The 57364-nt window shown below is 42.0% G+C and carries 62 protein-coding genes (2 of these 62 only partly in view); 40 read left to right on the top strand and 22 right to left on the bottom strand.

Annotated features, from left to right (window positions below; genetic code table 11):
- Window positions 1-280, bottom strand: partial view of a GNAT family N-acetyltransferase gene (locus tag J7E35_RS05020; RefSeq protein WP_214777516.1) — the 5' portion only. The gene continues 386 nt to the left of window position 1, outside the view; the window shows 280 of its 666 coding nt (coding positions 1-280); its start codon is at window positions 278-280; the stop codon falls past the left edge of the window.
- A gap of 269 nt (window positions 281-549) precedes the next feature.
- Between J7E35_RS05020 and J7E35_RS05015 the strand changes: the two genes are divergently transcribed.
- Both J7E35_RS05015 and J7E35_RS05010 read left to right on the top strand, forming a co-directional pair.
- On the top strand, window positions 550-1431 hold the full coding sequence (locus J7E35_RS05015; RefSeq protein ID WP_214777514.1) for an NAD(P)-dependent oxidoreductase: 882 nt from the start codon (window positions 550-552) through the stop codon (window positions 1429-1431).
- Window positions 1432-1492: 61 nt separating this feature from the next.
- Entirely contained in the window at window positions 1493-1669 is a 177-nt protein-coding gene (locus J7E35_RS05010; RefSeq protein ID WP_167831916.1) for a hypothetical protein, read from the top strand.
- Window positions 1670-1901: 232 nt separating this feature from the next.
- Here J7E35_RS05010 and J7E35_RS05005 read toward each other — a convergent pair whose 3' ends face one another.
- A complete protein-coding gene (locus J7E35_RS05005; RefSeq protein WP_214777512.1) occupies window positions 1902-3044 on the bottom strand; it encodes an aminotransferase A in 1143 nt (380 codons plus the stop codon).
- A 140-nt stretch (window positions 3045-3184) separates the two neighbouring features.
- Here J7E35_RS05005 and J7E35_RS05000 point away from each other — a divergent pair, with 140 nt between their 5' ends.
- Complete coding sequence (locus J7E35_RS05000) at window positions 3185-3649, top strand: DinB family protein (RefSeq protein WP_251009443.1); 465 nt, start codon at window positions 3185-3187, stop codon at window positions 3647-3649.
- Between the two features lie 301 nt (window positions 3650-3950).
- On the top strand, window positions 3951-4853 hold the full coding sequence (locus J7E35_RS04995; RefSeq protein WP_214777510.1) for a chemotaxis protein: 903 nt from the start codon (window positions 3951-3953) through the stop codon (window positions 4851-4853).
- 387 nt (window positions 4854-5240) lie between these two features.
- Here the strand turns inward: J7E35_RS04995 and J7E35_RS04990 are convergent, their stop codons facing one another.
- Both J7E35_RS04990 and J7E35_RS04985 read right to left on the bottom strand, forming a co-directional pair.
- Complete coding sequence (locus J7E35_RS04990) at window positions 5241-5711, bottom strand: YkyB family protein (RefSeq protein ID WP_214777508.1); 471 nt, start codon at window positions 5709-5711, stop codon at window positions 5241-5243.
- 106 nt (window positions 5712-5817) lie between these two features.
- A complete protein-coding gene (locus J7E35_RS04985; protein WP_214777506.1) occupies window positions 5818-6315 on the bottom strand; it encodes a L,D-transpeptidase family protein in 498 nt (165 codons plus the stop codon).
- Window positions 6316-6515: 200 nt separating this feature from the next.
- On the opposite strand from J7E35_RS04985, the gene J7E35_RS04980 reads away from it, so the two are divergent.
- The gene (locus tag J7E35_RS04980) at window positions 6516-8633 is read left to right on the top strand and encodes a sensor domain-containing protein (RefSeq protein ID WP_214777504.1); all 2118 of its coding nucleotides are present in this window, start codon (window positions 6516-6518) and stop codon (window positions 8631-8633) included.
- Here the strand turns inward: J7E35_RS04980 and J7E35_RS04975 are convergent, their stop codons facing one another.
- Window positions 8634-9515, bottom strand: a complete 882-nt coding sequence (locus tag J7E35_RS04975) for a metallophosphoesterase (protein ID WP_214777502.1) — start codon at window positions 9513-9515, stop codon at window positions 8634-8636.
- A gap of 185 nt (window positions 9516-9700) precedes the next feature.
- On the opposite strand from J7E35_RS04975, the gene J7E35_RS04970 reads away from it, so the two are divergent.
- Window positions 9701-9925 carry a hypothetical protein gene (locus J7E35_RS04970; RefSeq protein ID WP_214777500.1) on the top strand — a complete coding sequence of 75 codons (225 nt, stop codon included), beginning with the start codon at window positions 9701-9703 and terminating at the stop codon, window positions 9923-9925.
- A gap of 83 nt (window positions 9926-10008) precedes the next feature.
- On the opposite strand, the gene J7E35_RS04965 is transcribed toward J7E35_RS04970, so the two are convergent.
- Window positions 10009-10794: a C39 family peptidase gene (locus tag J7E35_RS04965; protein ID WP_214777498.1), complete on the bottom strand. Its 786-nt coding sequence runs from the start codon at window positions 10792-10794 to the stop codon at window positions 10009-10011.
- Window positions 10795-10992: 198 nt separating this feature from the next.
- On the opposite strand from J7E35_RS04965, the gene J7E35_RS04960 reads away from it, so the two are divergent.
- From J7E35_RS04960 to J7E35_RS04950, 3 genes are all read left to right on the top strand, one after another.
- Complete coding sequence (locus tag J7E35_RS04960) at window positions 10993-12201, top strand: EAL domain-containing protein (RefSeq protein ID WP_214777496.1); 1209 nt, start codon at window positions 10993-10995, stop codon at window positions 12199-12201.
- 73 nt (window positions 12202-12274) lie between these two features.
- Window positions 12275-12520 carry a hypothetical protein gene (locus tag J7E35_RS04955; protein ID WP_214777494.1) on the top strand — a complete coding sequence of 82 codons (246 nt, stop codon included), beginning with the start codon at window positions 12275-12277 and terminating at the stop codon, window positions 12518-12520.
- A gap of 216 nt (window positions 12521-12736) precedes the next feature.
- Window positions 12737-13408 carry a DUF3993 domain-containing protein gene (locus J7E35_RS04950; protein ID WP_214777492.1) on the top strand — a complete coding sequence of 224 codons (672 nt, stop codon included), beginning with the start codon at window positions 12737-12739 and terminating at the stop codon, window positions 13406-13408.
- 64 nt (window positions 13409-13472) lie between these two features.
- Here J7E35_RS04950 and J7E35_RS04945 read toward each other — a convergent pair whose 3' ends face one another.
- Both J7E35_RS04945 and J7E35_RS04940 read right to left on the bottom strand, forming a co-directional pair.
- Entirely contained in the window at window positions 13473-13712 is a 240-nt protein-coding gene (locus J7E35_RS04945) for a glutaredoxin family protein (RefSeq protein WP_214777490.1), read from the bottom strand.
- Window position 13713: 1 nt separating this feature from the next.
- Entirely contained in the window at window positions 13714-14676 is a 963-nt protein-coding gene (locus tag J7E35_RS04940) for an MBL fold metallo-hydrolase (RefSeq protein ID WP_214777488.1), read from the bottom strand.
- Between the two features lie 185 nt (window positions 14677-14861).
- On the opposite strand from J7E35_RS04940, the gene J7E35_RS04935 reads away from it, so the two are divergent.
- The 10 genes from J7E35_RS04935 to J7E35_RS04890 all read left to right on the top strand — a co-directional run bounded on the left by J7E35_RS04935 (window position 14862) and on the right by J7E35_RS04890 (window position 26772).
- A complete protein-coding gene (locus J7E35_RS04935) occupies window positions 14862-15098 on the top strand; it encodes a YkuJ family protein (protein WP_023627836.1) in 237 nt (78 codons plus the stop codon).
- A 150-nt stretch (window positions 15099-15248) separates the two neighbouring features.
- A complete protein-coding gene (cbpB, locus tag J7E35_RS04930; protein WP_214741329.1) occupies window positions 15249-15695 on the top strand; it encodes a cyclic-di-AMP-binding protein CbpB in 447 nt (148 codons plus the stop codon).
- A gap of 219 nt (window positions 15696-15914) precedes the next feature.
- Window positions 15915-17408, top strand: coding sequence for an MDR family MFS transporter (locus J7E35_RS04925; protein WP_214777486.1), 1494 nt, complete (start codon window positions 15915-15917; stop codon window positions 17406-17408).
- A 205-nt stretch (window positions 17409-17613) separates the two neighbouring features.
- The gene (locus J7E35_RS04920) at window positions 17614-18507 is read left to right on the top strand and encodes a transcriptional regulator CcpC (RefSeq protein ID WP_214777484.1); all 894 of its coding nucleotides are present in this window, start codon (window positions 17614-17616) and stop codon (window positions 18505-18507) included.
- A 147-nt stretch (window positions 18508-18654) separates the two neighbouring features.
- Window positions 18655-19365, top strand: a complete 711-nt coding sequence (dapD, locus tag J7E35_RS04915) for a 2,3,4,5-tetrahydropyridine-2,6-dicarboxylate N-acetyltransferase (RefSeq protein ID WP_214777482.1) — start codon at window positions 18655-18657, stop codon at window positions 19363-19365.
- Between the two features lie 393 nt (window positions 19366-19758).
- On the top strand, window positions 19759-20883 hold the full coding sequence (locus tag J7E35_RS04910) for an N-acetyldiaminopimelate deacetylase (RefSeq protein WP_214777480.1): 1125 nt from the start codon (window positions 19759-19761) through the stop codon (window positions 20881-20883).
- Between the two features lie 68 nt (window positions 20884-20951).
- A complete protein-coding gene (locus J7E35_RS04905; RefSeq protein WP_214777478.1) occupies window positions 20952-21407 on the top strand; it encodes a TlpA family protein disulfide reductase in 456 nt (151 codons plus the stop codon).
- Window positions 21408-22025: 618 nt separating this feature from the next.
- Complete coding sequence (locus tag J7E35_RS04900) at window positions 22026-23774, top strand: ABC transporter ATP-binding protein (RefSeq protein ID WP_214777476.1); 1749 nt, start codon at window positions 22026-22028, stop codon at window positions 23772-23774.
- An 82-nt stretch (window positions 23775-23856) separates the two neighbouring features.
- Window positions 23857-25674 carry an ABC transporter ATP-binding protein gene (locus tag J7E35_RS04895; RefSeq protein WP_251009442.1) on the top strand — a complete coding sequence of 606 codons (1818 nt, stop codon included), beginning with the start codon at window positions 23857-23859 and terminating at the stop codon, window positions 25672-25674.
- Window positions 25675-25821: 147 nt separating this feature from the next.
- A complete protein-coding gene (locus tag J7E35_RS04890; protein ID WP_251009441.1) occupies window positions 25822-26772 on the top strand; it encodes a DUF4349 domain-containing protein in 951 nt (316 codons plus the stop codon).
- Window positions 26773-26910: 138 nt separating this feature from the next.
- On the opposite strand, the gene rnjA is transcribed toward J7E35_RS04890, so the two are convergent.
- Together rnjA and J7E35_RS04880 are read right to left on the bottom strand one after the other, a co-directional pair.
- Entirely contained in the window at window positions 26911-28578 is a 1668-nt protein-coding gene (gene rnjA, locus J7E35_RS04885) for a ribonuclease J1 (RefSeq protein WP_214777474.1), read from the bottom strand.
- Window positions 28579-28581: 3 nt separating this feature from the next.
- On the bottom strand, window positions 28582-28794 hold the full coding sequence (locus J7E35_RS04880) for a DNA-dependent RNA polymerase subunit epsilon (RefSeq protein WP_214777472.1): 213 nt from the start codon (window positions 28792-28794) through the stop codon (window positions 28582-28584).
- Between the two features lie 645 nt (window positions 28795-29439).
- Here J7E35_RS04880 and J7E35_RS04875 point away from each other — a divergent pair.
- The gene (locus J7E35_RS04875; protein WP_214777470.1) at window positions 29440-30210 is read left to right on the top strand and encodes a Cof-type HAD-IIB family hydrolase; all 771 of its coding nucleotides are present in this window, start codon (window positions 29440-29442) and stop codon (window positions 30208-30210) included.
- 559 nt (window positions 30211-30769) lie between these two features.
- Here J7E35_RS04875 and def read toward each other — a convergent pair.
- From def to J7E35_RS04860, 3 genes are all read right to left on the bottom strand, one after another.
- Complete coding sequence (def, locus tag J7E35_RS04870; protein ID WP_214777468.1) at window positions 30770-31324, bottom strand: peptide deformylase; 555 nt, start codon at window positions 31322-31324, stop codon at window positions 30770-30772.
- Between the two features lie 229 nt (window positions 31325-31553).
- Window positions 31554-31709, bottom strand: coding sequence for a hypothetical protein (locus tag J7E35_RS04865; RefSeq protein ID WP_214777466.1), 156 nt, complete (start codon window positions 31707-31709; stop codon window positions 31554-31556).
- A 110-nt stretch (window positions 31710-31819) separates the two neighbouring features.
- Window positions 31820-31945, bottom strand: a complete 126-nt coding sequence (locus tag J7E35_RS04860; RefSeq protein WP_214777464.1) for a YjcZ family sporulation protein — start codon at window positions 31943-31945, stop codon at window positions 31820-31822.
- A gap of 248 nt (window positions 31946-32193) precedes the next feature.
- On the opposite strand from J7E35_RS04860, the gene J7E35_RS04855 reads away from it, so the two are divergent.
- From J7E35_RS04855 to lpdA, 5 genes are all read left to right on the top strand, one after another.
- The gene (locus J7E35_RS04855; protein ID WP_214777462.1) at window positions 32194-32868 is read left to right on the top strand and encodes a YkyA family protein; all 675 of its coding nucleotides are present in this window, start codon (window positions 32194-32196) and stop codon (window positions 32866-32868) included.
- Between the two features lie 598 nt (window positions 32869-33466).
- Entirely contained in the window at window positions 33467-34582 is a 1116-nt protein-coding gene (gene pdhA, locus J7E35_RS04850) for a pyruvate dehydrogenase (acetyl-transferring) E1 component subunit alpha (RefSeq protein ID WP_214777460.1), read from the top strand.
- A gap of 3 nt (window positions 34583-34585) precedes the next feature.
- The gene (locus J7E35_RS04845) at window positions 34586-35563 is read left to right on the top strand and encodes an alpha-ketoacid dehydrogenase subunit beta (RefSeq protein ID WP_041965621.1); all 978 of its coding nucleotides are present in this window, start codon (window positions 34586-34588) and stop codon (window positions 35561-35563) included.
- A 50-nt stretch (window positions 35564-35613) separates the two neighbouring features.
- On the top strand, window positions 35614-36984 hold the full coding sequence (locus J7E35_RS04840; protein ID WP_214777458.1) for a dihydrolipoamide acetyltransferase family protein: 1371 nt from the start codon (window positions 35614-35616) through the stop codon (window positions 36982-36984).
- 3 nt (window positions 36985-36987) lie between these two features.
- Window positions 36988-38397 carry a dihydrolipoyl dehydrogenase gene (gene lpdA, locus J7E35_RS04835; RefSeq protein ID WP_214777456.1) on the top strand — a complete coding sequence of 470 codons (1410 nt, stop codon included), beginning with the start codon at window positions 36988-36990 and terminating at the stop codon, window positions 38395-38397.
- Between the two features lie 195 nt (window positions 38398-38592).
- Here lpdA and J7E35_RS04830 read toward each other — a convergent pair whose 3' ends face one another.
- The gene (locus J7E35_RS04830; RefSeq protein WP_214777455.1) at window positions 38593-38970 is read right to left on the bottom strand and encodes a small peptidoglycan-associated lipoprotein; all 378 of its coding nucleotides are present in this window, start codon (window positions 38968-38970) and stop codon (window positions 38593-38595) included.
- A gap of 526 nt (window positions 38971-39496) precedes the next feature.
- Here J7E35_RS04830 and J7E35_RS04825 point away from each other — a divergent pair.
- Entirely contained in the window at window positions 39497-40369 is an 873-nt protein-coding gene (locus J7E35_RS04825; protein WP_251040749.1) for a polysaccharide deacetylase family protein, read from the top strand.
- Between the two features lie 54 nt (window positions 40370-40423).
- Here J7E35_RS04825 and J7E35_RS04820 read toward each other — a convergent pair whose 3' ends face one another.
- A complete protein-coding gene (locus tag J7E35_RS04820; RefSeq protein WP_214777454.1) occupies window positions 40424-40858 on the bottom strand; it encodes a DUF1885 family protein in 435 nt (144 codons plus the stop codon).
- Window positions 40859-41017: 159 nt separating this feature from the next.
- On the opposite strand from J7E35_RS04820, the gene J7E35_RS04815 reads away from it, so the two are divergent.
- Together J7E35_RS04815 and J7E35_RS04810 are read left to right on the top strand one after the other, a co-directional pair.
- Complete coding sequence (locus J7E35_RS04815) at window positions 41018-41317, top strand: DUF3055 domain-containing protein (RefSeq protein WP_214777453.1); 300 nt, start codon at window positions 41018-41020, stop codon at window positions 41315-41317.
- A 281-nt stretch (window positions 41318-41598) separates the two neighbouring features.
- Window positions 41599-41721, top strand: a complete 123-nt coding sequence (locus J7E35_RS04810) for a GapA-binding peptide SR1P (protein WP_023615067.1) — start codon at window positions 41599-41601, stop codon at window positions 41719-41721.
- A gap of 198 nt (window positions 41722-41919) precedes the next feature.
- On the opposite strand, the gene J7E35_RS04805 is transcribed toward J7E35_RS04810, so the two are convergent.
- Window positions 41920-43389, bottom strand: coding sequence for an aminotransferase class I/II-fold pyridoxal phosphate-dependent enzyme (locus tag J7E35_RS04805; protein ID WP_214777452.1), 1470 nt, complete (start codon window positions 43387-43389; stop codon window positions 41920-41922).
- 214 nt (window positions 43390-43603) lie between these two features.
- Here J7E35_RS04805 and J7E35_RS04800 point away from each other — a divergent pair, with 214 nt between their 5' ends.
- Both J7E35_RS04800 and J7E35_RS04795 read left to right on the top strand, forming a co-directional pair.
- Window positions 43604-44563, top strand: a complete 960-nt coding sequence (locus J7E35_RS04800; protein WP_214777451.1) for an NAD(P)H-dependent flavin oxidoreductase — start codon at window positions 43604-43606, stop codon at window positions 44561-44563.
- A 103-nt stretch (window positions 44564-44666) separates the two neighbouring features.
- A complete protein-coding gene (locus tag J7E35_RS04795; RefSeq protein ID WP_214777449.1) occupies window positions 44667-44954 on the top strand; it encodes a UPF0223 family protein in 288 nt (95 codons plus the stop codon).
- A 272-nt stretch (window positions 44955-45226) separates the two neighbouring features.
- On the opposite strand, the gene J7E35_RS04790 is transcribed toward J7E35_RS04795, so the two are convergent.
- The gene (locus tag J7E35_RS04790) at window positions 45227-45847 is read right to left on the bottom strand and encodes a YktB family protein (RefSeq protein ID WP_214777447.1); all 621 of its coding nucleotides are present in this window, start codon (window positions 45845-45847) and stop codon (window positions 45227-45229) included.
- Between the two features lie 168 nt (window positions 45848-46015).
- On the opposite strand from J7E35_RS04790, the gene J7E35_RS04785 reads away from it, so the two are divergent.
- The 3 genes from J7E35_RS04785 to J7E35_RS04775 all read left to right on the top strand — a co-directional run bounded on the left by J7E35_RS04785 (window position 46016) and on the right by J7E35_RS04775 (window position 47918).
- The gene (locus J7E35_RS04785; protein WP_214777445.1) at window positions 46016-46210 is read left to right on the top strand and encodes a hypothetical protein; all 195 of its coding nucleotides are present in this window, start codon (window positions 46016-46018) and stop codon (window positions 46208-46210) included.
- 449 nt (window positions 46211-46659) lie between these two features.
- Entirely contained in the window at window positions 46660-47463 is an 804-nt protein-coding gene (locus J7E35_RS04780; RefSeq protein WP_214777443.1) for an inositol monophosphatase family protein, read from the top strand.
- Between the two features lie 113 nt (window positions 47464-47576).
- Window positions 47577-47918 (top strand): GNAT family N-acetyltransferase, encoded by a 342-nt coding sequence (locus J7E35_RS04775; protein WP_214777441.1) that lies wholly within the window; start codon window positions 47577-47579, stop codon window positions 47916-47918.
- Window positions 47919-47964: 46 nt separating this feature from the next.
- Here the strand turns inward: J7E35_RS04775 and J7E35_RS04770 are convergent, their stop codons facing one another.
- Complete coding sequence (locus tag J7E35_RS04770; RefSeq protein WP_214777439.1) at window positions 47965-48150, bottom strand: YlaF family protein; 186 nt, start codon at window positions 48148-48150, stop codon at window positions 47965-47967.
- A 152-nt stretch (window positions 48151-48302) separates the two neighbouring features.
- Here J7E35_RS04770 and typA point away from each other — a divergent pair, with 152 nt between their 5' ends.
- Genes typA through J7E35_RS04755 form a run of 3 tightly spaced genes read left to right on the top strand, consistent with a single transcriptional unit; the run spans window position 48303 to window position 50777 of the window.
- Window positions 48303-50138: a translational GTPase TypA gene (typA, locus tag J7E35_RS04765; RefSeq protein ID WP_214777437.1), complete on the top strand. Its 1836-nt coding sequence runs from the start codon at window positions 48303-48305 to the stop codon at window positions 50136-50138.
- Window positions 50139-50157: 19 nt separating this feature from the next.
- The gene (locus J7E35_RS04760; protein ID WP_214777429.1) at window positions 50158-50472 is read left to right on the top strand and encodes a YlaH-like family protein; all 315 of its coding nucleotides are present in this window, start codon (window positions 50158-50160) and stop codon (window positions 50470-50472) included.
- A gap of 11 nt (window positions 50473-50483) precedes the next feature.
- A complete protein-coding gene (locus tag J7E35_RS04755; protein ID WP_213366665.1) occupies window positions 50484-50777 on the top strand; it encodes a hypothetical protein in 294 nt (97 codons plus the stop codon).
- 533 nt (window positions 50778-51310) lie between these two features.
- Here J7E35_RS04755 and J7E35_RS04750 read toward each other — a convergent pair.
- Window positions 51311-51511: a YlaI family protein gene (locus J7E35_RS04750; protein WP_214777427.1), complete on the bottom strand. Its 201-nt coding sequence runs from the start codon at window positions 51509-51511 to the stop codon at window positions 51311-51313.
- A 156-nt stretch (window positions 51512-51667) separates the two neighbouring features.
- Between J7E35_RS04750 and J7E35_RS04745 the strand changes: the two genes are divergently transcribed.
- On the top strand, window positions 51668-52123 hold the full coding sequence (locus tag J7E35_RS04745) for a pyridoxamine 5'-phosphate oxidase family protein (protein WP_214777425.1): 456 nt from the start codon (window positions 51668-51670) through the stop codon (window positions 52121-52123).
- 20 nt (window positions 52124-52143) lie between these two features.
- Here J7E35_RS04745 and J7E35_RS04740 read toward each other — a convergent pair whose 3' ends face one another.
- Complete coding sequence (locus J7E35_RS04740) at window positions 52144-52728, bottom strand: YhcN/YlaJ family sporulation lipoprotein (protein WP_214777423.1); 585 nt, start codon at window positions 52726-52728, stop codon at window positions 52144-52146.
- Between the two features lie 321 nt (window positions 52729-53049).
- Between J7E35_RS04740 and J7E35_RS04735 the strand changes: the two genes are divergently transcribed.
- Entirely contained in the window at window positions 53050-54390 is a 1341-nt protein-coding gene (locus J7E35_RS04735) for a PhoH family protein (RefSeq protein ID WP_214777421.1), read from the top strand.
- A 78-nt stretch (window positions 54391-54468) separates the two neighbouring features.
- Here J7E35_RS04735 and J7E35_RS04730 read toward each other — a convergent pair whose 3' ends face one another.
- Window positions 54469-54969: a molybdopterin-binding protein gene (locus tag J7E35_RS04730; RefSeq protein ID WP_214777419.1), complete on the bottom strand. Its 501-nt coding sequence runs from the start codon at window positions 54967-54969 to the stop codon at window positions 54469-54471.
- Window positions 54970-55158: 189 nt separating this feature from the next.
- Here J7E35_RS04730 and J7E35_RS04725 point away from each other — a divergent pair, with 189 nt between their 5' ends.
- Window positions 55159-55440 (top strand): Fpa/YlaN family protein, encoded by a 282-nt coding sequence (locus J7E35_RS04725; protein WP_041965554.1) that lies wholly within the window; start codon window positions 55159-55161, stop codon window positions 55438-55440.
- A 223-nt stretch (window positions 55441-55663) separates the two neighbouring features.
- Complete coding sequence (locus J7E35_RS04720) at window positions 55664-56869, top strand: FtsW/RodA/SpoVE family cell cycle protein (RefSeq protein ID WP_214777417.1); 1206 nt, start codon at window positions 55664-55666, stop codon at window positions 56867-56869.
- Between the two features lie 37 nt (window positions 56870-56906).
- Here J7E35_RS04720 and J7E35_RS04715 read toward each other — a convergent pair whose 3' ends face one another.
- Window positions 56907-57364 carry the final stretch of a COX15/CtaA family protein gene (locus tag J7E35_RS04715; RefSeq protein ID WP_214777732.1) on the bottom strand. It continues 499 nt past the right edge of the window, so 458 of the gene's 957 nt are visible here — the last part of the coding sequence; the start codon falls outside the window, past its right edge; the stop codon is at window positions 56907-56909.

The raw sequence follows: 57364 nt of genomic DNA, 5'->3' as shown, positions 1-57364 counted from the left end.
CCCACGAATGATCTTCGTCGCCTTTTATCAAATGAACAACCAGTCCAGTAATGGAACCCGCGATTCTACCTCCGACTTCCACACAGAGGGCACCTTCGGGAAATAAATCTACATGATTGGCCAGCTGCTCGGTGTTCCATAAGAGTTCTTCTGGAAAAGGAGGCGGGAAGGCTTCCTTTTGTACCGATATCAACTGCTCAAAATCATCCTTTGTATAATTACGAATGATTGCTTTTAACGGTCTGTTGCCGTCATATACATAAAGCTCTTTATAAAACATATCCGCACCTCTAAATATAGTATAGACTTAGTATAAGAAGATTTTTAATGCAAGGTCAAATCGTACAATGCGAAATTTTTATATTGGAATTCAGCCTGATGTATTTAGCAATAATCAATTTAATAGGTTTGGATGTGTTTATGACAGGGTACAATATTATTGCGCATAAAATGGTAGAACGTTCTGGAGGCCGAGGAGTAAATTCTCGGCCTTTTGCAATTTATAATGTTAAAATATAGGTAAAATTGAAAAGGGAAGAAGGAGTACATATGCTGTCTAAAGAAGATACGGTAATTGGCTTTATTGGAACAGGCGTTATGGGACAAAGCATGGCAGGGCATCTGCTTGATGCGGGCTATCAGCTCACTGTTTTTACAAGGACGAGGGAAAAGGCGGCTAATTTGCTGGAAAGGGGAGCTGTCTGGTCAGACTCCCCACGTGAGGTAGCACAGAAGGCTGATGTCGTTTTTACGATTGTCGGTTACCCTTCAGACGTGGAAGAAATTTATCTGGGGGAAGACGGCCTTATCTCTAATGCAAAGCCAGGCAGTTATTTAATTGATATGACCACGTCGACTCCTTCCCTTGCAAAAGAAATTTACGAAAAGGCAATAGAGAAAGAGATTCATGCAATTGATGCGCCTGTTTCCGGCGGTGATATCGGTGCCCGCGAAGCAAGGCTTGCCATCATGGTGGGCAGCGATGATGAGGCTTTTCTTCAGGTAGAACCACTGCTTAACATCCTTGGAACAAATATTGTTCACCAGGGAGAAGCAGGTGCCGGGCAGCATACAAAAATGTCCAACCAAATCGCCATTGCTTCCAATATGATCGGAGTATGCGAAGCTATGATCTATGCTGAAAAAGCGGGTCTTGATCCAGAGACCGTATTGAAGAGCATATCGACGGGTGCTGCAGGGAGCTGGTCGCTTTCCAATCTGGCACCAAGGATGATCGATGATAATTTCGAGCCCGGTTTTTACATCAAGCACTTTATCAAGGATATGAAAATCGCCCTGGATGAAGCAAAGCGGATGGATATGGAAGTACCAGGACTTTCTTTGGCATTGTCGCTATATGAACAACTCGCGGAAAAAGGCGAAGAAAACAGCGGCACTCAGGCGCTATATAAGTACTGGAAACAATCATAATATTTGCTAGTCATAGACCCCTCTCCAGGTAAGATACTATAACCTAAAGGAGGGGATTTTTATGGCTAAAAGGACGAAAAAGAATGACCCGCAGCAAAAGAACAAGAAGGGTTTTGATTCTGCAGTCATTGATTCTGAATTCTCACATGAGATTGGCAGTGCTGCGACTAATAAGATCCATAAGGATAAAGCAAAAAAAGAGAAAGCCCCCAAAAATAACGGAAAATACAAGGGATAATAAAAGGCTGTTTTCGTAAAGATTGTTGTTAAAATCCTAAAGCCGATTTTAACGTAATAGTAGGCCATTTTGTTGGTCGGTATTAAGTTAGCATGCTCTTTTCTCACAAAAGAGTCAACTTTGCGAAGAAAAATAGGTCATTCAATCCTATTTTGTAGTCAAGAGCAACAAAGTTTGAGAAAAGAGCCTAATAAAAAGCCGTTCCTGCTGACGAGGAACGGCTTTTCGAGTTTTATCGCAAATAACTTTCCAAACGATTGAGCCCTTCTTTTAGCGTATCCATCGAGTACGCATATGAAAGCCGGAAATAGCCCTCTCCAAATTCAGAGAAAGCACTCCCTGGAACCACTGCCAATTTTGCTTCATTGACTAATTCCATACAAAAATCAAATGATGAAATATTGGAAGCTGGAATTTTGATAAAGAAGTAAAACGCGCCCTCAGGCTTGATTACATCAAGGCCCATAGACTGGAGTCTGCTGAATACATAATCCCGCCTTGAAGCATACTCCTGCTTCATTGGCAACGCATCATCAATCCCAGCTGTCAGGGCCTCTAAAGCAGCCATTTGCGAGATCGAGGTTGCACAAGTTACATTGTATTGATGCACTTTCAAAATATGCTTGGCCAAATACTCAGGCGCGAACAGCATCCCTATCCGCCAACCTGTCATCGAGTGGGATTTGGAAAGTCCGTTGATGACAATTGTTTTTTCCTTTATGAACTGGGCAATTGAAACATGCCTTTGCTCATAAACGAGTTCACTGTATATTTCATCAGCAAGGACAAAGATGTCCTTGTCCTCAAGCAGCTGGGCTATTTCTTTAAGTTCCTCCTCATTCAAGCTGACGCCTGTTGGGTTTGAAGGATAGGGGAGTACGATACATCTTGTTTTATCTGTGATCAGGCTTTCAATCAACCCTGCCGTCATCCTGAATTGTGTTTTCCTGATATCAGCATAGACTGGTTCGGCACCGCAGAGCTTGATGATTGGTTCATACCCGGGATAAACAGGCCCTGGGATGATAACTTCACAGCCTTCTTCAAGTATGGTCCTGAAAGTGATATCAATAGCCTCGCTTGCTCCAACAGTAATGATCGCTTCATGCTCCGCTGAATATTCAACATTATATTTTTTACGATAAAAATCAGCTGCAGCTTTTCTTAGCTGGATCAGTCCAGCATTATGTGTATATGTAGTGACGTTCTCATTAATTGCTTTTTTCCCAGCTTCCTTGACATGTTCTGGTGTCGGAAAATCAGGCTGACCGATGGTGAGAGAAACCATATCTTTCACATCTGCCACCATATTAAAGAATTTTCTGATCCCTGATATTTCTATATTCTTCACCCTATTGTTAATTAAATGTTCCACTTCTTTCATCCCTCCGATTGAATATCACTATTTTAACATGATGGACCGGAAAGTTGTAAAATTCGTCTGCTTAAGCAAAAGGTTATTTCATCTGGGGAGCGAATATAAATTGAAGAACTAAACAAAAGGAGAGATTCAGATTGAATTTAGAACAGATGAAACAACATTATACACATTTTAGCGAATGGATCCAATCACTAAAGGGCCTAACGGACACAGAGTGGAACATGCCATTAGGGCAGTGGTCTGTAGCAGCAGTTGTATCGCATCTGCTTTTCTGGGATCAATACTCTTTAGAGGAAAGGTTTCCTTATTTCAAAGAAGGAGCTCAACTGCCATCCTATCCTGATTTTCAAAAGGTCAACGAACGGGCCCAGGAATACGCAGAATGTACCCCAAAAGAAGAGATTCTCGATAGCCTTCTTGCTGTTCGAGGACAGTTCCAAAAGATGCTTGAAGAAATGGACAATGACAAGTTGGCTGTGGCATTCAAAATTTCTGATCACCACATGACGGTCGGTACGTATATCATGGATTTTATCGAGCACGACCTTCACCATCAAAATCAGGTAAATTCGGTATTAGGCTGGACAATAGTTAAATGATTAAGCTATTTTCGTATCCAGGTTGCTTGAACTGACCAATTCTATCGTTTCCCCCGCTTATAAGCTGCGGAAGCAAGGCTATGTTCAACAAGCAGCAATCAATGGAAAACTTGCGTTAAATAAGAGGAGTAAACCGAGCTTTCGGTTTGCTTTTTTATTTGGTTTGATTCTGTATTTTTTCCATGCAGGTCTTACCATGTCGACTACTATAGCCGATCCAGTTTTATTAACTAAACAGTTTAAATCATCCTGCCGATAAGAGGTATATAGTACTAATTCTATAACGAGAAGGAAGATCTTTATGAATGATAGCAGTATATTATTAGAATCAGGCACGAATGAACTGGAAATTGTCGAATTTGGCATAGGCCAGAATAAATTTGCGATAAATGTCATGAAAGTGAAAGAAATTCTTAACCCAGTTCCGGTGGTGGCGATTCCTAACGCTCATCCGTTTGTTGAAGGAATTATGGAGCTGAGGGGCGAAGTGCTGCCAGTCATCAATGTCTCAGCGGCGCTAGGGCTTAAGGAATCAACAAATCCACAGTTGGATAAGTTCATCGTTGCGGAATTTAACCAGATCAAGACAGTGTTCCATGTCCATGCGGTTTCACAAATCCACCGAATCTCCTGGTCTCAGATTGAGAAGCCATCAGACATGTATCAGGGCCAGGAGAGCCAAATTATCGGAGTAATCAAGCTAGGAGGGGAAATGGTACTATTCCTTGACTTTGAAAAAATCCTTCTTGAAATCAACCCTGAGTCTGGAATCAAGGTTAGCGATGTCAACAAACTTGGTCCCAGGGAACGCTCTACGAAAAGGATCGTGATTGCGGAAGACTCTGCAATGTTAAGGAAAATGCTTCATGACACCTTGAGTGAAGCAGGATTCCAGTATCTTGAATTCTTTGAGAATGGCCATGATGCCATAACCTATCTTGAACACCTGGCAGTGGATACTGACGTCTTTTCAAAGTCAGTTCAACTGGTAATCACAGATATAGAAATGCCGCAAATGGATGGACATCACCTGACAAAAAGAATAAAAGAGCACTCGGTTCTTCAAAAACTTCCTGTTATCATTTTTTCATCCTTGATTACGAATGAACTGCGACATAAGGGGAGTGTAGTGGGGGCGGATGCACAGATCAGCAAGCCAGAGATTAGTGAACTGGTACTGAAGATCGATGAATTAATTTTATAGAAAGGCTCTTTTCTCAAATTCTGTTGCTATTGACTACCAAATAGGATTGAATAACCAATGTTTTTTCACAAAAAATTATGAGAAAAGATCTTGCACACTTAATTCGAACTGCAAAATGGCTTTTTATCACGTACAACAATCTTACGAAAGGCTCTTTTCTCAAACTTTGTTGCTTTTGACTACAAAATAAAATTAAATGACCCATTTTTCTTCGAAAAATTGACTCCTTTGTGAGAAAAGAGCATGCAAACTTAATACCGACCTGCAAAATGGCCTTATAATACGTTAAAATCGGCTTTAGGATTTTAACAACAATCTTTACGAAAACAGCCTTACGAAAACAGCTTATAGAAAAGCATAAAAGAAAGCTGATTTTCCAGCTTTCTTTTATGGATACCGTTCTCCAAGCTTTTTGAATACAGGTTTGGCATATTTCCTCGTCTTGCCTGCTCCGGCGGTTTCGTTGGACTCTTTCAGGCCTGTGTAGGATGACAATAGCTTTTTCGCGCTGGTCAATGAAATGGAGGCCCTTGGATTCCTCACTGACTGATCGAGTTTTCCTAAGTGGGGAAGCTGCTCGAAGTCCTGTTTAGACGGCGGGATGTGGAATGTGTACTCACCGCAAACCACCAAAACGTCTGATTGCTGCTGGCTGTTTCTCGGATTGTTTGAAAAATGGAGTCCTGTTTTTTTAGCTTTGCCTTCAGCAAGCATTTTTTTAATCGCATCATGTTTTAACTGATATAAAAACTTCGGATTAGGAGCAGTCTTGGCATGACGGTTAACAGTGAAGATTGCTTGTGAGAGGTTCTCGATCGTTGGGCGGAGTGAGGGGATCTTGTTCCTTTCATTATTCAATGGGATAGGCTCCTTTCATTATTACGGCATTTGTGTATAAAAACTATCTAATATCATTATACCCTTAATTTGGCTGATTGAGAAATAGAAGCCTTCCGATGGAGAATTATGGTGTGATAGTTACTCTAGTTCCATTCGGTACTTGCCGGGCCAACTCCAGCACATCTTGGTTATGCATACGAATGCATCCCTTCGAAACAGCCTTGCCAATTGATCCTGGATTATTTGTCCCATGAATGCCATAACCCAGTTTTGATAACGACAGCCACATTGAGCCGTATGGGCCGCCGGGATCAGGTTCTCTGTTTACAATCACAAATTCGCCGACAGGAGTTTGCGTCAGCATTTTCCCGATGCCAACGGGATAGGATTTTATCAGCCTCCCGGAGTGAAAAAGTGTAAGCCTTTTGCTGCCCAATGATACCGAAATCGAGTAAGGAATAGTAGCTGGGTCAGGAAGTCCCGGAATTACGATTCGCTGCCCAGGATAGATAAGTGAAGGAATTGTAATACCAGGATTTGCTGCCAGGATTTGTTGAAGCGGCCTGCGATAATTTGCGGCAATCACTGCCAGCGTCTCGCCTCTTTTAACAATATGATACATAAAATCTCCTCCTCTAATGCAGTGTATGCCGGTTTTTTGAGGAGGGCTCCTTATGGTCATTAATTGTCGCTTTTTAGCGAAACTTGTAAAAATTAAAAAAATAGTATCGTTTTTCCTTTTTTGAAAAGGTAAAATAGGAATAACACTAGTTCGGAGTCATGTACCAGGTACAATTGTACTTCTGGAATGAGGATGGTTAGATGAATCAGAGTAAGCAATCAAGAAAATCTAAACTAAGAAGCAATACTGCTTCGACAAAAATAGAACAGATGATTTCAGATATCATCTTTAAACATGTAAAGGACCTTGTTTTTATCATGAAGGTCGAACCGGGTAATCAATTCCGTTATTTATTTGCCAATGAGAACGGACTGCTCCATGCTGGGATGGCTGCACATGATATCGGCAGGACGATGGACGAGGTTTTACCCCAAGATCATCTGAACCCTTTGAAAAAACAGTATGTAAAGGCAGTGAAAGAGGGAGTGGAAGTTGTTTTCCATGATGAGGTAGACTTGGAGAATGACAAGCAGGTTTTTGGCGAGACCCTGTTGACCCCAATCAAGGCAGCTGACGGGAAAGTTCAATATGTTGTAGCAGTCACTAGGGATATGACAGAAAACTTCAAAGAAAAGAATAGATTGATTGATAGCGAGCAACGGTATCGCTCACTCATTGACCATAATCTGGATGCAGTCTTTTCAATTGATTTGAAGGGGAAGATATTGGATGTCAACCCGGCTGCTCAATTATTGACAGGCTATACTGTCAAACAGCTTAAATCGAAAAAAATCAGTGGCTTGATATGTGAAAGTGATTTGCCGACTTTTAACGAGGTCTTATCACATACGAAATTAGGGAATGCTAAAGAATCGCTCGATTGTCGGTTCATGCACCGAAAAGGTAATTTCCTTACGGTTCACTTGAAGACGATCCCCATTGTGATCCATTCTGAAATAAAGGGTATGTATATCATTATCCGAGATCTTTCTGAGCAGGCGAAAAGCACCGAACTTATTAAGTACATGGCATTCCATGACCAGCTGACAGGTTTGCGCAACAGGCGCGCGCTCTTGGATCAACTGGATAGTCTTGTGAAAAATGTAAAAAAGCAAAGAGCAGAATTTGCATTGCTGTTTCTGGACATAGACCGTTTCAAGTACTTAAATGATACGCTTGGGCATCTTGTTGGTGACCAGATTTTAAAGCAAGTAGCAGACCGGTTGATTGACATCCAAAAAGAAAACTGTACTGTTTACAGACAGGGAGGCGATGAATTCATCATTGTCCTGGAAAAGACAGGCAGGAATGGTGCCGGGGAGTTTGCGCAAAAAGTATTATGCAGGTTCAATGAATCTTTTTATTTCAATTCCCAGGAGTATTATATCACACCAAGTATTGGTATCAGCCTTTTTCCGAATGATGGCAAAGATGCAGAAACATTGATTAAATATGCTGATGAAGCCTTATATAGCGTAAAAGAAAAAGGAAAGGCCCATTATCAATTTTATCGCTCGGACATGCAGTCAACCGGTGTTAATGTTATAACGCTCGAAGCACATTTGCGAAAAGCGATTGAACGAAACGAACTTGAACTCTATTATCAGCCCCAAATCAATTTAGTTACCAATGAGATATCCAGCTTTGAAGCATTGCTGCGCTGGAACAACAGTGAGCTGGGCTTTATTTCACCAGCCGAATTCATCCCGCTTGCAGAGGACACTGGATTGATCATCCCGATTGGCAACTGGGTTATTGACAGGGCATGCCGACAAATCAAGGAATGGACGAAGAAAACAGGGAAACCAATCAGAATCGCTATCAATATTTCTCCCAAGCAATTCATGCAGCTGGATTTAGTCCGGGTCATCAAGAATTCGATTGAGAAGCATAAGATTGATCCATCGCTTTTGGAGATTGAAATTACCGAGGGTGCCATGCAGGATACAAAAGAGACGATCCCAACCCTGAAAAGGTTGAAGGAATTGGGTATAAAAATCTCGGTAGATGATTTTGGCACAGGATATTCTTCGCTTAGTTATTTGAAACAGTTCCCGATTGATGTATTGAAAATTGACCAAAGTTTTATAAGGGATATAAAGTACAGCGGCAAGGATGCCGCAATCATTACGACGATCATCCACCTTGGCAACAGTCTTGGCATGGAAGTGATTGCGGAAGGGGTCGAGGAGCAGAGCCAGGTTGATTTCCTGACAAATGCCGATTGCGAAAAAGCACAGGGATTCTTTTTTGCCAGACCATTAAGGGCGGAGGAAGCAGAGGAGAAGTTCATTCTGAAACCAAAAACAAGCAGCTGATCAGCTGCTTGTTTTTTCACTTTTAAAGGTGAAAATCGCAAGTTCAGGCTGTGATAAAAACCTGAAAGGAAGCCTGGTCGTTCCAAGGCCGCGATTCACGTATAGTGTAAGACTGTTGTTGCGGCCTGCAGTATAAAAACCCTCCACATATTTTTCGGCAAAAGGCGGTGTGACCAGTGGGCCGTAAAATGGGATCTGGATTTGTCCTCCGTGGCTGTGACCGCTCAGCTGCAATTGTATGGGATGTTCTGCAGCTTCTTCTGCTTTGTCAGGTGCATGGGATAAGAGGATGGTATATGAGTTGTTTGGTATGTTGGCCATACACGTGTTCAAATCAGGCCTGCCGAGCATAGCATCATCGATTCCGGCTATCCAAATCGAACTGCCATCAAGTAGCTTGATATTAGCTGAGGTGTTCAGTAATAAAGAGAAACCTGATTGTTCCATGATCTGTTTATATAAATCTGAACCGTAGCCGCCATGGTCATGGTTTCCGTATACGGCAAACTTTCCGAGAGGCGCATTCAAGTGGCTCAATATGGAAATAAGCCTGGTTTTTTCACCAAAATGTCTTGGGTCATCTAGTAAATCCCCTGTAAAAACGATCAGGTCAGGGTTCAGCTTATTGATTTGGGTGATCAACTGCTTCAGCTGTTCCATCGTATACTGGAATCCAATATGGGTATCACTGAACTGAATAAGCCTCACTCCATCAAACCCGGATGGCAGCGCCGCATTTTTAATAGTATGACGGGTAATATCAAGCATGCGGGGTTCGACTTCACGGGCATAGAAATAGCCCCCTGTGCCGAGTCCTGCAGCAGTTAATACGGTTCCAACTGCCTTTTTAATAAAAGTCCTCCGAGTGATTTGTTCAGACATGAAAAATACCAACCTATCCCCTGATTTTCTCTACTATACTAGCAAACATACATGGAAAATAGAAGTGCCATTTTAGGGAAAGGTCCCTAATCATGAAGTTTGGGTGTTTTTACGACACGACATAAGGGAAGAGAAAGGAAATATGACAAGCCCTTTTTAGCTAAAGCAGAATTGAGGTGTTGTGGATGGGTGATCATGAACTCCAGATGGAAATGATTTTTATTCCAGCAAAAAATGGATATATAAAAGTTTTTGTGTACGGTTTTAATCATTTAGGAACATGGGGAAATGCAGTAGCCGTCTATAATGGTGAAAGTGTAAGCGCAAAAGGGTTCAATAAGAAAAGGACAGTCGTCCATTCACTTGCAAAGCTTCATAGGTCGCTTCTGAAAAAGAGGAGAGAAAATTAGAAGGAATTGCCTTTAAAAGTTCCTGTGAATAGAGGTGAATAAAAAGACAAGGCCGGAATAAACATCCAGCCTTATCCTATCACTTATCGGTAACTGACTGCTCTTGATTGCATCGCTTTCCATGTTTGTATAAATCGAGTCTTGTTTACTGGCACCTGTCTTCGGCCAGACAGAGGGTCGTTCAAGTAGACCGTTGTTTCATTGAAACCGACCAGGACTACCGCGTGCAGGTCTAGTGGCGTCTTGATGACCTCATTGCCATGCGTCCAGGATTCCCAGCGGTCGGGCAGCAGATAATCGCCGGTAGTCCATACAACTGCTGGATAACCAGCAGATACATGGTCAAGTACTGTTTCGAAGTCCTTGCCCGTAAAATTGACGGCCCTGCCTGGTAAATAACGATTGATCAAATCAATCATTGGTTTATCGAAGACCGCATATCCTGCGTGTTTACCGGTCATATCTCCAACAAAACCTTCAGCTGGGTTTCCCCAACTCAAAATATCTCCATTTGCAGATCTTTTCAGAGGATCATTATCTTTTTGTATCTCCTCGAAAAGCCTCATTTTATTTGTATCAGCTCCGGCAAAGTTCAGCATCATCGCCAGACTGGTCACTTCACAACCGTATTTTAATTCTGGATTTTGCCTTATCAAGGGTACGTTCAGTAATGGCTTACTTTTCCGTTGTGGGTGTTGGCCTTGCTTCTGTTTAGGGTTTGGGACCGCCATTTCCTGAATTGGCTCAGGACTTTCAATAATGATGGGTTCATTGTTGTTTTGTTGAATTTGTGCTTCATTTTCGGCGGGCGAGCCGTGGCTGCATCCAAGCAATGGAAGAAGAATGCCGATGAAATGCCACTTTTTCATGTCATCATCCTTCCATAAGCTTGTATTTATTTTAGGTTATCACGATGATTTTATAACTTGAGGAAAATGGAAACAGTGTAACTGAGGGAATACTCATAATATGATAAAATTATTCATATCAAATTAGTGGTAAGAACTTTTAAAAACGTTGTGGAGCGCAACAAAATTTTGCAGGTTTTAGGGAGGTTTCAGATTGAATTGGATGCTCTGGATATTTTAACCGACCTTGAACATGTCGTCCCTTTTTTTCAGCCGATTTTTAATGCGGAGGAGCATAAAATCATTGGATATGAAGTTTTAGGCCGGTATATAAGCGGAAATGAGGAAATCAGTCTCGGGTCTTTTTTTCAGGATGATACAATTCCTGAAGAGTACCGGATTGAAGTGGAAAATGTCGTTTTTTCTAAAGCGATGGAAATAGCGTCACGCTCAGGTGACCAGGACCTTTTATGGTTTGTCAACAAGGATGCTGGATTATTGATGGTGGATGATGGAGAGGGATTTTTGCAATTGCTCCTTTCATTCCATGATAAAGGGTTGAGGCCTGAGCACATAGTGCTTGAAATATCTGATCGTAATGTACAAAGCCATATTGAGCATCTAATCAATTATTACAAATCCTTTGGAATAAAAATTGCGATGGCCCAAGTCGGCAGTGAAAGCAGATATTTTGAGCGAATAGCTGGCATTGAACCAGAAATTCTAAAAATTGATATGTCCTCGCTAAGATCAAACAATGCAGGGCCTGCCTATCTGGATGTCCTTCATTCTTTATCGATCCTTGCCCGCAAAATTGGCGCGACACTTTTGTTTGAAAACATTGAAACGCCGTATCAGCTGCAGTTTGCCTGGAAGAACGGAGGCAGGTTTTATCAAGGATATTATCTAAGAAAACCTCAGCGAAGTTTAGTAGCAAAAGATATTCTAAAGGAAAAAATAAAGGCAGAAATACATGGGTTTATCTTATCCGAGAAGAAACGGCTTCACTCTTTTTTTGATTTGCGAATCGAGTTGAACATGAAGTTCCAGGAATTGATAAGCCGAAATAAAAAAGGGCAAAATCCTAGTGAATTCCTGATGGCAATTGGAGAAAGCCTTGATGGCATCGCATTCCGTATGTATATATGTGACGAAGACGGCTTCCAGCTGTCACCTAACCTTTATAAAACAGGTGAGCATTGGATTCTGCAGCCAAAGTACCTGGATAAGAACTGGAGCTGGCGACCTTATTTTCTTGAAAACATTATTAGAATGAGAACAGGGAAAAAGGGGATCCTGTCAGATCGATACAGTGATATTGAAACGGGGGAGGTAATCCGGACGTTCTCATTGCCTTTGAATGGAGCTGAATTCTTATTTGTCGATTTAAGCGCATCTTTTCTTAATGAACGTGAAGGGTTATTTTAACAAACAGAAAAGCGCATAGTAAATTGAAATATGTACAATTTATATATACAGCCTTCTATAAAGGGGGATTTTTATGAGTATATATATGACAATGCTTTTATTGGCGGGGGCAGGGGTGCTGGTTGCCGGCCTTTTCTATACCTGGACTTTTGGAAAGGGGCAGAAAAGAGCTCAAGGCAACCTGGATTCTCAGGTCCCAGGGGCTGTACAGGAGCACGCTTACATTCGAAACCCGATTTTTTTAACCTATATAATCGTCATCTCCATAGCCCTGTTGTTCATCGTTTATTTTGCGGTGACCACAGGAACCGGATATTAACCTCCAAAACGGGGGTTATTTTTTTTTTGAAAAGCTCCTGATCATACTACAAATTTTTTAACATTTGCGTTAGTTCGAGTCAGTTAAGGGTAAATTGATATTGTAAAACAGGTATCGTGTCAGATGCTGTGGTTATTTTACGAATGAATTTCATAATCATACCGTGTAAATGTTGGTAAAATTGTATTTACTAGTCATCATGGAGGAGGGGAAAAAATGGACAAGCGGTCAAAGCTATTATTTTTGTTTATATCATCTTTATTATTTTTGGTACCGGCCAATGCGTTTGCTGACTCAGATTTGGATGGCAGGGAAGACGTTTTTGCATTCCTCGGAAAGGCTTTTGATTCACAGGTTTCCTTAAGTGAAAAGGCCAGGACGATGGAAGAAATTGAAGCTGTATTGGATCCTTATTTTACAGAAGACTATAAGTCTCGTTTTATTGATGAGAATGTAGTTGGACAGGAAAATGAATACCAGACTTATGGAACAGATTTCGCCCCATATTACATTCCGTTTTACGCTTTTTCAGAAAAGACGAAAGTGGTTGAAATGAAGAATGAAATTTATGTCGTCGAGTTTTTTCCTGGGAATACTGAAGGACCAGTAGGCTATGAAGACCATTATGAAGGATTGAAACTGGTTATTGAGGATGGTGACTGGAAGGTAGCTCAATATTTATATAATGAAGTTCCCCAGGAAGTAATCAATAAAGCCTATCCGGAAAAAGCGAAGGAGCAGCAACAAGCTTCAAAGCCTGAAACTGAGAACAAGGAAATGATCAGAGAAACTGTGTTTGGACCGAATTTCTCCACGCTGAAGACGTTCATGGAGTTGGGAGTCATTTTCAGGAATGAAAACAGGACATTGTTTTTCGGGTTATTATAAAGAACGAAGCGTGAAATCTGATCAGATTTCACGCTTTATTTTTATCTTTCTGTTAAACTCAACGCTACTCGTTGATATCCAAAACTCGCTTCAACTTTTCAAGATCAAAGCCTGTGATGATTTCTTCTCCAATCACGATGGTTGGCGTGGAATAGGAATTGTAAATCTCCGTCAGTTCAAGCTTGCTCTGGTCATTCAGGGAGATATTTTTCTCTGTATACGAGAAGCCGAATTCACTCAGGAACATCTTAATGATTTGGCAAGGAGGGCAGTCGTTCTGGGTGTATATAATGATCTCATTCATTTTATTTAGTTCCCCCGGTAGTTTTGTTCAAATAATGGACCAGCCCCATGGCACTGACATTCACATCCAGATACAGCAGTTCATATATTGGATGGTTGTCTGTCAGCCCTCGCTGGGTCAAGTGAGTTTTAATTTTATCATAAAGTTTCTGTGTAATCTGCTCAACTTGCTTTTCTGGATGTTTTTCTTCCAATACAGAATGTTTTGCCTCTTCAATGAAAACTTTAAGCCAACTCTCCACTTGCCTGAAAGCTTCAGCCGGATTTTCAGACATGCCATAATGTCCAAAATAAATTCGCTCTATTTTGAGGTCCTTATAACGGCTGATGGATTGGACCATCTTTTCAGGATCAAACTGGTTAGGTGAAGTTGTAGGCAGGTAGAACTCGATTCCTTCGCGGTCAAGCTGCGGATAAAAAATACCGGCAGTGTCACCAGAGAAAATTCCGTTTGTGAGCGGATGATAGATACTGAAATGGTGGTTGGCATGGCCAGGAGTATCTAAAAACTTCAGTGTAAGCTTATCGCTTATTTTTACTGTATCGCCTTCACCTTTAATCATCAGGCGATCCTCCGGTATTTCAACGATTGGGTCAAAAAGTTGTGAAAATTTGTCGCCATATACGGCTTTTGCACCCATGATCAATCTTGAAGGATCAGCAAGATGCCTGGCACCCTTGGGATGTACAATTACTTTCGCATTCGGGCAGTGCTGTAACATTAGCCCCGCTCCGCCAGCATGATCAAGGTGTATATGTGTCACGATTATGTATGAAATATCTCCAGGGGATACTCCTAGTGTTTGTAAGCCTTCAAGGATATAGGGAATGGACGGGCTAGCGGATGTTTCGATGAGCGTGACCTTATCTTCTGTTAATACGTATGTACCTGTCCGTTCAGGCATACTTAAATCAAAATCATCGATCAGAAAGACATTTTCAGATAGCTGCACTGGTTTTTTCAAAAAATCACTCCTTTTCTCAAAGCTTTTACTTGTACATCTTCTGACATTATTTTATTCTGTTAATATTGACATGTAAAGAATTGTGTATAGAAAATTCTGAAATCATTTTACATGGATATAAATAGGCCAATTGCAAAATCTATTTATAAGTTATTGGTTTTTGTTTTGAAAGGAGAGGGAGCATAATGTCACAGCTTCAGGGAATAATCACTCGTTTAAAGAATCTGCAAGAGCAGTCCAATGGAGGAGAGCCTGCTCAACGCTTTTTTGAAGTGAATGGTGAGCGTAAATGCCAGGTTACATACCATCCAAAAACTGAAACATACGAATTGGAAATATACAATGACAAGGAAAAGCCTAAGAAATATCAATTCGACAACATTGATATGATTACAATTGAGATCTTTGATCTTATTCAGTAATCATCAATAACAATGGGACCCTTCTGTGGTCCTTTTTTGTTTGAATTTTGCTTAATATCTCGTTTTCCGGGAGTAAACTAAATAAAAGCACCCTCATTTATAATGTGGTAAAATGTAATGGAAAGAAATCCATTTTAGGGAGTTTTCGCCATGATTAGTCTTTACAGCGGTGAGTTTTTGGAAGTGTCAATTAAAGACCTGATGATTCCTTCTGAACGCGTAGCCCATGTTCAAGTTGGCAATAGTCTGGAGCACGCACTGCTTGTTTTAACGAAGAGCGGGTATACTGCGATTCCTGTTCTTGATCCTCATTATCGTCTAATGGGTTTAATCAGTACACCTATCATAATGGATTCAATTCTCGGCCTCCAAAGAATCGAGTTTGAGCAGCTTGAGAGGAAGCGAGTAGAAGAAGCCATGAATACAAAAATACCAAGAATCAACATCCACTCAACGCTTAAATCCTCACTGGACCTTCTTGTTGATCACCCCTTCCTCTGTATAGAAGATGACTCTGGTATATTTGAGGGTATTCTGACAAGGCGGACTGTCCTGCTGAAATTGAGCAAACAAGTAAAAAGGTATAATAAGAAATAATATCATAAGGCAGCTCCCGGATTCGGGGGCTGAATTTTTTACTGTATAAGAAAGAATAAACTTTATTACTCTGATTAGTGTCTAGCTCCAGCGCCTAGCCAGTTTTCATCCCTGAGAGGGCATCCTGGAGTATCTTGCGATAAGCGTCAGCTTTGAGCAGCTCGAGTCGCTTGTCGGGGCTGAGCAAGGCGCTTGCGCTTTTCTTTTAGAGGTGTGTATATGGGACAGGCTGAACAAAAAAGGAAAGAAACAAAACGCTCTTTTGTGCTGGCAACAGTCATGCTTGCCATGTTCATGGGAGCTGTTGAAGGAACGATTGTGTCTACAGCTATGCCCGCAATCGTCGGTGATCTGGGCGGTTTTGCATTATATAGCTGGGTTTTCTCTGCTTATTTGCTGATGAATGCTGTTACTGTTCTTATCTACGGCAAATTATCGGATTTATTTGGCAGGAAGCCAATTTTAACATTTGGTATTATCATCTTCTTGATTGGTTCGATTTTATCCGGGACGGCTGAAACGATGGAAATGCTGATTCTATACCGGTTCATTCAGGGGTTTGGGGCTGGTGCAGTCATGCCGATTGCCACCACCATTGTTGGGGATATCTATTCCAGGGCAGAAAGGGCGAAGATACAGGGTTATCTCTCCAGTGTATGGGGCATTTCAGCTGTATCGGGACCGGCGCTTGGAGGCTTGCTGGTGGAATATGCAAGCTGGAGATATGTTTTCTGGATCAATGTTCCGCTCGGAATCCTGGCTATAGCGGGACTCTGGCTTTACCTTCATGAAGATATTGAGAAAAAGAAGCATAAGATCGATTATCCTGGTGCGGTTTTTCTTACTGTGGCAATTAGCTCACTAATGATTATCCTGGTCGAAGCGGGTGCGAATTGGGCATGGACGTCTCCAAAAACAATCGGCCTGATCAGCTTGAGCGTACTGACCTTGATTCTCTTTATAATTCAAGAGAGAAGGGCAGAAGAGCCGATGATGCCATTTAATATTTGGCGGGAACGGTCGATATTCATTGCCAATATGACTTCTCTGACAACCGGTGTCATGCTTATTGGCATTTCCAGCTTTTTGCCTGCATTTGTACAGGGAGTCATGGAAAAATCTCCGATTGTTGCAGGTTTTACGCTGACGGCCATGTCAATAGGTTGGCCGATTGCTTCGGCTCTCAGCGGTCGCCTGCTATTGAGTATCGGCTATCGCAAGACTTCTTTATTTGGCGGTGCCGCATTGATACTCGGCAGTATCCTGTTTGTTACCCTGACGCCTGAAGCTGGACCTCTATGGGCAGCAGCTGGGTCGTTTTTCGTCGGAGTGGGTATGGGGCTGACCAGTACCGCATTCATTGTATCCATCCAAAGTACTGTTGCCTGGCAGCAAAGAGGGATCGCGACAGCAGCCAATATGTTCATGAGGAACCTGGGCAATACAGTGGGAGCTGCCTTGCTCGGAGGAGTTCTGAACAGCAGTATCTTGAGCTACATGAAAAGCAATGGAGCAGCAAGTCAGGATCTCTCGATAGATGCAGCGAATGTCCTGCTCAATGAATCAGAGAGGATGAAGCTTCCGGCAGACTTAAAAGCACTCCTGCAGGATGCGCTGACAAACGCCCTTCATTCGGTATACATTGTCGTATTCATTTTTGCTATTGTCAGTTTGCTGTTCATCTTATTCCTGCCTAAAAAAGAGGAAGTTTGATTAACATGTTAGAAGAGGTTCACCTGCAATGCCCGAAAAAGAAGAAATGTGATGAAATCAGTAAAAGGAACACCCCTGCATAGTGGTCAAAAATAATAAAAGGGGAGTTCCAGCAATAGCTTTAAAACGAAAAACTGCAGATTTCTGCAGTTTTTTATTATAATGTAATTAATAATATAAGAAATACTTATTAAGAGGTCGAGTTATGTCATCTATTTCGGAGTTCCATCTGTTGTCTGTACTAGCTCAGGAAATGAATATGAGGAAGGCAGCGGAGAGATTATTTGTATCACAGCCCGCTTTGTCCCAAAGACTGCAATCGATCGAAAAAGATTGGGGTACCAAGCTATTTCTCCGTTCCCAGAAAGGGCTGACATTGACGCCTGCGGGAGAGGTCGTCATCCAATTTGTCAACGACACCATTGCCAGGGAGGAAAAAGCAAGGGAATCCATTCATGCATTAAATTCAGAGGTGTATGGAACCCTTAAAATAGCCGTTGCATCTATCGTTGGCCAAAACTGGCTGCCACAGGTCTTGAAGAAATACGTAAACCGCTACCCTCAGGCAAAAATATCACTTGTGACTGGCTGGAGCAGTGAAATATCTAAGGCACTATACGAAGATCAGGTGCACATCGGGATTATAAGGGGTACACCGGACTGGAAAGGTGTCAAGATCCACTTATTTAAGGACAGTCTGTATTTAGTCGATACGGAAATAACAAGTCCTGAACAAGTATTGGATACAGACCGGCCGTTTATCCAATTTAAAAGTGATTCGAATTACTACCAGGAAATACAGGATTGGTGGTTAAGGCAATTCCAGACAGCACCAAAAAGAACAATCATTGTCGATCAGATTGAAACATGTAAACAGATGACCTTCAACGGAATCGGTTACGCAATTCTTCCGGCAATAACACTGAATGGGGCGGAAAAGGACATCTTTAAAGTCCCGCTTCGCGATGAAAACAATGAACCTTTAGGAAGGGACACCTGGCTTCTGGGATATGAATCGGCCTTCCGATTGAAGCAAGTCCAGGCCTTCATTGATATCATTAAAGAACATATTGTTGAGACCAAGAAAACAGATAAATAGTTTTTCTTGTTTTAAAAACTTTTGTTTGTTAAAGTAATTTTTAGAATAGGCTGTTTTCCGTGTTGTTGCTTTAGCAGATTAATTCTATAAAAGAGCAGCACGCTAGCGGAATGGGGCAAATACATACATAATTTGGAGGCAAAGTATATGAAAATGATGGATGCTAATGAAATTATTTCGTTTATTCAAAATAGCAAAAAAGCTACTCCGGTAAAGGTATATATTAAAGGTGACCTTGAAGGAATCGACTTTGGCGACAATACCCAGACGTTCATCACAGGCAACACCGGCGTTATTTTCGGTGAGTGGGCTGAAATCAATCCGGCAATCGAAGCAAACCAGGCTAAAATTGAAGATTATGTCATTGAAAATGACCGAAGAAATTCGGCAATTCCTTTGTTGGACATGAAGAATATCAAGGCTCGTATTGAGCCAGGTGCAATCATCAGGGACCAGGTTGAAATCGGCGACAATGCTGTTATTATGATGGGTGCATCCATTAATATCGGTGCTGTTGTAGGTGAAGGTACGATGATCGACATGAACGTAGTACTAGGAGGACGTGCAACAGTCGGCAAGAACTGCCACATTGGTGCAGGGTCTGTACTTGCTGGAGTTATCGAGCCGCCATCAGCAAAGCCTGTTGTTGTTGAAGATGATGTAGTGATCGGAGCGAATGCTGTTGTTCTTGAGGGTGTCACAGTAGGTAAGGGTGCGGTAGTCGCTGCAGGCGCAATCGTAATCGACGATGTTCCTCCATACACAGTTGTAGCCGGAACACCAGCACGTGTCATCAAGGAAATCGACGAGAAAACGAAATCAAAAACTGAAATCAAGCAGGAGCTTCGCCAGCTTTAATAGCAAGCATGAAAGCGTGGATCGTAGTCCGCGCTTTCTTTTACGTGATAGGAGAAATATATTACTTCGATAATTGTCCAGCTCCAGCGCCTAGCCCCTCGAGTCGCTTGTCTAGCTGCGGCTCCTAACTCCTCGAGACGTTTCGGTCCTGCCAATGAAGTCAAAGGGCGACTTCACTGTCAGGCCCTCCAACGCATGTCGGAGTTGGGCAGTCGGCTATACTTTTCGATTTCGGTCCGCCCAATGAAGTGAAAGAACGACTTCAATGGTCGGCCCTCCGAGGCACAGGACGTGCTAGACCCGACAGCCACAGGAAGTGCCGTTCTTGTCGGGCAGCGCTTGTCGGGGCTGACCAAGGCGCTTGCGCTTTTCTTAATAAGGGGAGAGAACTCTATGGATTTTACTACTTTCGTTAAAATTAGAAGAGATTTGCATCAAATTCCTGAGCTGGGTTTCAAGGAGTTTAAAACCCAGGCGTATCTCCTTGACTATCTAAGCAGCCTTCCTCAGGATACCCTGGAAATAAAGACATGGAAGACAGGGATTTTTGTCAGGATCAAAGGAATGAATCCAAAAAAGACGATTGGCTACAGAGCTGATATCGATGGTCTTCCGATCACAGAAGCAACCGGCTTGGAATTCAAATCACTTCATGAAGGGCAGATGCATGCATGCGGTCATGATTTTCATATGTCCATTGCCCTTGGATTGATTTCATACTTCCTTGCTCACCCTATTGATGATCATTTGCTGTTCATTTTCCAGCCTGCAGAGGAAGGTCCCGGTGGTGCCGAGCCAATGCTTAAAACGGACATCATGCAGGAATGGAAGCCGGATATGATCATTGCCCTGCATATCGCTCCGGAATATCCGGTTGGCACGATTGCAACTAGAGAAGGTCTGCTTTTTGCCAATACTTCTGAATTGTTTATTGACCTTGAGGGGAAGGGAGGGCATGCTGCTTATCCTCACCAAACTAATGATATGGTCGTTGCCGCTTGTGCTCTTGTGAACCAGCTTCAGTCTGTTGTTTCTAGAAATGTGGATCCACTCGACAGTGCTGTTGTAACAATCGGCAAAATAACCGGAGGCACGGTTCAAAATATCATCGCTGAAACAGCAAGGCTAGAAGGGACAATCCGCACACTTTCTGTAGAATCTATGGCGAGAGTTAAGGAAAGGATTGAAGCACTCGTTAAAGGTATCGAAATAGGCTATCAATGCAAGACTTCAATAGACTATGGTGCCATGTATCATCAAGTTTATAATAATGGAGAATTAGCACGTGACTTTATCGCCTTTGCTGAGGATAAAGAGAAGATCAACGTAATTGTTTGTAAAGAAGCAATGACTGGAGAAGATTTTGGATATATGCTTAAAGAGATCCCTGGCTTCATGTTCTGGCTCGGTGTTCATTCGGATCATGGACTTCATCATGCCAGGCTTGACCCCGATGAGGACGCCATCAAGACAGCAATTGACCTGCTGACTGAGTATATTGAGTATAAAAGCAAATAAACCTATGAACTTTTCAATCTGGCTTAGTGATACAGTGTAATTGCCATTCCAAAAAAGAGGTGTTCAATATGAGATTGCGTCAACCTATGCCTGAAATAAACGGGGCCGCTGAATGGCTCAATGGAGAGGTTACTAGAGAACAGCTGGTTGGTGAAAAGCCGACTCTGATTCACTTTTGGTCAATCAGCTGTCATCTATGCAAGGTAGCAATGCCATCGGTTAATGAACTGCGCAATCAATATAAAGATAATCTGAATGTGGTGGCTGTCCATATGCCACGGTCAGAAAAAGACATGAATATCAAAGAAATCAAACAGGTGGCAGCTGAACACAGCATGTCCCAGCCCATTTTTATTGATCATGACCACATATTGACGGACGCGTTTGAGAATCAATATGTACCAGCTTACTACCTTTTTGATCATAATGGTTTGTTAAGGCATTTTCAGGCTGGCGGAAGCGGTTTAAAGATGCTTGAAAAACGTGTGATCAGAGTTCTCGAAGAAATGGAAAAGGAAGAATGAATCCTTTTGAGGGTTTAACGGACACTTTTCTGCATAAAGACCACGAGTTTGTCCGATAGAGTCCTTCTAACGGACACTTTTCTGCATAAAGACCACGAGTTTGTCCGAGAGCCCTTCTAACGGACATTTTTCTGCATAAGGACCACGAGTTTGTCCGATATAGCCCTTCGAACGGACACTTTTTCTGAATAAAGACCACGTTTTTGTCCGATAGAGCCCTTCTAACGGACATTTTTCTGCATAAAGACAACGAGTTTGTCCGATATAGCTCACCTAACGGACACTTTTCTCTGTTATGACCACAAGCTTGTCCTATCGAGGCCTTCTGATTCCTTTGATTCCAAAGTCCAACACCATTTCGCCTGCCTTTTTCAGTTAAAATCTGATAATTTCCATATACAAAAAAATATAAAAATTCTAAAAAATACTGGAAAAATATTTCGAAACTCGATATATTAATGTATACGTGCTTTTCTTTTTTGCTAAGCTTTTCCAATTTTTTTCTGCGCGTTGCTATTTTTACAAGGTTGGGGGTACGATTCCTTCCTACACGTACGAAGAAGGAAACAAACCATTATTGCCTTAACAATCTCTAATTTTCCAAAGGGGGGGATATGAATGGAGACATTCAAAAAATTAAAAGAATATTATTGGCCTTTTAAAAATTACTTTATATGGTCAATATTATTTATGTTGATTGTAACAGCGATTACCGTGGTTTATCCGATGATCCTGCAGCTTACAATCGATGAAGCCGTCATTGGAGGACGGTATGATCTGATTCCACTTCTTGCTGCCGGTTTTGTGGGATCCATGGTCGTTAAAGGTATCTGTACCTACATTTATCAATATACAGGAGATCTGTTTGGCATTCATTCTGTCTATAAGCTGAGAAACTCGCTTTATGAAAGGCTTCAGTTCCTTTCTTTCCGTTATTACGACAATGCGAAGACAGGTGATTTAATGTCAAGGCTTACTGCAGATGTGGAAGGCTTTCGCTTTTTCCTAAGCTTTGGCTTCTCGGAGTTGATTCGTTTTGTCCTCTTAATTGGTATTAGTTTTACCGTTATGTTCTATTATTCTATTTCATTGACTTTTGTGACTCTCGCTACACTGCCTTTCCTTGCTGTAGTCGTGTATAAGTTTGACAGGGCAGTCCATCCGGCGTTCAGGGGGATCCGGAAGTCGTTTGGGAAACTGAATACCAAGGTTCAGGAGAATATAAGCGGAATCAACACTGTAAAGTCTCTTTCTCGTGAAGATTATGAGATTGGCAGATTCAATTCCTCAAATGGAAATTATAAAGATCAATATTTATTCACTTCGGAAATCTGGGCGAAGTATTTCCCTTTAATGGAGTTTTTGGGGAATTTAAGTGTTGTCCTGCTTTTAGGATACGGTGGCTTCCTGGTCATGAATGAATCTTTGCTGCCGGGAGAGCTGGTGGCTTTCTACAGCCTCGTTTGGTACATCATGTGGCCAATCATGAACCTCGGATTCGTTGTGAATCTGTTTTCCCAATCCAAAGCATCAGGGGAACGATTATTGGAGATTCTTGAAGCTGATGAGGAGATTGAAGAGAAGCGTGGGGCCCTTCAGGTTGAAAAACTCTCAGGAGACGTAGAGTTCAATAATGTAACACTCCGTTATGGCGATGATGAAAATGAAGCTTTATATAATATTACCTTTAAAGCACGTCCTGGCCAGACAATTGGGTTGATTGGGTCGACAGGTTCTGGAAAAACAAGCATTACTCAGCTGATGACTAGGTTTTATGAGCCGGTCGCTGGCCAAGTCCTGATTGATGGCCTGGATATTAAGGATTATTCAATTCGTTCACTTCGCAGCAACATAGGGATTGTCCTCCAGGAGTCCTTCCTTTTTTCTTCCTCGATTAAAGCCAATATCTCTTATGGCAATCCAGAGGCAACGATGGAGGAAATCATTGCTGCCGCAAAAAGGGCGCAGGCACATAGTTTTATAATGGAACTGCCGGATGGGTATGATACGATCCTTGGGGAAAGAGGAATGGGGCTGTCTGGCGGCCAAAAGCAAAGAATCGCGATTGCCAGGGCGATTTGTGTCAATCCAAGTATCTTGATCCTTGATGATGCCACAAGTGCAGTAGATATGGAAACTGAATTCAAGATCCAGCAAGCACTCCTGGAAGTCATGAAGGGACGGACGACTTTTATCATCGCACACCGCATTTCTTCCCTTAAGCACGCAGATGAAATTCTCGTGCTTGAAAATGGGGCAATTGCTGAGCGTGGAACCCATGAACAACTGATCAAGAATGGCGGAACATATCAAAAAATCTACGATATACAATTTAAGGACCGCCAAAAAGTATCGCAAACTGGCTGAAATTCAAAAAGGGATGATTGATAGATGTTCGTCATTTCGTTCATACCGGATCAGTTATCTATAATGTACAGGGGGGAAGATTTTGAGCAAGAAAGGTAACTCTCAAGTTTTGAAAAGGTTCCACTATTCTACTGACCAGGTTATTGATAAGCCTTTTAACTGGAAACAGATGTTGAGGCTTTTTGGTTATATGCTCCCATATAAAAAGACGCTTGTGCCGCTGTCGATTGCCATGGTTTTAATCACGACAGCAGTAAGACTGACAATCCCAATTCTGATTGGGATCTACACTCTTGACAGAGCCGTTAAAAATAAAGACGTCACTATGCTTTTCTGGCTGGTCGCGCTCATAGGGGGGCTTTATACAGCTTCCTATATTGCGAACATTTACAGAATCCGCTGGATGAATCAATTAGGCCAGAATGTTATATATGATTTGCGTAAACATTTATTCACGCATGTGCAAAATCTATCGCATCGCTTTTTTGACCAGCGTTCAGCTGGATCCATACTCGTGCGGATCATGAATGACATCAATTCCCTTCAGGAATTGTTCACCAATGGTGTCATCAACTTATTGATGGACATTGTTCTGCTGGTCGGCATCTTCTTTATCCTGTTCTCGTTAAGTCCGCAGCTTACACTGGCAATCATGATTATTTTACCGATCATGTTCCTGATCTCAACAAAGCTGAGAAAAAACATCAGGCGCTCCTGGCAGGATGTTCGCATGAAGCAATCCAAGTTAAATTCCCACCTGAATGAAAGTATCCAGGGTATCAGGGTTACACAATCTTTTACGCAGGAAAAGGAAAACATGGCTTTTTTTGATGGAGTAAACGATGAGACCTTCCAGAGCTGGAAGTCGGCTTCACAGAAAAATGCGATGTTCCGTCCGATGGTTGAACTGACCAATGCACTTGGTACAGCAGTATTAATTTGGTATGGAGCGAGTTTGATCCAAAATGGAACGATCTCAATTGGTGTATTCGTCTCCTTCGCCTTCTATCTTGGTATGTTCTGGGAACCAATCTCTAGGCTGGGCCAGGTATATAACCAGTTATTGATGGGGATGGCTTCATCGGAACGGATCTTCGAGTTTCTTGACGAGAAGCCGATTGTTTCTGAGGCTGATCATCCGGTTGAGCTCGAGGAAATGCGAGGAGAAATTAAATTTGATAAAGTCGTCTTCTCATATGATGAAAAGAGAACGGCGCTTAAGGGGATCAGCCTCGAAATGAAGGCTGGACAGACGGTTGCCCTCGTTGGTCATACAGGATCAGGGAAGACAACGATTGCCAATTTAATCAGCCGGTTCTATGATCCTACTTCGGGCAGGGTATTGGTTGACGGTCATGACCTAAAAGAAGTCTCTATAGGCAGCCTGAGGAAGCATATCAGTATCGTACTGCAGGACACCTTTATTTTTTCTGGAACAATTTACGATAATATTCTGTTCGGCAGGCCGGATGCTGCAGAGGAAGAAGTAATAGCTGCTGCAGAAGCTGTAGGAGCAGCCGAATTCATTAAGAAGCTGCCTAATGGATATAAGACAGAAGTGGAAGAAAGGGGTAATATCCTTTCAGTCGGTGAAAGGCAGCTCCTTTCATTCGCCAGGGCGTTGCTTGCTAACCCACGAATCCTGATTATGGATGAAGCGACAGCGAGCATTGATACCGAAACAGAAATGAAAATCCAAAAGGCTCTAAAAACACTGTTGAACGGCCGCACGGCTATCATCATTGCCCACAGACTATCGACCATCAGGGAAGCGGATAATATCTTCGTGCTAGAGAATGGCTTGATCATCGAGCAGGGCAATCATGACCAGCTTATGGACCTTGAAGGAGAATATCATCACCTTGTCAAAGCACAATTCAATATGCTAGATGCAGTGTAAATGTAGAAAGCCTTCTTCGTGAAGGCTTTTTTTGCAGTATTTTTGATACGGCTAAGAGGGGGGCATCCACTTTAAGATGCATTCTGTAACTTTTTAACAGAGTTACCGTCAAATTCATAAATAGAAGTGTTTCAAGGGGGCCTTTCATTGTTGAAAAAAGTATTTATTATGAGTATTTTGTTTGTACTTTTGCTGGCAGGCTGCAGCGGGGGGATGTCACAGGAAAATAGTAAGATGAGTTCTGAAGGTGATATGAACTCTGCTGCTGACATGGAAAATGTAAATGAGGAAAATAGCTTTTCAGAAGATGAAAAACAAGTTGCTGACGCTGGAGAGAAACCGGAAGCAGAGGGACAGTCCGACAAGGGTGCGGATGAATCGGCTGCTCAGCGGATGGTCGTCTATAATGCTGAAATGGATATCAGGGTTAAAAATTTTGAAAATGCGCGAAGTGCCCTTGAAGAAAAGGTCAAGCGTTACAATGGCTATATAGTACAATCTGATTCGAACCGTTATGATGACGAGCAGCAAAGTGGCACGATGACATTCAGAATCCCACAGGAACATTTCCAGGCATTCTTAACTGACGCCGAAGGTCTTTCTGTTCAAGTTAACAATCGCCGTGTGAGCGGTCAGGACGTTACTGAGGAGTATGTAGACCTGGAATCCAGGTTAAAATCGAAAAGAGCTGTCGAAGCCAGATTACTTGAGTTTATGAAAGGGGCTCAGAAAACAGAGGATCTCTTGAAGATTTCATCGGACCTGGCAGATGTTCAGGAACAGATTGAACAAATAGCGGGAAGGAAGAAATACCTCGAAAACCAGACGGCACTTTCAACAGTTACCATCACTCTGCAAGAAAATGAAGTGCCAGTCCCGAAAATAGATAACGACAGCTTGAACACCTGGCAAAAAATTAAAAAGCAGTTTGCTGATAATATCAACATCCTGCTGGCGGCAGGCTCAGGAATCATTGTTTTCCTTATTGGCAACCTCCCTATCCTCATAATTGTAGGAGTGATTGTGGCTGCCATCATATATTTTGTCAGAAAGAAAGCTGTGCAAGGACAAAATAATAATGTAGATTCCGATAGCTGAGGATAAGAAGTGCAAGTGCCTTGATAGGTTAGGCTGCTGAACAGGGGTAGGAAACACTTGTAATGACTCACAACGAAATTGTGTTTTCCTGAACAAGGCGTCAAAAAAACCGTTGCGACACTCGCAACGGTTTTTCTTTTAAATCTCCATAATGATCGGCAGGATCATTGGACGGCGTTTTGTTTTTTCGTAGAGGAAAGGTGCAAGCGTATCAGTGATTTCGTTTTTGATTTCTGACCACTGAGTTGTTTTTCTTTCCATTACTTTATTTAAGTGCTTATTGATCAGGCTTTGTGCGTCGTTGATCAGGTCGCCAGATTCGCGCATATAGACAAACCCGCGTGAAATCAGGTCAGGACCTGCAGCAATCTTGAATTCCTTCATATTGATGCTAACTACTACAACAACAAGGCCTTCCTCGGACAGGATTCGGCGGTCGCGAAGAACAATGTTCCCGATATCGCCAACTCCACTTCCGTCAATGTAGACATTGCCGGAAGGAATCTTCCCGGCTACGCCAACCTCGTTATCGCCAAGAGCAAGTACTTCACCGTTATCCATGATAAAGCAGTTCTCTTTAGCAACTCCACAATCAGTAGCGAGTTTCGTATGCATCTTTTGCATGCGGTACTCCCCGTGGATTGGCATAAAGTATTTCGGTTTGATCAGACGAAGCATCAATTTCTGCTCTTCCTGACCACCGTGTCCTGAAGTATGGATGTCATTCAATGAACCGTGGATAACATCTGCACCTGCACGTGACAGCATGTTGATTGTCCTGTTAACGCTGATGGTATTACCAGGGATCGGAGAAGACGAGAACACTACTGTATCGCCAGGCTGAATTTGGATTTGGCGGTGTGTACCGTTCGCAATCCTTGATAAAGCAGCCATTGGCTCGCCCTGGCTTCCGGTACAAAGGATTGTTACCTGGTTGGCAGGGAGTCTGTTGATTTGCTGTGCTTCAATGAATGTATCCTTTGGCGCAGTGATATAGCCAAGTTCTTGTCCGATATTGATCGCTGATTCCATGCTCCGTCCGAATACGGCAACTTTTCTGCCGTTTGCGACCGCAGCTTCAACAACCTGCTGTAAGCGGTGGATATTGGAAGCGAAAGTAGCAAAGATGATCCGTCCATCCACTTTTCGGAAAATATCATGAATGCTTTCGCCAACACGGCGTTCAGACATCGTGAAGTGCGGAACCTCGGCATTTGTACTGTCCGAAAGTAAGCAAAGGACACCTTCTTTGCCAATTTCAGCCATTTTTGTCAAATTGGCTGGTTCACCTACCGGTGTAAAATCAAACTTGAAATCGCCTGTGTGGACAATTTGGCCAGGAGGCGTTTTCACTACTACACCATATGAATCGGGAATACTGTGTGTTGTTCTGAAGAAAGTGACCGAAGTTTTACGGAACTTGATAATGTCGTCTTCCTTGATTTCGATCAGCTTCGCTTTTCGCAACAAACCGTGCTCTTCAAGCTTGTTTTTGATCAGGCCGAGTGCCAGCTTGCCGCCATAGATTGGAACATTGATTTCGCGCAGCAAATAAGGGATACCGCCGATGTGGTCCTCGTGGCCATGGGTAATGAACAGGCCCTTAATTTTGTCTTCATTTTTTACCAGGTAGGAATAGTCGGGGATAACATAATCGATACCCAGTAATTCATCTTCTGGGAATTTTATGCCGGCATCGATCAGGATGATTTCATCCTGGAACTGCACCCCATAGGTATTCTTGCCGATCTCGCCTAGTCCACCGAGCGCGAAAACGGCTGTTTGGTCATTTTTAACGAATTTCATAAATTATTCGATCTCCAATACTTCAAAGTTTTCTTTTTGTTTCTCATACTCAAAATAGTTACCCTCAACTGCCTCGACATATTCAATATTATATTGGCGATCAGCTATTTTTGTCCTTACATCTCTTTCAGTGTCGGCTTTCACATAAATGGTTTGTGTTTTTTCGCGAACTGGTACTTGCTTGTTGGATTCCTGGAAGTAAACTTTAAAAATCATTAAAAATCTCTCTCCTTAAATTAACTTTTTCTATTTTATAGGCAATTTCCGATGACACATTTTGCAGAGTTATGCGATTCCCTGCCTGGGATATACCAAAGGTAGACGAACTGATTTTGTAGGTAAAGCATAACTCTGTCAAAACAATAAACGAAATCCGCCATATATAAAAATTAACAATGTCACCATTGTTATTATCCATCGTGCCATGTTTTTCCGCTATTAACCAATTTACAATAAGGAAGGAGCCCTTCGCAAGTTTGAAGGGCTCAAAAAGTTAAGCGATTGTTTTTTTTCGAAGCAAATCTTTCCACTGTTTTAAAAGCTTCTTTCTTAGCTTCTTTAACATAGTGGATCATCTCCTTAGTTCTTATTTTAAACTATCCTTGTCCAAAGTAAAGTAAACAAGGAAAAGTTTAACTAAGATTATTTTTCAAATTCCTATCTTTTTGTTTATATTATATGATGAAATAGCAAATTTTTTCATGGGTATTGATGGAATGACACAAATTGTCATTGTTTTGACACAGATTTAGACTTCTTATTTCTGTACATGCACGCAACGATTTGGTAGACTACCGGGATTACATAATACAGCTCAATAAGTAAGAAAATAATTTAATCATAGCATCGAAGGAGAAGATCATGAGCAAAATCGTATTTTTTGATATAGATGGTACACTGTTGGACCATGATAAAAATCTGCCGGATTCTACAAAAGAGGCAATTGTTACATTAAAAAATAATGGGGTTTTTGTAGCCATTGCTACAGGGAGGGCTCCATTTATGTTCGAATACCTGAGAGAAGAGCTGGAGATCGATTCTTTTGTAAGTTTTAACGGACAATATGTTGTGTTTGAAGGGGAGCCAATCAGCCAGAATCCATTGAATAATGGAAAGATAGAAGAACTTTATTTTGAAGCTGCAGATAAGGGCCATCCAGTCGTTTTTATGAACAATATGACGATGAAATCATCAGTGAAGCACCACGAATACATTGAAAAAAGCCTGGGTGACCTGAAGTTCGCCCATCCTGAACATGATGACCGATTTTATGTAGATCGGGACCTCTACCAAACGCTATTGTTCTGCGAAGAAGGCCAGGAAAAGTATTATAGGGAGACCTATCCTGAGTTTAACTTTATCAGGTGGCATCCATACTCTGTTGATATTCTGCCAGCGGGAGGGTCTAAAGCGGAAGGAATCAAGAAGATGGTGGAGCGATTAGGTTTCAAACGGGAAGATGTATACGCTTTTGGTGATGGGTTGAATGACCTTGAGATGATTCAAGCAGTCGGTACAGGGGTTGCCATGGGCAATTCTGTTCCTGAATTGAAGAAACTCGCTAATATGGTTACCCGGGATGTAGATGACGATGGAATCTGGCACGGTTTGAAAGAGCTGGATTTGATTTAGAATAAAGCTCTTTTCTCAAACTTTGTTGCTATTGACTACAAAATAGGATTGAATGGCCTATTTTTATTCGAAAAGTTGATTCTTTTGTGAGAAAAGAGCATGCAAACTAAATACCGACCTGCAAAATGGCTTACATTACGTTAAAATCGGCTTTAGGATTTTAACAACAATCTTTACGAAAACAGGTTTGAGCGGGATGCAGGAAAAGCTGTCAAGAAACCCCCCGGAATTATGACATGTTGACGGTGTAATAATGAAAAGCTGTCAAGAAACCGTGATTATTATGACATGTTTGAGCCAAAAACCTGAAAAGCTGTCAAGAAACCGTGGTAATTATGACAGGTTTAAGCCCATTTAGAGAAAAAGCTGGCAAAAATGTACCGGAATAAAGACAGGTTCGAATCAAACCAGAGGAAAGCTGTTAAGAAAACATCGCAATTTAGACAGGTTAACAGGGTGAAACCGGAAACCTGTCATAAATGACTTTGATTTAGCTTATGCCTTCAATGTTATTAAAGTGGTTAAAGCCACAAAAAAGCCGAATCTCAGGATTCGGCTTTTATCTTTCAACTGGTTTTGCATCGGGAATTTCTGTATATGGATCTTGTTTATTGATGTGGTCGTAAAACATGATGCCGTTTAAATGATCGATTTCATGCTGGAAGACAATCGCTGGCAGGCCTTTTAGGCGAAGTTTTACTTCATTTCCTTCAAGATCTATTCCTTTTACGGTTATCCTGGCATATCTCGGCACATATCCAGGGATCGACTCATCAACTGACAGGCATCCTTCACCGGCTGCAAGGTAGGAACGTTCCACTGAATGGCTGATGATTCTTGGGTTGAAAAGGGCATGGCTCAATAAATTATCTTTTTCGTCAGTTACATGAACAGCAATCATTCTTTTCGATACATTTATTTGTGGTGCAGCAAGACCGATTCCGGGACGGAGCCCATTTTTTTGGGCAACTTCTGGGTCCTGGCTGTTTTTAACATATTCAATCATGCTTTCAAGCACTTCCTTATCTTCCTGTGAAGGGGGCATAGGAACCTCTTCCGCGACTTTTCGGAGCACGGGATGTCCATCACGGACGATATCATTCATCGTCAACATTAACTTCACCTCTAGTATGTAATAATGTTAAGTCTAACAAATGAACAGTAAAAAGTTAACTAGAAATGTTAAAAGAGAGAGGGACTTGCCCTCCCTCTTTCTTAACTGCATAAGAAAGCATTTAGCCTTAAGATTGGTGTCCAGCTCCAGCGCTAGCCAGTTTTCATCTCTGCTTGTGCTACTTCCGAGTATCTTGCGAGAAGCGTTAGCTTTGCGCAGCTCGAGTCGTTTATCTAGTGTCGCCTCCTAAAAACTCCGAAACTTCAACTCCGCCGGCAGAAGCAAAAAGCGCTTCTTTGGCGGAGTCTCCAGTTTCTGCGTTTCTGGGCAGTCGGCTATACTTTTCGATTTCGGTCCTGCAAATGAAGTCAAAGAGCGACTTCATCGGCAGGCCATCCGTGGCACACGATATGCTAGACCCGCCAGCCACAGGACGTGGCGTTATAGGCGGGCAGCGCTTATCGGGGTTGACCAAGGCGCTTACGCTATTACTAATTAAAACTTCCAGCAGGCGCAGCCAACAATAATCAGAAGGATGAACAATACGACAATCAAAGCGAATCCACTACCATATCCTGCTCCTGCAACAGGATAACCACATCCATATCCGTAACCGTGCATCAGGAAAACCTCCTCAATTGTGTTTTTCGCCCTTAAATCGGTCGATTGCTATAGCCTATGCAAGAGAAAAATATAGGTATAGGCTTAAGCCTAGAGCATAAACAGCCAGAGGTAGGTATATATATAGGGTAAGGACAAGCATACGCCACTTCCAGTCTTAACAATTCATCCCGCGAATTTTCATATCTGTTGTCAAATCTCGCCGCAATCGCTATAGTAAAATTGGTATTAATGAGGAGGTTATTATTTTGTCCATAGTCAAAAAAATAAGTTTAGCTATTATTATGATGGCTGGAGTTTTCAGTCTAGCTGGGTGTCTGGACAAGCAATCACCAGAAGAGAAGATGTTTGAAGCACTTGAAAAGGTTGTTTCAATTGAAAAGGGGTTTGAGGACCAGCAGGACCCACTTGTTGAGCTGGAAAAGAAGGAAAAAGAGATTTATGAGAAAATCATTTCACTTGGAATGAAGGAATATGATCAAATTGTGAAGCTGGCAGATGAGGCGCTTGCTTTAGCTGACAAACGCGCAGAGCATATTGAGAAAGAAAAAGAAAGTATAGATGAATCCGAAAAAGAGTTTGGGAAAGTAGATGAAATCATCGAGGAAATTGATGACGCAAACCTAAAGAAGCAGGCAACTGAACTGCAGGCAACTATGAAAGAAAGATATGAAACCCACGATAAGCTGTACGAAAATTATAAAAAAGGCCTTCAATATGACAAAGAGCTTTATGAAATGCTTAAAGATAAGGAATTAAGCTTTGAAAAACTTGAAGAACAGATCAATAAAGTGAATGAAGTATATGAAACTGTCTTGAATGACAATCAGGAATTCAATGATAAGACAGACCAGTATAATCAAGAGAAGATGGATTTTTACAAAAATGCTGGAATAGAAGTTAGTTCAAATCAGGAAAAATAATGAGTGAGAAGTGAGCCGCTTTGAGATTAAGCGGCTTTTTTTGTTGCTTGGAAGAAAGTCCATTTTAAAGAGGCCGGGTACATATCCATGGAAATTAACGATATATGCCTTTTAAATACCCTTTTACAGCACTAATACAGTCTGAATTAAAAGTAATTTATTATAGTACAGTAATTAATAAAAAGTAATACAGTTGTTTTTCTGAGATAATAACATACAGATAGTGAATAAAATTAAAAAAGATGAAACATAGTATTTGACGGACTTATTTTGGTGATGTAAACTAAAAAACGAATGAGCGGATTGTATTACTCTATTTTTCTTTTCCACTGATACAGAATTTCTGGTGCTAGAATGGAGAAATAAAAGTTTTTTTATGGTGGATCTGTGGAAAACTAAAGAATGGTGTGTTCATATGGTGTTCCAGGTACGAGCTGTTTTATAAAACTCTCTTGAAGCAATCATAAACCCCTAAGAAAAAACAATTCAGCTCTGACAGGTATTTAGAAACCCGGGGAAGTTTATCCTGATATTGGGTAACCTATTTTTGTATATTCAATTTAAAATTCATGAAGTATGAAAGGAAGAGGTGGCTCTGATGGCATCTAAAACAAAAAACAACACTGTTGATGCAATGAAGCAGCTCGAAAAGATTGAAAGCCAATTTGAGATGTTCCAGATTTTGAATGAAGAGGGCGAAGTCGTAAATGAAGCGGCTATGCCTGAGCTTTCTGATGAGCAATTACAAGAATTAATGAAGCGCATGGTTTATACAAGGATTCTGGACCAGCGTTCAATTTCATTGAACCGCCAAGGACGTCTGGGATTCTATGCTCCTACAGCAGGACAGGAAGCTTCCCAGCTTGCATCTCAATTCGCACTTGAGAAAGAAGATTTCATCCTTCCGGGATATCGTGATGTGCCGCAAATGATCTGGCATGGACTTCCGCTTACGCAAGCTTTCTTATTCTCACGCGGACACTTTAAGGGTAATCAAATTCCTGAAGGTGTAAATGTCATTTCACCACAAATCATCATTGGTGCACAATATATCCAGGCAGCAGGTGTAGCACTTGGAATGAAGAAACGCGGAACAAAAGCGGTTGCTGTTACTTACACAGGTGATGGCGGTTCTTCTCAAGGTGACTTCTACGAAGGTATCAACTTTGCAGGTGCATACAAAGCTCCGGCAATCTTCTTCGTACAAAACAACCGTTTCGCCATTTCTACTCCAGTAGAAAAGCAGACTGCTGCAGAGACAATTGCTCAAAAAGCAGTTGCTGCAGGTATCCCTGGTATCCAGGTTGACGGAATGGACCCGCTTGCTGTTTACGCTGTAACTCTTGAAGCACGTAAGCGCGCAGTTAATGGCGAAGGCCCTACATTGATCGAAACAATGACTTACCGTTATGGTCCTCACACAATGGCTGGTGATGACCCAACTCGTTACCGTACATCCGATCTGGACAATGAATGGGAAAAGAAAGATCCACTAGTACGTTTCCGTAAATTCCTGGAGAAGAAGGACCTGTGGACTGAAGAAATGGAAAACGAAACAATCGAACAAGCAAAAGAAGAAATCAAAAACGCTATCAAAGAAGCGGATGATACTCCTAAGCAAAAAGTAACTGACCTTATGGAAATCATGTATGATGAAATGCCAGACTACTTAAAAGAGCAATATGAAATATATAAAGAGAAGGAGTCGAAGTAAGCCATGGCTCAAATGACAATGATTCAAGCAATTACAGACGCTCTTCGCGTAGAGATGAAGAACGATCCAAACGTACTTGTATTCGGGGAAGACGTAGGCGTAAACGGCGGTGTATTCCGTGCTACTGAAGGCCTGCAAAATGAATTTGGTGAAGACCGTGTATTCGATACACCTCTAGCGGAATCAGGTATCGGCGGATTGGCAATTGGTCTTGCGCTGCAAGGCTACCGTCCAGTTCCTGAAATCCAATTCTTCGGCTTTGTCTTCGAAGTTATGGATTCTATTGCAGGGCAAATGGCTCGTATGCGTTACCGTTCAGGCGGCCGCTACAGCTCACCTGTTACGATCCGTTCGCCATTCGGGGGAGGCGTACATACTCCAGAAATGCACGCTGACAGCCTTGAAGGAATGGTCGCACAGCAGCCTGGCCTAAAAGTCGTAATTCCTTCAACTCCTTATGACGCAAAGGGATTGTTGATTTCTTCAATCCGCGATAATGATCCAGTCATTTTCTTAGAGCACATGAAGCTTTACCGCTCTTTCCGTCAGGAAGTACCAGAGGAAGAATACACAATCCCTCTAGGGAAAGCAGATGTTAAGCGTGAAGGGAAAGACCTGTCCATTATCACTTATGGCGCTATGGTCCATGAATCATTAAAGGCAGCAGAAGAACTTGAAAAAGAAGGATACTCTGTAGAAGTAATCGATTTAAGAACTGTAATGCCTTTCGATATTGAAACAATCATCGCTTCTGTTGAAAAAACAGGAAGAGCGATAGTCGTGCAGGAAGCTCAAAAACAAGCTGGTATGGCCGGACAGATTGTTGCAGAAATCAATGATCGTGCAATCCTGAGCCTTGAGGCACCAGTATTGCGTGTGACAGCTCCAGATACAGTTTTCGCATTCTCTCAAGCAGAATCTGTATGGCTGCCTAACTACAAAGATGTAATTGCAACAGCCAAAAAAGTACTTACGTTCTAAATTAAATACTGAAATTAATAAGGTTGAAAAACTTAGGAGGGTGAATTCCATTGGCATTCCAATTTAAGCTGCCAGACATCGGTGAAGGTATTCACGAAGGTGAAATAGTCAAATGGTTCGTAAAACCTGGCGATAAAGTTCAGGAAGACGATGTACTTTGCGAAGTGCAGAATGACAAAGCAGTAGTAGAAATTCCTTCACCTGTAGCTGGTACAGTCGAAGAGGTTTTAGTAGAAGAAGGAACAGTAGCAACAGTAGGACAGGTTCTTGTAACCTTCGACGCTCCTGGCTACGAGCACCTTAAATTCAAAGGTGAAGAAGAAGATGCACCTGCTGAACAGCCTAAACAGGAAAAGACAGAAGCCCAGGTTCAATCTACTTTAGAATCCGGACAAAAAATCGAGAAAGAAGCAGCAGATGCTCCTGCTCCTGCAGGCCAGACTGGTGCTGGCGCAGCAGCTGCACCACAAGCAGAGGTTGACCCAAACCGTAATATCGTGGCAATGCCATCTGTCCGTAAATATGCACGTGAAAAAGGCGTTGACATTCGTCAGGTTGCTGGTTCAGGCAAGAATGGCCGCATCGTGAAGGATGATATCGACAGCTTCCTAAGCGGAGGTGCTCCTGCAGCAGCTGCACCACAAGCAGATCAAGCACAGGCAGCACAAACTGATGAGGCACCTAAAGCTGCAGCGGCTCAGGCGATTCCAGAAGGACAATACCCTGAGACACGCGAAAAGATGAGCGGAATCAGAAAAGCGATTGCTAAGGCAATGGTTAATTCCAAGCATACAGCTCCACATGTTACACTAATGGACGAAGTGGATGTAGCAAAGCTTGTCGCTCATCGCAAGAAGTTCAAGGAAGTAGCTGCAGATAAAGGAATCAAGCTTACATTCCTTCCTTATGTGGTAAAAGCATTAACAAGTGCATTGCGTGAATATCCAGCATTGAACACATCATTAGATGATGCTACAAGCGAAATCGTTCACAAGCACTATTACAATATCGGAATTGCTGCGGACACGGAAAAAGGCTTGCTTGTTCCAGTCGTAAAAGAAGCTGACCGCAAATCCGTATTCTCAATCTCTAATGAAATTAATGAGTTAGCTGGTAAAGCTCGTGACGGAAAGCTGTCACCTGATGAAATGAAGGGTGCTTCTTGCACAATCACGAACATCGGCTCTGCTGGCGGACAGTGGTTCACTCCAGTCATCAACCATCCGGAAGTAGCGATCCTCGGTATCGGACGCATTGCTGAGAAGCCAGTTGTTAAAGATGGTGAGATAGTTGCCGCTCCTGTATTGGCGCTTTCCTTAAGCTTCGATCACCGAATGATTGACGGCGCTACTGCACAGCATGCATTGAACCACATCAAGCGCCTGTTGAACGATCCAGAACTATTGTTAATGGAGGGGTAATAAATGGTAGTAGGAGATTTTCCAATCGAAACTGATACTCTTGTCATTGGTGCCGGCCCTGGCGGATATGTGGCAGCGATTCGCGCTGCCCAGCTAGGCCAAAAAGTAACAATCGTGGAAAAAGCAACTCTTGGCGGAGTGTGCTTGAACGTGGGATGTATTCCTTCAAAAGCTTTGATTTCTGCAGGACACAGATTCGAAAACGCTAAGCATTCTGAAGATATGGGTGTCAAAGCGGAAAACGTTACGCTTGATTTCTCTAAAGTTCAGGAGTTTAAGGCTGGAGTAGTTAAAAAACTTACAGGCGGCGTTGAAGGTTTATTGAAAGGCAACAAAATCGATATCGTAAGAGGCGAAGCGTATTTCGTCGATTCCAATACGATTCGTGTTATGGATGAAAATTCAGCACAGACATATACATTCAAAAATGCAATCATTGCGACGGGATCCCGTCCGATCGAAATCCCAGCTTTCAAGTACTCCAAGCGCGTACTTGACTCAACAGGAGCACTTAACCTCCAGGAGCTTCCAAAGAGCATTGTTGTTATTGGCGGCGGGTACATTGGTACTGAGCTTGGCGGAGCATACGCAAGCTTTGGCACTAAAGTAACGATTCTTGAAGGCGCAGACGAAATTCTTAATGGATTCGAAAAGCAGATGTCAGCATTAGTAAAACGAAACCTTAAGAAGAAGGGTGCAGAGATCATTACTAAGGCACTTGCGAAAGGTGTTGACGAGACTGACTCTGGCGTAACAGTTAAGTATGAAGCAAACGGTGAAGAAAAGAATATCGAAGCAGACTACGTTTTTGTCATGGTAGGAAGAAAGCCTAACACGGACGAACTAGGCCTTGAGCAGGTAGGCATCGAGATGTCTGATCGCGGCGTTATCCAAATCGACAAACAGTGCCGTACAAGCGTAAGCAACATCTATGCGATCGGTGACATTGTCGAAGGGCCGCCACTAGCCCATAAAGCTTCTTACGAAGGTAAAATTGCTGCTGAAGCAATCGCTGGACATCCTTCAGAAATCGACTACCTGGCTATTCCGGCAGTTGTCTTCTCAGATCCAGAATTAGCATCAGTAGGCTACTCTGAAAAAGAAGCGAAAGATGCAGGCATTGATATTAAAGCATCTAAGTTCCCATTCGCGGCAAATGGCCGTGCACTATCACTTAACCAGACAGACGGCTTCTTGAAGCTGATCACACGTAAAGAAGATGACATTGTCATCGGTGCGCAGATTGCTGGACCTAATGCTTCTGACATGATCGCAGAGCTTGGATTAGCAATCGAAGCAGGCATGACTGCTGAAGACCTTGCAATGACAATCCACGCTCACCCAACTCTCGGTGAGATTACGATGGAAGCTGCAGAGGTAGCACTTGGTAATCCGATTCATATAGTAAAATAATATGAATAGCGTAAGCGCCTTGATCAGCCCCGAAGCGTCTCGAGCTGCTCAAAGCTAACGCTTCTCGCAAGACACTCGAGAAGCTCTAGCAGGGATGAAAACTGGCTAGGCGCAGGAGCTGGACAATTCTCAAATTGAAAAGTTCTTCCTGATTTTGAATTAAAAAAAGTCCTTTCCATCAGGAAAGGACTTTTTTTATTCATTATTTAAAACTGCTGATAATGGTTCGATGATCTGGTCCTTTGTAACATTGCCATTCACATTGGCAAGGACCTGGTCCTGATGGACAATCAGGATGGCAGGAAATTGTTTTACCTTAAAAAGGTCATAGTATTTATTGGCATTGGCAGCAGGAATGACAACAATATCATCGAATGCGGAAGGGTATTCTTTCTTTAATTCTATAATAGCATCATAATAGGATGCTTCCTGTCTATAGTTCTCATCATCAGAAAAGAAAACGACTTGTTTAATATCTCCATTGAGCTCCAATTCATCTGAATCGTTGACTGGGTTGCAAGAAGCCGTGAGAAATAGGAACGTTGCGACAAAAACAAAAGACAAGCTTTTCATTTATCTTTGCCTCACTTTTTTTCGGAATGTTGTTTCACCATGTAACTGTTTGTCCATATTCTATCATAGCAATTTCCAAAAGAATGGAATGTTATTGATTTGTTACATAATTGAAAAATATCCTAATCATCAGGACATATACTAGTAAAAAGATCTGAATGTTTAACCTAACGTGACTTGGGAATAAGATAATTTAGACATGGTGGTGGAGGGTTTGAAAGTGTATGCAGTTATGCTGCTTCAATTCATTATCTGGAGTGGGTATACCTTAATAGAATGGCTATCCAAACACGATCATCCGATTTATAATGGTATTATGTTCTTGGTATTTTTCTATTTAGCCATAATAATCGGCAATCATATAATGAAATCCACAAGGAAAACATTTCTTATAACGGTTTTGAGCCTGGCTATTTATGGGTCGATTCATATGACAATGTCCTTTATTTCCTGAAAAACTGAGCATGTAAAAAATTATAATCCATCAGCTTTGTCAGCAAAGATATACCAGCGGGAGGGGAAAGTCTTGAAAAAAACAATAGTATCAGTGATAGCTGCTTCGGCTATTTTAGCCGGGTGCGGGGCTGCAGAAGAAGCACAGAAGCCAATAGGCACCAGTGAAGAACAGCAAGAACAAATCCAGAAAGATGAAAAAGCCGCGGAGGAAAAGCCGGAAACAGAAGCTGCAGAACCAGCGGAGAAACCAGCTGAAGATGAAAAAAAGAGCGAAGAAGTATTACAGGCATCACCACAATATAGGATGAAAGGCGATTTTTCTATCCAAAATATTGACAACCCTGATGAAAAAATTGTTTTATTGACAATTGACGACGCTCCGGACAAAAATGCTCTTGAGATGGCCAAAACTTTAAAAGAATTAAATGTAAAAGCTATCTTTTTTGTAAATGGCCACTTCCTTGACACTCCAGAAGAAGGGGAAGTGCTAAAGCAAATTCATCAAATGGGCTTTCCAATTGGGAACCATACATATAATCACAAATCGTTAAGGGATTTATCCGAGGAACAGCAAAGGAAAGAAATTGTAGATCTTAATGACAGGGTTGAGGAACTGATTGGTGAAAGGCCGGAATTCTTCAGGGCTCCATTCGGAATGAATACTGACTACAGCAAGCAGCTGGCCGCAGAAGAGAAAATGCTGCTAATGAATTGGACCTATGGTTATGATTGGGAAAAGGATTATCAATCAAAGGAAGCTCTTGCGGATATTATGGTGAATACGCCTTTACTCAGGAATGGAGCGAATTTACTGATGCATGACAGACAGTGGACAAGCACAGCGCTGGGGGATATCGTAAAAGGCCTGCAAAATAAAGGATATAAAATTGTCGATCCTGAACTTATCGAAACTCCTGCAAATAAAGAAACGGCTGCCCAGTAGCAGCCGTTTTTGATGTTTTAAACAAAAATTTTTCTCGTGTATTTTATGTAACCTTTATTTACGTGGATAGAAATACATGACTCTTCCATTAAATAAATGAAGTTCGCCCTGCAATTTTTTACCGATGAATTTACTGAATTCATTTGCTTTTCCTTTATCCCCAGCTGTCGCTGTTGGAGGAAGTGTAATTTGTATGTATGATTGTTCGCGTTCTGTCCCGTCTTCGTCGACAACTGTTTCTTTATCAACGCCGATTAGTACTGCATTATAACGATCTTGGGATGATTGCAGATAGAACCATGTGCCTTTCCCATCCTCTTTTTCCTTCAGATCATAAGGAAATGCTGAATTTTCATAATTCCAATCAACCTGGTCACCTGTTTTAGCAGTTATTTCCTTATAATAATTAAATAAATCCTTTAGTTCTTCAGTGGAAATGGCTTGCTGAGATGATGATGGAACAAGTTTAATATAAGCATTACTAGACATCGTCCAATCCCCTTTTCCTATCTATTCTTCACCATTTTATCACTCCTGAAAAACCATTGACAATAGAATAAAAGCTTTTTAGCTTTCTATACACTTGCCTTTTTGTCAAAAATAAATTATAATAATATTCTAAATATTTAATTAAAAAGGAGGAGGCATATGGAACTATTCGAAAAGCTTTATGATGAGCATGAAAAGGTTCACGTCAGGTTTGTGGGGTTTACTACTAATGACACTCGTTATGACTTTGGGATTGTCTCTACCAACATGTTTTTCGGAAAACCTCTGGTAGTCTGCATGCAGACGGGGCGTTCAGCACTCCTCGACCCTAAGGACATTGAAGACGTAGAATATTTGCAGAAAGCATTCCATATTACAGAAGTCCGGCAGGCTGAGGACCTTGCATTATTTTTCAAAGAAGAATTGCCGACAGCCCCGTTCCAGACTCAATACGAATAAGCGGGAGACGAGAGCAGGCCAAAAAGGCCTGTTTTTTAGTTTCTTAGGAATTGCCATGATGACAAGTTAACCCATGAACAACAGCGATTTAACTTTTGTGCAAATAGTGTCATACTAATTGTTTTTATTTCTTATATAATGGGTACATAAAATAAAAATCACCTCTTAAAAAGAAAAAGTGTTATACAATTTAGGCTTGAAATCTTAATAGTGTTATATTATTATATAATTAGAAATGATGAAGCGCTTTCAAAAATCAAAACGAAAAGGAGATTGAAAAGATGGGCACAATCGTTTGTCAAACTTGCAATGCTACAATTGACCATTTCGAAGATGAGAAAGTAACGGTATTATATTCAAAAAAATGCAACTGCTGCGACCATGAAGGTGCAGAGGAAAGATAAGAATAGATGAAAGGGCATGCAAAGCTGCATGCCCTCTTTTTTTACAAGATAAGAAACAGTAAATTTTCACTTCGAGAATTGTCCATCTCCAGCGCCTAGCCCCTCGAGTCGCACCAGTCCGCCCAATGAAGTCAAAGAACGACTTCACTGGGCGGACCTCCAGCGCTTGTCGGGCTGAACAAGACGCTTGCGCTTTTCTTATCTGATTGCTTTGTGTTCCTTGATCACCCTGAAGGATTTTAGTTCATCATCTTCTGGGCCTTGCACAGGGAGGCCGGCCTCCATATTGGTCTTTATATATACAAGGTTTTCTTCTGTAATGATTTCTCCTGGAATGAAAATTGGAATCCCTGGTGGATACACCATTACGAATTCTGCTATGATTCGTCCCTCTGACTCCTCTACAGGCACAACTTCGGTATCGGCGTAGAACGCATCCCGAGGTGTCAACGCCAGTAACGGGATATCCGGAAGCATAACTTCAGCATGCACCTTTTCGGCAAGGTGGTGAAATTCTTTAGAAAGTTCACGTAATGCCTGAACTAGAATTTCAGCTTCTTTTTGTGTGTCACCAGGGGTGATGATGCAAAGGATATTATACAAATCTGAAAGTTCTACTTCGATATTGTATTTCTCGCGAAGCCATTTTTCGACCTCGTATCCAGTAATATTCAGGTCTTTGATGCTGATGAGTACTTTTGTTGGGTCAAAATCAAAGGTTGCATTCGTGCCAAGAAGGTCTTCGCCAGGGCAGTAAAGATGTTCAATTTCGTTTACCTGACCGCGAATCCATTGCGCCAGCTTGATCGTCCTGTCGATGATGTCCCTTCCTTCAATAGCAAGTCTTCTTCTCGCTGTATCCAGTGATGCGAGCAAGAGGTAAGAAGTGGAGGTAGTTGTCAGCATACTGATGATTGATTGAACACGCTTAGACGATACCAAACCTTCCTTTACATTCAGGATCGAGCTTTGCGTCATTGATCCGCCAAGCTTATGGACGCTTGTTGCAGCCATGTCAGCTCCTGCCTGCATGGCTGAAAGCGGAAGATCCTCATGGAAGTGGATATGGACCCCATGGGCTTCATCCACCAGAACTGGAACATCGTAAGAATGAGCAAGTTCAACGATTTTTTTTAAGTCAGCTGCAAAGCCGAAATACGTTGGGTTGATTACAAGAAGACCTTTTGCATCTGGATGCTGTTCCAGTGCCCTTTCGACTGAGTCAGTTGAGATTCCATGAGAAATTCCGAGCTTCTTATCAATCTCAGGATGGATGAAGATCGGAATGGCTCCAGAAAAAACAATAGCCGACATAATTGATTTATGAACGTTCCGGGGAACGATAATCTTATCTCCAGGTCCGCAGACAGTCATGATCATGGTCATGATCGCGCCGCTTGTTCCTTGTACTGAAAAGAAAGTATGATCAGCGCCAAATGCTTCAGCGGCAAGTTCCTGTGCCTGCTTGATGATGCCTTTAGGGGAATGCAAGTCATCAAGGGGGCCGATGTTGATCAAATCAATGGACAGGGCATTATCACCAATAAACTCTCTGAACTCGGGGTCAATCCCGCTCCCTTTTTTATGGCCGGGAATATGAAACTGAATCGGATTCTTTTCTGCGTGCGCTAATAGGCTTGTAAACAACGGTGTTTCTTTTTGTGACAATTGACGATCACACCTCTTTAATGTATTGGATTTCCTTGTTTATAGGTTATGATTAACTTTTGAAAAAATAAAACACATGCATTATAGCACTAATCAAGGTGTTTGCAAAGAAATTCAAAATATGAAGAAAAACTCCAATCCAGCATAAAGAAAACAGGAAATATGGCTCCTATAATAGAAGTATTAAAGAAACAGCATTTGGAGGAGAGGGAATATGAACTGGAATACAGATGTAACGAACCTTTTAGGCATACAATACCCGATTGTCCAGGGAGGTCTTGCGTATCTGGCTTATTCAGAATTGGCCGCAGCTGTATCAAATGCAGGGGGACTGGGTCAAATAACAGCAATGTCACTCCCAGATCCTGAGGCATTAAGAAAAGAAATACATAGGTTGAGAATGCTGACTGACAAGCCATTCGGAGTTAATTTTGCCATCGGGCAGCATGGAAGGCCGTTTTCTCATTTTCTGGCTATTGCTATAGAAGAAAATGTTCCTGTTATTTCGATGACAGGGGGAAACCCTGCACCGATTTTTGACCAGTTAAAAGGGACCGACATTAAAAAACTTGTCCTTGTAGCAGCGAAAAGGCAGGCACAGAAAGCGGAGGAGCTGGGTGCAGATGCAGTGATGGTTGTCGGTCAGGAAGGCGGCGGACATTTAGGGAAGAGTGATATAGGAACGATGGTGCTTATTCCATCAGTTGTAGATGCAGTGAGCATACCTGTTATCGCTTCAGGTGGTATTGGTGATGGAAGAGGTCTGATGGCAGCGTTGAGCCTTGGAGCACAAGGGATAGAAATGGGTACACGCTTCATCGCTACCAAAGAATGCGTCCATGCAAACGAGCTGTACAAGCAGAAGCTTGTGGAAGGCACCGAAAATGATACCACAGTTATAAAAAGGACGCTCGGGATGCCAGCAAGGGCGATTGCCAGCCCATTGACGGAAAAGATCCTCGAAATAGAGAAACAAGGCGGAGGTTATGAAGAATTAAAAGAGTTGATCAGCGGAAGCGCGAACCGTAAGTATATATATGAAGGGGATGATGAAAATGGCTTTGGCTGGGCTGGCCAGGTGATGGGATTGATTAAAGACTCCCCTTCAGTGGCGGAGCTTTTCGGCAGAATCATCAAAGAAGCCGAAGAAATAAGAACAATCTGGAGTAAGTAAGGCCCGATTTTCTTGCGATCCATTACAAATACCTGTAAAATCGATAAACATACAAAGGGTGCCCAGGAGCAGCCGGGGCATAGCACAAAAAGCAGGTGAAATAATGGAATACCAGTATCCAATAGACTACACATGGTCAACAGATGAAATTGTCGATGTTATTCATTTTTATGAATGCATTGAAAAGGCTTATGAAAAAGGAATTGAACGAGATTCATTACTTGAAGCATACCGACGCTTTAAAGAAATCGTGCCTGGAAAGGCCCAGGAAAAAACACTATTCAATGAATTTGAAGAAGTGAGTGGCTATGTACCATACCAGGCAGTAAAAGCAATTAAAGAAACCGGCTCAGGTGAAAAGGTTAAAGTAGTTCAGAAAAGAAAAAAATAAGAATCAGATAAATTTGGAGAAAGAGCCCATGCAAAATGGGCTCTTTCTTTTGTCCAGCTCCGGCTCCTATTTCCTCAAGACGCTTGTCTAATGTCGCCTCCTGGACAGTCGGCTATACTTTTCGATTTCGGCCCTGCCACTGAAGTCAAAGAACGACTTCACTGTCAGGGCCTCCGTGGCACACGATATGCTAGACCCGCCACCCACACGATGTGGCGTTTCAGGCGGGCAGCGCTTGTCGAAAATGGGCAGTCGCCTACGCATTTCAAGGTTTATGCCAATTTATATAGGGGTAATATTTCTTTAAATACCAACTCAATTTTGGAAAGCATTTCATCACCGCTTAGTTTGACGGATTCTTCGCGGGGAATGTTCAGACCGCATAGGATTTCAGCTTTTTTAACGGTTTGCAGGCGCTTGAACATGGAAAGAAGTTCTTCCTTTGAAAGCTTACTGTGAACAGTGGCTTCAGGCTTCATATGGTCGATTGACCAATAGAAATCCTTTGGGGTGCTGGTGTAGATGGAATCGATATTCTCTTCGAGTTTTTTACCGATCGCTTCCTTCTCAGGTGCTTCGTAAATTACAGCAAACCAGATAAAGACGTGGGTTTCCCACAATCCTATCTGAAAATGGGGGAGCATCTTATATCCTCTGGAGTTGCTGGCGAACGCTACCCACGTATCTTTAGGCGGATTCTTCGTTCTCCTTGCATGTTTTGCGACATGGTAATGCATCTCATCGCCTGCAATGCTTGAGAGCGTTGGAGCGAAGTATTGGCCGAGGTCTTCCAGTTTCGGGCGGATCTGGGATTTTAAAGCCTCCATTCGTTCATCAAGGCCGTCTATTTTAAAAACATTGAAATCTGCTTGTTCAAATCCTGAAAATGACAATATAAAAACCTCCTAGTACTTTGTCAAATATTGTAGCAAAATCTTTATGAAAAAAGAAGCGACAGGCATTTTTCAGAGTTATGGGTATACGCACAAATTTGTACCACTGCCAGCTGAAAATTCATACAATAAATAAAAAACCAGAAATTAATAGAGGAGTGTAAATTAATGAAACAACTGATAAACTCAACAAGAAAAAGAAATGGCGAACTCCAACGAACTGCTGTACTGCGTTTGGAAATGGATTATGAATTAGCTACCCTTTTTGACGCAATGTCAGACTCTGATAAACCGAAAATGAAAGAATGCAAACAGAAACTCGAAAGAATTCGACAAGAATTATTACGATTAAAAGCTCTGTAAGAGATAAAATGTTCTGCGGAAGAAGAAGGTAAGTGTGATGACAATAATGGAAATCTGCAGCAATCAAGACCCTTGACGAACTCCTGTAAAATTGATGGAGTTCGTTTCTTATGTAATAACGACCACTAAAATGCCGCAAATGAAGGAACAGCTGCAAAAATAAACATGAAAAAGTGTGTTTTAAATGTCTCAGCTGGCCGTTGCGGAATGAATGAATAAGTTATTTAATATCCTAATCGGCGGTATTATTGTAGCAATGAATTATAAGGTAATCATAATGCTCTGTCAGTAACCCATTGCGAAAAATCATTTTCATCCTGGAATTTTGCATGTTATATAGTTGCCGCGGGTAATCCTAATACTTGATGATATTGAACATTATCCGATAAGCTTAAATAGATTCCTAAAGCTTGATTGATCGTAAAAATATATGAACGGGGGAAAGCTGAATGGAATATAACCTGAAAGAAATTGATACATATGCGAAAAGCTGGATCAAGGAAGCCGGTGAAAATATCAGGGCTTCTTTTCCGAAGACTTTAAATGTTACCTCAAAATCAAATCCGAATGACCTGGTTACAGATATTGATAAAGGGACAGAGCAATACTTTATCGAAAAGATTAAAGGTACCTATCCTGAACATCGCATCATGGGCGAGGAAGGGTACGGAGACGAAGTAACTTCTTTATCAGGAGTCGTCTGGATCATAGACCCAATCGATGGGACAATGAATTTTGTTCACCAGCAGCGCAATTTTGCGATTTCTATCGGCATTTATATTGATGGGGAAGGAGTGATCGGACTCATCTATGATGTGGTCCACGATGAACTCTATCATTGCGTCAAAGGGAATGGTGTTTATTTAAACGAAAAAACAATTCCGGAACTTACAGATGCAAAGGTGAGTGAAGCAATTATTGCTCTTAATGCTACCTGGGTGGCCCCTAATAAACGAATAGATCACGAGATGCTCATTCCCCTGGTAAAAGACGTAAGAGGGACACGTTCCTATGGATCGGCGGCCATGGAAATGGTATATGTCGCTACTGGGAGAATAGATGCCTATATGACTCCTAGGCTTGCACCTTGGGACATTGCTGCCGGCATCATCATGATTAAGGAACTTGGTGGAGCAGCTACGGACCTTAGGGGAGGAGAGCTGGATTTGCTTCAGCAGAGCTCTTTGTTTGTATCAAAGCCAGGCCTGCACAGGGAAATACTTAGAAATTATCTAAAGGATGGAAAATGGTGATTTTAACCTGTCGGCCATTTGAAAATGTGGATTTCGTGTTTTTTCAGGAATTAATATCCACTAGCTCAAAATGGAGAAAAAATGAGTTGAGGAGCTTGTCTTTAGAAGAGTATATGGAACATTACGAAGGTTTTTCAGGTGAATGGAGGGTTTGGGAAAAGGCAGGAATTCCTGTGGCAATTTCCTATCATGTGAAATCGGCTCCCTCCAACCAAAAACCGTGGCTTGGCACCATATTGGTGAAAGCGGAGGAAAGAAGGCGGGGAATTGCATCAGCCATTATGAACCAGCTCTCTGATGAATTTAAAGTGAATGGTCAAAAAGCTGTTTTTGCCGCTGTTCCCATCGATGAATATGAATGGTCCAACTTCCTTACAGACTGCGGCTTTGAACAATTCAAAACAGAAGAAAACAAGGGCGAAACCTTTTTGATCATGGTCCGCCCTTTAGAATGACCGGCTGGAAACCCAGCCGGTCCTACTATTAAGAAAAGAAAAATTTCTAAAGTTCTCCTGCTTCTCTCATCTGCTTTTTCTTCTTAAAGCCGAATCCCATCACGAAAACAAGGGCAATAATACATGCCAGAGTACCGGCAATACTCCTTTCACCGATGGCGATTCCAATACCGATCATGCATGAAGCGGCTGCAAATGCGAAAAATAATAATGGCCATTTTATCTGCTTCAAGGTGATTCCCCCATTCGACATTTGGTGCAAATAATAATATATTTAATTGTACAATAAAATGCTTTTAGGTTTCTACTCTAATTGTGTTATAATATGTAAGTTGTGTAAAAAGCCAATAGATAAATTATGATATTAAAGGCAGGGTGACTTTTTTGAAATTAAGAGAAGATATTAGAAATATAGCGATCATTGCCCACGTTGACCATGGTAAAACGACTTTGGTTGACCAGCTTCTAAAGCAATCAGGCACATTCCGTATAAATGAGCATGTTGAAGAACGCGCAATGGATTCAAACGACTTAGAAAGAGAACGAGGAATTACGATCCTCGCGAAAAATACAGCCATTTCTTATAACGATACACGTATCAATATTCTTGATACTCCTGGACACGCTGACTTTGGCGGCGAAGTAGAGCGTATCATGAAAATGGTTGACGGCGTATTGCTTGTTGTCGATGCATATGAAGGCTGCATGCCGCAAACACGTTTTGTTTTGAAAAAAGCACTTGAACAGCATTTAACGCCAATTGTTGTCGTTAATAAGATTGACCGAGACTTTGCTCGTCCTTCGGAAGTAGTTGATGAAGTCCTAGACTTATTCATCGAACTTGGTGCAGATGAGGACCAGCTTGAGTTCCCAGTTGTATATGCATCTGCAATCAACGGAACAGCAAGCATGGACCCTGAAAAACAGGATGAGAACATGCAGGCGTTGTACGAGTCCATTATTGATAATATTCCGTCACCAGTTGATAACAGAGAAGAGCCTCTTCAATTCCAGGTTGCCCTTCTTGATTACAATGACTATGTAGGCAGAATTGGAATCGGCCGTGTTTTCCGTGGTACGATGAAGGTTGGCCAGCAGGTAGCGTTGATGAAGCTTGACGGTTCTGTAAAACAATTCCGTGTAACTAAGATCTTTGGTTTCTTCGGCCTAAAGCGCCAGGAAATCCAGGAAGCCAATGCTGGTGACCTAATTGCAGTTTCCGGAATGGAAGACATTAATGTTGGTGAAACAGTATGTCCATTCGACAACCAGGATCCACTGCCGGTTTTACGTATTGATGAGCCAACCCTACAGATGACGTTCCTGGTCAATAACAGCCCGTTCGCAGGCCGTGAGGGTAAATACCTGACTGCAAGGAAAATCGAAGAAAGACTTCGCGCACAGCTTCAAACTGACGTTAGTCTTAGAGTAGACAATACTGACTCACCTGATGAATGGATCGTTTCAGGACGTGGAGAACTGCACTTGTCTATCTTAATAGAAAACATGCGCCGAGAAGGCTATGAGCTTCAAGTGTCAAAGCCTGAAGTTATTGTTAGGGAAATAGATGGAGTAAGATGTGAACCGGTTGAACGCGTTCAAATCGATGTTCCCGAAGAACACACAGGATCTATTATGGAATCTATCGGCGCACGTAAAGGTGAAATGCTTGATATGATTAACAATGGAAGCGGCCAGGTTCGATTGATTTTCAACGTACCTGCACGCGGACTTATCGGATACACAACAGAGTTTTTAACATTGACTCGCGGATATGGTATCATTAACCATACATTCGACAGTTACCAGCCAATGCTTCAGGGCCAGGTAGGCGGACGCCGCCAGGGTGTTCTCGTATCAATGGAATCAGGAAAGGCATCTACTTATGGAATCATGCAAGTAGAGGACCGCGGAACGATCTTTGTTGAGCCTGGAACTGAAATTTATGAAGGCATGATTGTCGGAGAGCACACTCGTGAAAATGACATCACGGTAAATATCACGAAGGTAAAGGCAGCAACTAATATTCGTTCTGCCAATAAGGACCAGACTTCCGTTATCAAAAAGCCAAGAATCATGACTCTTGAGGAATCTTTGGAATACTTGAACGATGACGAGTATTGCGAAGTAACACCAGAATCAATCAGGCTCCGTAAGAAAATTCTTGATAAGAATGAGCGTGAAAGACAAGCTAAAAAGAAAAAATTCGCTGAAGCTTAATTAAGTAGGGGGAAGAAGGATGGATGTAAGCCAGAGATTATCATTTTTTGCAGCATTATTCAGGGTAGATGAGAATCCGACGGTTGGAATGTGGATGCTTTACCTGACAATTGCCGCTCTCAGCATCCTTGTATATAAACTTGGATTTGCGCAGAAGCTGCCGTTGTTTAAGAGTATCATTATCTACACGTTCCTATTGCTTGGCTCTACAGTCCTGACCTTCCTTGCTATTTTCCTTCCCATCACGGAAGGACTTGTGGTCGCTGCGCTTATTCTGATCATATACAAGCTCAGGCTGCGTCAGCATAAAAAAGCAGAAGCGAATGTCAAATAGGAGTTGGGGAAATGAAATCACTCCAGGATGCAATTTATAATTGGCTGACCATCAAAATTGTCAGCGACGCTCGGCCAGAAGATACAGCTGCTCAAGACACAACACAATTATTCGAACAAATTCTTGCCGATGAACATAATGTTGAATCAAAAGAATTAAAACGAGATGCATTAATGTATTATGTCACCGTCGTTCAGGAAGGCAACTCTAAAGAGTACCGTTTCCCCCGCGACCTGATCGAAGTCATGCTCGACCAGATCAGGCAGGAACCAGACAAATACGTCAACTACCCAGAAGAAGACTAATGAAAATCCGCCCGTGTATGGGCGGATTTTTTTGCTGTTGTTTATTTCAAGACGTGAATTAAGGCAGGTTTGAGGCAGAGCTGGAAAGCTGTCAAAAGAAGTTCTGGATTCAGAGAGGGCATGATTCACCAGGAACTGTATCCTTATAAAGAGGGAAAAGCTTGCATAAGGGCATGATTAGTCAAGAATCGTACCCTTATAGAGAGGGAAAAGCTTGCATAAGGGCATGATTAGTCAAGAATCGTACCCTTATAGAGAGGGAAAAGCTTGCATAAGGGCGTGATTAGTCAAGAATCGTACCCTTATAAAGAGGGAAAAACTTGCATAAGGGCATGATTAGTCACGAATCGTACCCTTATAGAGAGGGAAAAGCTTGCATAAGGGCATGATTAGTCAAGAATCGTACCCTTATAGAGAGGGAAAAGCTTGCATAAGGGTATGGGTGGATTCAGACTAGTTTTAGGGGGAATCCCAAAAGCTGTCTGAATCAGTCCCGCACCACTCCTTAAAACTTTATAGAGGACTATACACAATCACCAATCATCCTTCTTTATACGGGAGCGGTATAACTTAAAATTCCCGGTGGCGATTCGATTGTTCGTTTTTTCGGCAATTCGTTCATTGCATGGTTCACACATATATGTATGGATCGGCCGGTTCCTGAGCCGCTTAGCCTGAAGGGTATCGCTGTTAATATTCTCAATTTTGTCGCAAAGTACACATTTGACTCTCATTCTTACACCTCTTATCAATAATTATAATACATAGCCTGGTTGAGATTGGATTATATTATAGTATATCATTGTTTCCAAACTGAACAGGGAAAATCATTTGATTTGCCCTGCCTAAAGAATTCGTAGTACTATTATGATAGTGTAAGGAGGGTGAATATGGCAAATCAAGTAGAACCTAAACTAATCAAACCGTTGTTTGATGAATTGCAAAAAGAGCGTTTTGTCACCTTGGCAACAGTGGACCATGAAACCACCGGCCCGAATGTCAGTGCGATTTCCTGGGTACTGGCAAAGGATGAGGAAACCGTTTACTTTGCGGTGGATAACCGTTCAAGAATCATCGAGAATATCAAGAGCAATGACAAAGCAGTAATCAACCTGATCGCAAATGAATCTACATATTCAATCAGCGGGTCAGCGAACGTCAAGCAGGAAAAGCTCGAAGGTGTACCTTTGAAGCTGGCGTTAGTTGAAATCAAAATCAGCGAAGTAAGGGACGTTATGTTCTATGGATCAAAAATCGTCGCTGAACCTCAATACGACAAGACATATGATAAAGACGCTGCGGCACGCCTGGATAATCAGGTAATGGATGCAATGAGAAAAGCTTAGTCAATCGACTAAGCTTTTTGTCATTTATGATAATTCGATTGTTGTTCCTGTTCCTTTTCCAATTGTTTTTGTTCACCATCGTCCAGTTTCTTCTTAGGATCCTCGGTCGGGCTTTTGGTCTGCGGCTCAATCATATCGGCTGGAACCTCTGGCATGACTCTGCCGGTTATGTCAGAAAGCTCGTTCATAATACCCTGGATAGGCTGGCCGTTTTGTATATCCTCTGATATCTCCCTTAATCTCGCTGTGATATCTGGGTCCGCAACAACTACTGCCCTGGCACCGTGCGGATCTTTCTTTAATGCTTCCGCCACTGTATATTTAACGGTATCTACCTCAGACCTCTCCATTTTATCCTTAACGTCGATCCCCACTATAGCAAAGCGTCCGACTACTACAGCAGCGGCATCGTCCACATTCGGGATGTGAGTTGTCAGGCTCACAAGATGGCGGGATATCTCCTGGCCAGATTGGCGGTCAACATCTTCTATTGCACTATTCTGGACCTTAACCTTATGATCTTCGTCAGCTTTGTTGGCGTTGTTCTGTCCATTGCACGCAGTCAAAAGCAGCACAAACGAAATGGCAGCAACCAATTTTATCATTAATGAACCCCTCCGATTCTTTATTCGTAAAAAGTCCTTATCCACAACTAAGTATTAAAAAGAAGAAAGCAGTTTCCTAGCCAGTATTCCCTTTATATTTCTCTTGTGATTTTTCTCGTGAACCCCCCTATTGGATATAGCCTGAAGTGGGAATAAAGCAGGCAACAAAGTTTCCAACAGGAGCTGTAAAAAATAAATGCTCAAAGGTTATTGTGCAAAATATCTTCTATCTTTATTCAAAAAGTCATATATTTTACCAAAGTCCCGGCCAAGGCTGCCAAGTTGGCCAAAGTCGAGATTAATAAGGCGGGAGGCATCAATTTGAGTAAAATATACGTACTGGATACAAACGTCTTACTACAGGATCCGCACGCAATTTTTTCTTTTCAAGACAATGAAGTTGTCATACCTGCTGTAGTTCTGGAGGAAGTGGATTCAAAGAAAAGATATATGGATGAGATTGGGCGCAATGCACGCCAGGTTTCAAGGCTCATAGACGGCATGAGGGAAACAGGTAAGCTGCATGAGAAAATCAACCTTGAGGGCGGTGGGACGCTTCGGATAGAGCTGAACCATCGATCCTTCCACCAACTGCAGGAAATCTTCGTTGAAAAAACAAATGACAATCGAATACTGGCGGTAGCTAAAAACCTGAGCCTTGAAGAGGAAACGAAGGAAGATGGGCGTCCAGTAATCCTTGTGAGTAAGGACGCGCTTGTCCGTGTCAAAGCAGATGCCATCGGCCTGATCGCTGAAGACTTTTTAAGTGACAGGGTTGTGGAAATTAACCATCTGTATTCGGGCTATGCAGAAGTGTACTTGGAAATAGAAGAGCTTAATCGCTTTTATGAAAGAGGAGAACTGAATATCTCTGATTTAAAAGGGCAAAACTTTTTTTACCCAAATCAGTTTGTGATCATGAAGGATATTCTCGGCAGTTCAGCGTCCGCAATAGGTATGATCGATACCAAAAGTAAAAAAGTGAAAAAACTTGTTTTTGAACATGAGGGTAAACACATCTGGGGAATCAAGCCGAGGAATGTACAGCAGATCATGGCGATGGAACTGCTTTTACGGCAAGACATGCCTCTGATCACCTTGATAGGGAGGGCAGGCACAGGGAAAACCTTGCTCGCATTGGCATCAGGCCTTCTGCAGACCGAGGACTTGGGCATTTTTAAAAAGCTGCTTGTAGCAAGGCCAATCGTGCCAGTAGGGAAGGATTTAGGCTTCTTGCCTGGTGAAAAACAGGAAAAGCTCAGACCATGGATGCAGCCTATTTATGATAACCTCGAATTCCTTTTCAATACAAAAAAACCTGGAGAGCTTGATGCCATACTGGCAGGAATGGGTTCAATCGAGGTAGAAGCATTAACGTATATAAGGGGTAGGAGCATTCCGGATCAATTCATTATTATTGACGAAGCACAGAACCTGACAAAGCATGAAGTGAAGACCATCCTGACAAGGGTTGGGGAACGTAGTAAAATCGTCTTGATGGGTGACCCCGACCAGATTGACCATCCATACCTGGACGCTTACAATAATGGCCTGACGTATGTGGTGGAAAAATTCAAAGATCAGCAGATTGCCGGTCACGTCCGGCTCGTAAAAGGAGAAAGATCACCTCTTGCCCAGCTCGCAGCCGATCTGTTGAATTGATATTCTGTACTTAATATTCGGGAAGAGGCAATAATAAAACGGGCATCCATATGATGCCCGTTGGCAGTGCCTTATAGCTTATTCCACTAGGAATCCGGTAACATTTTTGATTGGACTGTCTTTATTGGAGCCATCCTTGAAATATACATGCAGTGGTCCGTCTTCTTTTAATGGTTTGCCGTCCTTGGAAAACCCGAGGATAATACCAGAAGCTTCTTTGAGGGAAAGAGCTATCTGATCATTATCGCCGTATTCAATTACAACAGTCCCAGCAGTCTGATCTGGCTCGGCATTATCAAGAAATGGTTTAAAGGGAATGCCGAAAGTGCCTGTCAGGACTTTTTCCTTTTCAAACTTAACTTCTGTTTTAAGTGTAGGCGGATAAACGGCACCTTCCATAATTTCACGGTCCCAATGCTTTGAGACAGATTTAGTATACTCCTCTAGGGCATCATCGGTTTTTTGGTCTTCGTTGAAATATGTATTCAAATCTACTTTGCGGTCGTCGAAAATCCAGACACCAGGATCCAAAGTAATCTTGTATTTAACTCTTCCTCCGATAGGGATGATTGTCTCCATAATTTCCTCCTGCATTTTTACATATATTATTTATTCAGTATAACGATATTTTGGCAAGCTGTCATTTCAACTCCCCTAAAGCACGCTAACCATTAAATTCTGCATCCCTAATATTCTTGCTTTTTTGTCCACTTAAGGGTAAAATTTAAAGATAGGATTAGGTAATCGCTCGGAAACGGGGGGATCAAGTTGGCGTCTGATATGATAATCAATCATCAGGAAAAAGCACATGCCTTATTAAAGGCTGACGCTGATAAAATTTTAAAGCTGATCAAAGTGCAAATGGATAACCTGACAATGCCTCAATGCCCTCTTTATGAAGAGGTTTTAGATACGCAAATGTTTGGATTATCGAGAGAGATAGATTTTGCAGTAAGACTCGGCTTAATCGAAGAATCAGATGGGAAAGTCATTCTCGACCAATTGGAACAAGAGCTTTCCATATTGCATGAAGCTTCGTTAAAAAAATAATATTCCTAAAAACTCAAACAGTCCTTAACGATTGTTTGAGTTTTTTTGTGAGGTACTTTTGGGGATGTTGCTCTTTACATAAGTTTTCAAGTTTTTTCTCGTAAACTGCATTACACTTTGATGACAATATATTAAGAATTCCATAACTTTTCCTTTGACAAAGGCAGGATATTTCAACTTATAGTAGAATAGATTAAACAACTTAGAAGATGGGGAAGAGACGATGTTTAAAAAAATACTGAAATCCTATGACTATTCATTGATCATTGTTGTTGCTCTGTTGAGCTTGTTCGGACTTGTCATGGTTTATAGTGCCAGCATGGTCACCTGGCATGGAGTAGACAGTGATTTCTTTTATGACAAACAAAAATTCAATTTAATAACAGCTCTGTTTGTATTTATTTTAGCGGCCTTATTTCCCTACAAAGCAATGCGAAGCACCAGGATCTTACTTCCTATGGTGATCGTTACTCTATTAGGCTTACTCATCCTGTTCGTCGTAGGTAAAGTAGCGGGTAATGCCCTTAGCTGGATAGAAGTTGGAGCCAGGAGCATCCAGCCATCGGAGCTTGCTAAATTAAGTGTCATTATCTATCTATCAGCTGTGTATGCAAATAAACAATCATACATAAATGAATTCAATAAAGGTGTGCTCCCGCCTCTGCTATTTCTGGTCATGGTGTTTTTCCTTATCGCTGTTCAGCCTGACTTCGGGACAGCAGGTATTATCATGCTGATTGCAGCATCAATCATTATGTCTTCAGGCATGAATTTTAAAAATATCTTGAAGCTGGTAATGATTGTAGTGATATTATTGGTACCTGTTTCGCTAATATTGAAAGATGAAGTATTTTCGGAGCGGCGCTTGGAACGTCTTACCTCATATAGCAACCCTTTCGATGATGAACAAAAATCCGGATATCAACTGGCTAATGCCTATTATGCAATTGGTTCAGGCGGGCTGACAGGACTGGGATTAGGACAAAGTAATCAAAAGCTTGGGTATTTGCCTGAAGCACACACGGATTTCATCATTGCAGTCATCTCTGAGGAGTTGGGGATTTTTGGTGTAGGCTTTGTGTTGCTGAGTCTAGCCTTCATCGTTCTGAAAGGGATTCATATCGGGCTTAAGTGCAAGGATCCCTTTGGCAGTTTGCTGGCAATTGGGATTTCCAGTATGATTGGGATTCAGTCATTCGTTAATCTTGGGGGGGCTTCCGGGGTCATTCCACTGACAGGAGTACCGCTGCCGTTTGTAAGCTATGGAGGTTCCTCCTTGCTGCAGCTCGCACTATCGATGGGGATATTGGTAAATGTTTCGATGTTTGTTAAATATGAAGAGAAGTATAAGAAGGACAGGACTGCTCAGTCTATACCTGCAAAAGCTGCAGTAAATCAAAATTCTTATAAGTCAGGTCGTAGTCATTGAGATAGTAAAAAAAAGCTGCAGCATACGCTGCAGCTTTTTATTTTACCGTTGCCGGGGAAAGTTCAACGGGTTTAGGGTTTTCGACTCTGGCAGCATTCTTCTTGCTCCTCGAAACTAAAAGGATAAAGTAGCTGAATACTCCGAACAGAACAGAAATGAAGAAAGCGTGTCCCAGGGCAATGTACAGATTGAGTCTTGTGAAGATGATCAATGCGCCGGCAATGACTTGCAGTGACACAAGGATCATTGAAATGATCCATCCCCAGTATAATACTCTTTCATGTTTGTAATGTTTGACGGCAATGTAGGTGACATATGCAATCCAAATGAAAATGAAACCTGCAGCAGCCCTGTGCCCCATCTGTACCCATTCGTAAATGTTGGTAGGAAGGAAGGCACCGCCATTTGTACATAAAGGCCAGTCTTTGCAAACCAGGCTGGCATTCATATGCCGGACCAGAGCGCCAGTATATACGACAATATAGCTGTAAACGG

This window comes from Bacillus sp. ISL-45, assembly GCF_018613195.1.
Classification (GTDB): Bacteria; Bacillota; Bacilli; order Bacillales; family Cytobacillaceae; genus Mesobacillus.
This window is presented reverse-complemented; position numbering and strand designations above follow the sequence as displayed.

Coding starts and splice junctions, on each gene's coding strand:
- J7E35_RS04830 (WP_214777455.1), bottom strand. CDS start 38,970: ATGAAAAGCTTGTCTTTTGTTTTTGTCGCAACGTTCCTATTTCTCACG.
- J7E35_RS04750 (WP_214777427.1), bottom strand. CDS start 51,511: ATGAGAGTCAAATGTGTACTTTGCGACAAAATTGAGAATATTAACAGC.
- J7E35_RS04945 (WP_214777490.1), bottom strand. CDS start 13,712: ATGAATGAGATCATTATATACACCCAGAACGACTGCCCTCCTTGCCAA.
- J7E35_RS04775 (WP_214777441.1), top strand. CDS start 47,577: ATGGAACATTACGAAGGTTTTTCAGGTGAATGGAGGGTTTGGGAAAAG.
- J7E35_RS04965 (WP_214777498.1), bottom strand. CDS start 10,794: ATGAAAAAGTGGCATTTCATCGGCATTCTTCTTCCATTGCTTGGATGC.
- J7E35_RS04745 (WP_214777425.1), top strand. CDS start 51,668: ATGGCAAATCAAGTAGAACCTAAACTAATCAAACCGTTGTTTGATGAA.
- pdhA (WP_214777460.1), top strand. CDS start 33,467: ATGGCATCTAAAACAAAAAACAACACTGTTGATGCAATGAAGCAGCTC.
- J7E35_RS04755 (WP_213366665.1), top strand. CDS start 50,484: ATGAAATCACTCCAGGATGCAATTTATAATTGGCTGACCATCAAAATT.
- J7E35_RS04950 (WP_214777492.1), top strand. CDS start 12,737: ATGGACAAGCGGTCAAAGCTATTATTTTTGTTTATATCATCTTTATTA.
- J7E35_RS04910 (WP_214777480.1), top strand. CDS start 19,759: ATGGATTTTACTACTTTCGTTAAAATTAGAAGAGATTTGCATCAAATT.
- J7E35_RS04975 (WP_214777502.1), bottom strand. CDS start 9,515: ATGTCTGAACAAATCACTCGGAGGACTTTTATTAAAAAGGCAGTTGGA.
- J7E35_RS04860 (WP_214777464.1), bottom strand. CDS start 31,945: ATGCACGGTTACGGATATGGATGTGGTTATCCTGTTGCAGGAGCAGGA.
- J7E35_RS04740 (WP_214777423.1), bottom strand. CDS start 52,728: ATGATAAAATTGGTTGCTGCCATTTCGTTTGTGCTGCTTTTGACTGCG.
- J7E35_RS05010 (WP_167831916.1), top strand. CDS start 1,493: ATGGCTAAAAGGACGAAAAAGAATGACCCGCAGCAAAAGAACAAGAAG.
- J7E35_RS04880 (WP_214777472.1), bottom strand. CDS start 28,794: ATGATTTTTAAAGTTTACTTCCAGGAATCCAACAAGCAAGTACCAGTT.
- cbpB (WP_214741329.1), top strand. CDS start 15,249: ATGATTAGTCTTTACAGCGGTGAGTTTTTGGAAGTGTCAATTAAAGAC.
- J7E35_RS04865 (WP_214777466.1), bottom strand. CDS start 31,709: ATGAAGTCGCTCTTTGACTTCATTTGCAGGACCGAAATCGAAAAGTAT.
- dapD (WP_214777482.1), top strand. CDS start 18,655: ATGAAAATGATGGATGCTAATGAAATTATTTCGTTTATTCAAAATAGC.
- J7E35_RS04925 (WP_214777486.1), top strand. CDS start 15,915: ATGGGACAGGCTGAACAAAAAAGGAAAGAAACAAAACGCTCTTTTGTG.
- J7E35_RS04875 (WP_214777470.1), top strand. CDS start 29,440: ATGAGCAAAATCGTATTTTTTGATATAGATGGTACACTGTTGGACCAT.
- J7E35_RS04760 (WP_214777429.1), top strand. CDS start 50,158: ATGGATGTAAGCCAGAGATTATCATTTTTTGCAGCATTATTCAGGGTA.
- J7E35_RS04935 (WP_023627836.1), top strand. CDS start 14,862: ATGTCACAGCTTCAGGGAATAATCACTCGTTTAAAGAATCTGCAAGAG.
- J7E35_RS04970 (WP_214777500.1), top strand. CDS start 9,701: ATGGGTGATCATGAACTCCAGATGGAAATGATTTTTATTCCAGCAAAA.
- J7E35_RS04800 (WP_214777451.1), top strand. CDS start 43,604: ATGAACTGGAATACAGATGTAACGAACCTTTTAGGCATACAATACCCG.
- J7E35_RS04795 (WP_214777449.1), top strand. CDS start 44,667: ATGGAATACCAGTATCCAATAGACTACACATGGTCAACAGATGAAATT.
- J7E35_RS04980 (WP_214777504.1), top strand. CDS start 6,516: ATGAATCAGAGTAAGCAATCAAGAAAATCTAAACTAAGAAGCAATACT.
- J7E35_RS04820 (WP_214777454.1), bottom strand. CDS start 40,858: ATGTCTAGTAATGCTTATATTAAACTTGTTCCATCATCATCTCAGCAA.
- J7E35_RS04995 (WP_214777510.1), top strand. CDS start 3,951: ATGAATGATAGCAGTATATTATTAGAATCAGGCACGAATGAACTGGAA.
- J7E35_RS04780 (WP_214777443.1), top strand. CDS start 46,660: ATGGAATATAACCTGAAAGAAATTGATACATATGCGAAAAGCTGGATC.
- J7E35_RS05015 (WP_214777514.1), top strand. CDS start 550: ATGCTGTCTAAAGAAGATACGGTAATTGGCTTTATTGGAACAGGCGTT.
- J7E35_RS04955 (WP_214777494.1), top strand. CDS start 12,275: ATGAGTATATATATGACAATGCTTTTATTGGCGGGGGCAGGGGTGCTG.
- lpdA (WP_214777456.1), top strand. CDS start 36,988: ATGGTAGTAGGAGATTTTCCAATCGAAACTGATACTCTTGTCATTGGT.
- J7E35_RS04810 (WP_023615067.1), top strand. CDS start 41,599: ATGGGCACAATCGTTTGTCAAACTTGCAATGCTACAATTGACCATTTC.
- J7E35_RS04785 (WP_214777445.1), top strand. CDS start 46,016: ATGAAACAACTGATAAACTCAACAAGAAAAAGAAATGGCGAACTCCAA.
- J7E35_RS04845 (WP_041965621.1), top strand. CDS start 34,586: ATGGCTCAAATGACAATGATTCAAGCAATTACAGACGCTCTTCGCGTA.
- J7E35_RS04905 (WP_214777478.1), top strand. CDS start 20,952: ATGAGATTGCGTCAACCTATGCCTGAAATAAACGGGGCCGCTGAATGG.
- rnjA (WP_214777474.1), bottom strand. CDS start 28,578: ATGAAATTCGTTAAAAATGACCAAACAGCCGTTTTCGCGCTCGGTGGA.
- def (WP_214777468.1), bottom strand. CDS start 31,324: ATGTTGACGATGAATGATATCGTCCGTGATGGACATCCCGTGCTCCGA.
- J7E35_RS04720 (WP_214777417.1), top strand. CDS start 55,664: ATGTTTAAAAAAATACTGAAATCCTATGACTATTCATTGATCATTGTT.
- J7E35_RS04730 (WP_214777419.1), bottom strand. CDS start 54,969: ATGGAGACAATCATCCCTATCGGAGGAAGAGTTAAATACAAGATTACT.
- J7E35_RS04900 (WP_214777476.1), top strand. CDS start 22,026: ATGGAGACATTCAAAAAATTAAAAGAATATTATTGGCCTTTTAAAAAT.
- J7E35_RS04920 (WP_214777484.1), top strand. CDS start 17,614: ATGTCATCTATTTCGGAGTTCCATCTGTTGTCTGTACTAGCTCAGGAA.
- J7E35_RS04815 (WP_214777453.1), top strand. CDS start 41,018: ATGGAACTATTCGAAAAGCTTTATGATGAGCATGAAAAGGTTCACGTC.
- J7E35_RS04985 (WP_214777506.1), bottom strand. CDS start 6,315: ATGTATCATATTGTTAAAAGAGGCGAGACGCTGGCAGTGATTGCCGCA.